Source organism: uncultured Ruminococcus sp. (assembly GCF_946415235.1).
Taxonomy (GTDB): domain Bacteria; phylum Bacillota; class Clostridia; order Oscillospirales; family Ruminococcaceae; genus Ruminococcus.
The window spans coordinates 1-54,350 of record NZ_CAMKRR010000011.1; the positions used below are offsets into that span (position 1 = coordinate 1).

Genomic DNA, 54,350 nt, shown 5'->3' on the forward strand with positions numbered 1-54,350 from the left:
TATCACAGGCAGCCAATCTCCTCAACGAGCATCTGAAGCTGTTCATCGACCTCTCAGAAGAGGCTGGACTTGCTGAGGTCCTTGTTGAAAAGGATGAGAAGGGTAAGGAAAAAATCCTTGAGATGACCATTGAGGATCTTGACTTATCTGTACGTTCCTTCAATTGCTTGAAGCGTGCAGGTATCAATACCGTAGATGACTTGATCAATAAGTCTGAGGAAGAAATGATGAAGGTTAGAAACCTTGGAAAGAAATCCTTCGACGAGGTAAAGGAAAAGCTCCAGTCACTGGGCTTCGACCTTTCTTCCGAAGAGGAATAAACCATAAAACGTGCGTTAGCGCACCACTATAAAAAGGAGTGAATACAATGCCGGGTACAAGAAAACTGGGCAGAACATCTGATCATAGAAAGGCTATGCTCAGAGGCATGGTAACTTTCCTGCTTGAGAACGGTCAGATCGAAACTACCGTAACAAGAGCAAAGGAAGTTCGTGCAGTTGCAGAAAAAATGATCACTATCGGTAAAAATGATGATCTGCACTCCAAGCGTCAGGTATTCTCTTACATCACTAAGGAGTCCGTTGCTAAGAAGCTTATCGACGAGATCGCTCCCAAGTATGCAGAGAAGAATGGTGGTTATACACAGATCGTAAAGATCGGACCACGCCGCGGAGACGCTGCTGAAATGGCTATCATCAAGCTCGTTTGATCGCAGATAATTATTTAAGAGCCGTTCCCATTGCGGGAACGGCTTTTCCATATTTCATACCGCAGCCTATTATATAAGAAAGCCTATAAAAAAAGCGGAAAATCGAAGAAAAGTACTTGCAAAACCTCGGGATATGTGTTATAATAACCATTGTATGAAAATAATCCATCAGAACAGGAGTAAAAATATGAATATCAAAAAGCTAATAAGCATTGTTTCGGCAGCTGCTTCTACAGCTGCTATGGCAGGATATACAGCCATGACAGCCTTTGCTGACGAAGCTGCCGCTGCTGACGCTGCAAGCAGCAGTCAGGATACTGCTCAGATGGGCGCGGGAGCAAGCCTCGGCGGAATGCTGATACCTCTTGCTATCATGTTCGCTCTTCTCTATTTCGTGGCTATCAGACCTCAGAAAAAGCGCGACAGAGAGCTCAAGGAAATGCAGGAGAACTTACAGGTAGGCGATGAAGTCGTAACAGGCGGCGGTATCGTCGGTATCGTTGTAAGCGTCGGCGAGGATACGGTAGTTATCGAGACAGGCGGCGCAAAGCACAAGCTCAGGATCAAGAACTGGGCTATCACAGAGAACGTAACAGCTGCCGAGCGTATCAAGGAAGCAAAGGCTTCGGGAAAGAGCTCTTCATCTGCAAAGCTTGAGTCAGCTGCAATAGTTGACGATGATAAGAAGTCCAAGAAAAAGAAGGACGACGAAGAAGAATAAAAAATATCACCTCCGCATAGAATTAGAAAAACTATGCGGAGGTTTTTTCATGCGTAAACACAGGCGCAGTATATGGACAAATGCACCACTCAGCGCGGCAGCCTCGGTTTTCTGCGGACTTGCTGTTACGGCAGCTTCATGGCTGCTGCTGAGTGCTGTGCTGTTTTTTGTTATGCGGGATATGAACCTTGTAAGGGCGTTTGCCGGAGCGTCATGTGTATCGGGAGGCTATTCGGGAGCTTATATATACGGCAGGTACCGCCGCCGCAGGGGCCTTATCGGCGGCATGGTATGCGGAGCTCTTATGTACGGAGCCGTAAGCATCATCGGCTTATCCATACTCGGAGCTCCCGCAGGTATAAAAAAGCTCCTCCTGCTCACCGTTTCGGGTGCAGCGGGAGGAGTTGCGGGCGTTAATTCCAAACGCCCGCAAAGACTTATGGATCAGTAGTTGCCGGATACATCTTCCATGAGCTTGAATTCTATCTCATAGTAACTTACCTTGCCGTTTTTGTCAATGCTTGCACAGGTAGCGGGTACAGTATCTCCCGCGCCATACTGACTGCTTATGGTATCATAGAGCTCGTCGTAGGTGCTGACGGACTTTCCGTTCACAGCGATGATGAAATCGCCTTTTTTCAGATCGGTATTGGCGATATCGCAGTCCTCGTCCACAGCGTCGATATAGATGCCCTTGAAATCGTCAGGGAGAGCCTGTCCGATGCGTTCCTCAATAGCGGCTATTTTTTCATCTGAGCTCATATCGAGAAGGTGTATGCCTATCCTGAATCGTCCTGCAATGAAGCCGTTCTTGATAAGCTCTTCTATAACGGGAGCAGCTTCGTTTATGGTTATGGCAAAGCCGAGTCCTTCAAGGTCGTTGCTTACGTACTTTGAAGAGGTAATACCTATGACCTGACCGTACATATTCACGAGAGCGCCGCCCGAGTTTCCGGGGCTTATCTCTGCATTTGTCTGGAGACACTTCATCTCGAAGCCCGAGGAGTCGCTTCTTATCTTACGATCCACAGCTGAGATGATGCCGTCGGTGACAGTACCCGCAAGGTTGGCGGGATTTCCTATAGCGATAACGGTCTCGCCCACGATAGCTTCATCGGAGTCGCCGAGAACAGCAGGTGTGAGATCGGCAGCATCAACCTTTATAACAGCGATATCAGTCTTAGTGTCTCTGCCGACTACCTTTGCGTCGTAGAATTTGCCGTCCATGGTCTCGATCTTGTGATAACCCTTGGCTTCGAGGACATGAGCATTTGTGGCGATATAGCCTTCCTCGTTGAGAACTATGCCCGAGCCTGTACCAATGGCTCTTCTTGAAGCATAGCCCGCATAGTCCTCATAGGTGTATATCTTGACGATAGAGGGCTTCACAAGAGCGGCAGCACCCTCGGGAGTATACTTTCCGTTCTCGTCCTTGAAGTTATCAAGGTCATTTGCGCCCTTAGGCTTTGATTCCTGATATATGACTATCTGATTTTGCTTGCCTATCTTGCTGACTATCTTATCGCTGTTGGCAATGTCGTAAATGATGCCGAAAAGAGCTATAAAAGCGGCTATGGCGGTAATTATCGCAAAGAGAAGGACTACACCCTTTTCGCTTTTTGAGCGCTGATCTGCGATATCGCTGCCGAGCGCGTCGGACTGCTGACTGCGGTCGAGCTCCTCAAAGCCTATGGGCTCATACATAAATCGGTCGTAGACAGGTCTGCGCGGCTGTTCATTGTAGCCGCCGTACTGTCCGTAGCCGCTGTTCTGAGGCTGACTGTAATTCTGCTGCCCGTAGCCGCTGTTCTGAGGCTGACTGTAATTCTGCTGCCCGTAGCCGCTGTTCTGCGGCTGACCGTAGTTCTGCTGACCGTAGCCGTTATTCTGAGTATGAACGTGAGTATGCTGTCCGCAGCTGCTGCCCTGAGGCTGCTGTACGGAGCTGTTCATACCGCTGTCTGCGGCAGGCTTTTCATGCTGAGGGATATACGGCTCCTTATAGCCGTTATCAGGACTGTCCTGATATAGATTTTCTCTGTCGTCCATTTGTTATCCTTTCTTTTTCGGCTGTTTCTCGGGAAGCTGAATGAGAAACTCCGTATATTCTCCGTACACGCTCTTTACAACGATATGACCGTGGTGGAGATGAACTATCTTTCTTGATATTGCAAGTCCGAGACCGAGTCCCGTGGTATCCTTGCCTCGTGACGAGTCCGTCTTGTAGAATCTGTCGAATACCTGCTGTATCTCGTCGTTTTTAAGACCCTCACCCGTATTCTTTATGCCTATGGTGCATGAACCGTTTACGGAACGCTCAAAGCGGAATGAGAGTATACCTCCGTCGTTTATGAATTTGACAGCATTTTCCACGAGGTTGTATATTACCTGCTGGATAAGGTCGGGGTCTACCTCTGCGGACATACGGTCACTGCCGAGTCCTTCAACTTCAAGGTGCTTGTCCTCGATCTTCTTTTCAAACATGAGAACTGTCTGTATAACTATATCCGTAAGGTTTACATCGCGGAAATTCGGCCTGAGGGTACCCGTCTCGAAACGTGACATATTCAGCATCGAGGAAATGAGTATACGCAGACGCTTGATTTCCTTGGATACGAGTATGAGGTACTCCTTCTGTCTGCCCTTTGGTATAGTACCGTCGAGTATGCCGTCAACGAAGCCGCCGATAGTAGTGATAGGAGTTCTCAGCTCATGTGAAACATTGGCAATAAAGGTCTTGCTGGTCTCCTCACTCTTTGCAACGTCCGCAGCGACGGTATTGACATATTCTGCTATCTCGGGAGTGGTATAGGGAACACCGGTAGGTATGTTTTCGGAGAAGTCCCGCTTTGCGAACTGTTCGCTGATGCGTCTGAAATCATTTTCGTACATTGACAGCCTTTTGAACCTGCGGCTGAGGATGAATACCTGCAAAAATGTAGTCAGCAGACAGAAAAGAGAATAGAACGCTATCAGCCTTGCCGAAAAAGAGTTCACGGCGTTTGAATTTGAATAGATCTTTGCGTACATTATCTCGTTCTGAAGGAAGAAGCACGTACCGTACAGCATATAGGGCTCGTTGGCTGATATGCTCTTGGTCTCGAAAACGAGGTAGCCGCCCTTAGTAATGAGTTCCCGTTCCTTTTCCGATATTTTTCCGCTGTTTTTGACCACCTTTTTAGGATTTTCCTCATAATCCGCGTCCGAGAGCACACAGTTGCCGTTTGCATCATAGATGTAGATCATCAGGTGGTATTTGCTTGAAAAACGCTTATGGAGGTTTTTTATAAGGGTCGAACGGACATTCATTCTCTCCGAATAGCTGTCCTCCATGCAGCCTGTGAAAAGGTCGCCTATTTTTTGCAGCTCATCAAGTCTGTTTGATTTGTATATAGCTGAGCTGACGGTTATAGCAACTATACCAAGTATGATATTTATCGAAAGGATAATGATGATTATAAAAATAAAAAGCTTGTCATAAGAGCTTTTTCTGCCTTTCAATGGTATCACCTCTATACAAAATAAGGGGACAGATGTCCCCTTGATGTTCTGGAGTTGTTACAAGCTTATTCCTCTTCGTCGGCTTCAAACTTATATCCGACGCCCCATACTGTCTTGAGTGTCCACTTGTCGGAAACGCCTTCGAGCTTTTCACGGAGACGCTTGATATGTACGTCAATGGTACGTGAATCGCCGTAGTATTCAAAGCCCCATACTTCGTCAAGAAGCTGGTCACGGGTATAAACTCTGTTGGGATTAGAAGCAAGGTAGTAGAGAAGCTCGAGCTCCTTGGGAGGAGTGTCGATATTCTTTCCGTTTACCTTCAGCTCATAGCTGTCCATATTGACAGTGAGCTTGTCGTAGTGGACTTCCTTCTGCTCCGGCTCTGCCATACCTGTGCCCACACGGCGGGTAACGGCGTTGATACGGGCAATGACTTCCTTGGCATCGAATGGCTTAACGATATAGTCGTCAGCACCCAGCTCGAGACCGATTACCTTGTCGATAGTTTCCCCCTTGGCAGTGATCATGATTATCGGAACATTTGATATCTTCCTGATCTCACGGCAAACCTGCCAGCCGTCCTTGCCGGGCAGCATTATATCGAGCAGTACCATATCGGGGCTGAGAGCCTTGAACTTGACAACAGCGTCGTCACCGTCGTGACAGAGGAGAACACTGTATCCGTCTTTTTCGAGATAGAGGCGGAGAAGGTCGCAGATGTTCTTATCGTCGTCTACTATAAGTACCTTTGGATTTTTTTCGTTAGCCATTTTTTAATACCTTCCTTCCGTATTAAACATATACTTCCCCTTATTTGCATATTTCGCAAAGAAAGCATTTGACACAATACAGGCGATTTCGCCTGCTTATGAGATATTAAAATAATTATAACTCAGTTTTACAAAAATGTCAATCAAAAATCACTATTTTTTGAATTAGTGTTATAATTTTAAGTTATTTTCTACAAAAAACGGGTGTTAAAAATGTGCTAACAGCGAGAAAACTTGTCGCAAACTGCACAAATGAGCTCTGTATTTGTGGGCTTTTCGGCAAGCCTTCCATCTGTCAGGCGGGATACCGAGCCGTTTTCGGCAGCCTGAGCGCTGAGATTACGTATAGCACGTTCCACGCGGGAGGCTTCTGTAGAGAGCTTTTCCGCGGTCTCGCCGTACAGCTCCGACATACCGCCCCACAGCCTTTCGGGAGCGGCAAGACAGACGGTGCTGATATTTGCAAGGTAAGCAAAGCCCCTGAGCCGTTTCGGAAAGCCTGTTTCCTCAAGGAATACCTCTACCCGTGAAAGGATAGTGTCTTTATTCCCGATACGCATTATTATCCGTTTGCACATTGTCCTGACCGAGCACGGCATGGTAAAGGCAGCCGCAGCACCTGCGTTTCGGAAGCTCCTGTGTACTGAGGCAGAGCTTGTATACAGTCCCGCGAATACATGGATGCCCTTTTCCGCAGCGGCGCTGACCAGTTCGAGCAGCTGTTTTTCGGGAGAAAAAGCGAAGATCAGCAGGCAGCTGTACTTTTTCGCCGCCATTGCCCTGCTGACGGAGGAGATATTTCCGCGGCAGAAGTCGGCGGATATGCCCATATTGGCGAATCTGCGGGCCATGAGCTTTCCGAGGCTCGGTGATGTATCGCAGACGAGAATTCTTTCCTTCATAATTATCCCCTGTATGAAAATTATATGGCTGTCTGAGGGTGATATCTATAAAGAAGGTTTTATAACTATTATTGAGGGAAAACCTTTTGAAAAAGGTTTTCCCCGAGTAATAACTATAAACTTCTGTATAAGTATTTCACCTGAGGCAGCCAGTGTTTATGCGGATCTATTGTCTTGTGCGCTGGGACAGAGCCTTGATATTGCTTACCGCCCAGTCGAAGGTATCCGTAGTGAGCACAGAACCGCAGTACTCGCATACAGCGGACTGATTGATATTGACATTAGCGCCGCAGTACGGACAGGTCTGACCCGTAGTACCTGTGGAGCGTGAGGTATTTACGCCTGTGGTGCGGACGAGAGTCCATTCGTAGGTCATGAACTTTTCTGCTGTTTTGCTTCCGCGGACGATATTTCCCGTAGCGTCGTCAACTACGTAATCCACGATACGTGTTTCGAGCTTTACGACCATTTCGTCCAGACCGCTTTCCTGTTTCCAGCCGAGGAGCTCTGTTTTCAGGACTGCTATCCTCTCCACCATATTGGTCTGACGGCTCTGACGGTATCTTTCGAGCTGATTATCCATCTGCGAATAATAGGTATCGGTGAGATAAGGTCTGAGGGGAGAAAGGTCTTTTTTCTGCCATGCATTCTGGAACTGCACGTAGAGGTTGGAGACCTTGTCCCTGAACTGCTCCGCATTGAAGCTCGGGTCTATTTGGCTGTATTCCTCTATACGGCGCAGAGACGGAGTATTCACAGTCGGCGGTGAGTAAGGTGTATTGCTTCTCTTTTTGTTGGAAGAAGCCGAATAAATGATGATAACAATGATAATGATAATAACTAAACCTGCGTCCAAGCCGCTGCTGCTGCCCGAACCCGAGCTGCTGTAGCTTCCTCCGCTGTCCCAGCTGTCATTACTGTCCCATCCGCTGTCCCAGCTGTCACCGCTGTCCCAGCCTCCGCTGTCGCCGAAATCCGAATCACCCGAGAAGTCGCCGAAGTCAGCACGTCGGGGCGAAGCCTCGGTATACAGCGGCTTCACAGGAAACAGCACGAATGTGAAGATAAGAACCAGAAGAGATAAAAGTCTCAAGCATTTTTTCATAGCAGATCCCCCTTAAAAATTATAAATATATTATATCATAGTTTTATATTTTTGTCACTAAGAGGGTTATGGTGACTTTTTACAAAAAACAAGGCAGGATTTTGTAGCTGATGCCTTATGGGACTATTTGATGAAAACCTCCTGCTGCCTGCATATATCCCCCTCAAGCCTGTATGATACACTGAGAGTCATCGTGTCATCGCTCTGTGAGGCTTCGATGCTTCGGTCTATTATCCTTGTATCGCTGAGGAAGTTCTTTTCGTACAGGTATATCTTATCCATGAGCTTCTCCTTGAGCTCCTCGGGAGTAAAAACGACCTCACTGCGTACTGTTTCCGAGAGCGTTCTCTGCCTGAGGCTTATAGGGAACTCCTTCCCGAACAGTACAAGGGGACTTTCGGAATACTCGGAGGTACTGCTCTCAAACCTGCCGCTGCCGATGAATAGGGGGATATCGAGATTGAAAAGCCGCAGGGTCCGCTGAGTATCCGTTCTGCCCGTGTAAGTATATTCCGAGCTGAGGAATGCTGCTGAGAAGCTTACCGTTTCATTATAGATACCGCGCACTTCTCCCATAGCATGGCTGACGGAGGTGCGTCCCGACTCCGACTGCCTTACCCCGCTTATGAGCAGAGCTCCTTTCGGGACAAAGTCGCCGACCCTGAACATGGCAAAGCCGCTTTGGGCGAGGATATAGGTTATTTCCGCATCATGAGCCGCTACCACATTGCATGGGACACGCCCCCTGACTTTCTGCGGTATGGGAGCATTTTCACGTATCTGCACGTAAATACGGCTGCCCGTGCGGTGCATACCTGCCCATGCAACGCCGTCTATGAGGAAGGGCAGCCTGCTGCCGCATTTCTCCAGATCGACGCTGTGAACGGGAGTACCGGGTTTAATATCAAGCTCTGCGAGGGCGGCAAGTATGACCTCATCGCTTACGGAGGTATTGCCGTATATTTCAATTGTAACGATGACGTCGGAAAAGTATATAGCTGCAAAAGCCGCAAGGACGAGCCCCACAAGCAGTCCCACACGCTTTCTGTAGCGGAAGAGCCGTTCACCGAGACTGTCATAGGCTGCGGTTTTCAGTTCGACACCGCATTTCTCGGCGATTGCTTGTATTTCGGGGAGCTCTCTGCGGAAAACGTCCCCGTGGAAGACTTCTCCGCGGCAGTACTGCTCCCTGCATTCTATTCTGTTTTCGTGGATGAGGTTGATGAATTTAGGGAGCTCCTTCCCCCGAGCGTTTATCCTTACAGTCCGTCTTAGCTTCATGTTTTTTGCCTCTCTCCTCGAATTCTATTTTTTCTATGCAGCCTCGGACAACAAGGCCGCCCGTTCTGAAATCGTAGGCTCTCAGTCCGTAGCCGTGGATATCCACATATATGCTTCCCGACAGCAGCCGCATGAAGACCTCGTTACATTCCTCTATTCTTCGGCAGCCGTCAATAATGAGCTCGCTGCTTCCCGAAATATGTATATTCGATTCAAGACAGAGCTTTTCACGTATCGGTTTTTCAAGCCATTCAAACATAAGAGCCACTCCCGTATATTTTTTCACTTCCAATAATATGATTTAAGGGGTGATGATTATGAGAAAATACGCGGAAAAAGCTGCAAAAGCCGCAAAGATCGCGGTGACGGTGATACTTTTTCTGTTCTGTGCGGCAGATACTGCGGCAGTTTCGCAGGCGGTGTGCAGCGGTATGCTCCGCTGTATAAATACGGTCATACCGTCGCTTTTTGCGATGATGGCGGTATCCTCGGTAATAGTACGCAGCGGTATCGCGGAGCTCATGCCGAAGTGGATCGGGCGTATCAGTTTTTTTCTTTTCGGTATGGACGAAACGGAGTTCCCCATATTTTCCTTTGGTATGCTTGCGGGCTATCCCGTGGGAGTCAAGATGCTCTGCGAGCTTTATACCGCAGGCAGGATAAGCAGGCGCCGTGCGGAGCTGCTCTCGGGACTGTGTTTCGGTGCAGGACCTGCTTTTATATTCGGCTGTGTCTCACGGCAGTATTTCGGCTGTGAGCGCATAGGACTTCTCATACTTATCTCGGCAGTATCCGCAAATATTCTCACAGCTTTAGGGGCGTCATTTTTCCTGAGAAAGTCTGCCGAAAAGCAGCCCCGCCCCCGCCGCTCCGTGACCATCTCCGCGGAAATGCTTACGGAAAGCGTACTTCGCAGCGGCAGGGCTATGGCGGATATATGTATAATGGTGGTGGGAGCTTCCGTGTTTACCGCCTTTCTTATCCGCACAGGCACTATGGCAGCAGCAGGGGAGCTTCTCGGGAAGCTCCTTCGCCTCGGCCGCGAGGGCGGCGAGGCTCTGACCGCCGCCATTATAGATGTTACAAATATTGGCAGCAGTACAGGCGGCGGTCACCTGCTGCTGCCTTACGTAAGCGGAGCAGTCTCCTTCGGCGGAGCGTGTGTATTTTTCCAGCTGAGAGCGCTGACGGCAGGGAAGCTCTCGCTGAAGCCCTTTATAATAATGCGAGCAGCCGCAGCGATGATAAGCTTTTGGGTATGCCGTGCGCTGCTGCCCTATTTCGTATTCGGAGAGGCAATGGAAGCGGCTTCCGTAAGGGTGAGGGGGCACGGCACGGATTCGGCGGTACCGTCGGTAATGCTGATAATAATGGTGGTGATGCTGATGCTGGAATATGGGAACAAACGCGGGGAAAACTCAGCTTACAGCACATAAAACTTCACTAAAAAAGCTGATATTTGTACATAGTGCCAAAAATTGTGAAAGCTTGCAGAAAAGGCTTGATTTATTGTAAAAAGGTGGTAAAATATAATTAGCACTCTGAGAGAAAGAGTGCTAAACTTAAACTTGTAATTAATTATCAGGAGGTATATATTATGACTATCAAACCCTTACAGGACAGAGTTGTCGTTAAAATGGTAGAAGCAGAGGAAACTACCAAGAGCGGTATCATTCTTTCAGGCTCAGCTAAGGAGAAGCCCGAGGTCGCAGAGGTAGTTGAAGTAGGGCCCGGAACCTCTGACGTAAAAATGGAAGTAAAGAAGGGCGACAAGGTGCTCATCTCCAAGTATTCGGGCACGAATGTAAAGCTTGAGGGAGAAGAGTACATCATCGTAAAGATGGAAGACATTCTCGCAACAGTTAAATAAAGCCGTTAGCAAGAACTATTGTAGGGAACGCCGCCCTCGGCGTTCCGAATATACATTGGACATTAGGCATGGAACGGCGAGGGCGCCGTTCCATACAGATAAAAATATGATATAAAGGAGTAGATAATTATGGCTAAGGATATAAAGTACGGCGAAGAAGCAAGAAAGGCTCTTCAGGCAGGTATTGACAAGCTTGCAGATACAGTAAGGATAACAATGGGACCCAAGGGCAGGAACGTAGTTCTTGACAAGAAGTTCGGCGCTCCCCTCATCACAAACGACGGTGTAACAATAGCAAAGGACATCGAGCTTGAGGACGCATTCGAGAATATGGGCGCACAGCTCGTCAAGGAAGTTGCTACAAAGACAAACGACGCAGCAGGCGACGGTACAACAACAGCAACACTTCTCGCACAGACCATTGTCCGCGAGGGTATGAAGAATATCGCAGCAGGCGCAAATCCAATGGTACTCAAGAAGGGTATCGCAAAGGCAGTTGACGCAGCAGTAAAGGCTATCGTTGACAATTCAAAGGCAGTAACAGGCTCAGAGGATATCGCAAGAGTAGGTACAGTATCATCTGCCGATGAGAACGTAGGTAAGCTCATTGCAGAGGCTATGGAAAAGGTAACATCAGACGGCGTTATCACCATAGAGGAGAGCAAGACAGCCGATACCTACAGCGAAGTAGTTGAGGGTATGCAGTTCGACAGAGGCTACATCTCACCTTACATGGTAACAGATGCAGACAAGATGGAAGCTGTTTACGATGACGCTTTCATTCTTATCACAGACAAGAAGATATCTTCTATACAGGAAATCCTCCCTCTCCTTGAGCAGATCGTAAAGATGGGCAAGAAGCTCGTTATCATAGCTGAGGACGTAGAGGGCGAAGCTCTTACAACTATCATCCTCAACAACCTCAGAGGCACATTCAAGGTTGCAGCAGTAAAGGCTCCGGGCTTTGGCGACAGAAGAAAGGAAATGCTCAAGGATATCGCAGTGCTCACAGGCGGCGAGGTAATTTCTTCTGAGCTCGGACTCGAACTCAACGAGACCAAAATAGATCAGCTCGGTCAGGCTAAGCAGGTAGTTATCCAGAAGGAGAACACTATCATCGTAGACGGCGCAGGCGACAAGAAGGCTATCAAGTCAAGAGTTGCACAGATCAGAAACGCTATTGAAAAGACCACATCCGACTTCGACCGTGAGAAGCTCCAGGAGAGACTTGCAAAGCTTGCAGGCGGCGTAGCAGTTATCAAGGTCGGCGCAGCAACAGAGATCGAGATGAAGGAGAAGAAGCTCCGTATCGAGGACGCTCTTGCAGCAACAAAGGCAGCTGTTGAAGAGGGTATCGTAGCAGGCGGCGGTACAGCATTCGTAAACGCAATGCCCGCTGTAAACAAGCTTGTTCCCACACTTGAGGGTGACGAAAAGACAGGCGCAAAGATCATACTCAAGGCGCTTGAAGCACCTGTACGTCAGATCGCAGAGAACGCAGGACTTGAGGGCAGCGTTATAGTAGACAAGATAATCCGTTCACGCAAGGTAGGCTACGGCTTCGACGCATACAACGAGGTATACACAGACATGATACCCGCAGGTATCGTAGATCCTACAAAGGTAACAAGAAGCGCACTCCAGAACGCAGCATCCGTAGCATCAATGGTTCTTACAACAGAGAGTCTTGTAGCTGACATCAAGGAAGAGACACCCGCAGCACCTGCAATGCCCGCAGGCGGTATGTACTAATGCATAATGCATAATTAAAGGCGAACCGAAAGGTTCGCCTTTCCTTGTAGGGAACGCCTCCCTCGGCGTTCCGAAAAAGTGAAATAAAAGATTAAGGTGGACTCGTATAAACGGGTTCGCCTTTTGTATTTGCGGATATTTAAGATCATTCATACAGAAAAAAGCTCTCCGAGCGGAGAGCCATTTCTTAAAAGAAAAGGTGAATAATATGCGGACCTATGGCTTCGGCTAATTTACTTCCAATCTCATATCCTATTTCATAAAGCAGAGTCAGCATAGATTTTCCTCCTTTCATAAGTATTTGATACACAAATTATACAATATAGAATTCATATTGTCAACTAAAACTTGCAAAATCACAAGTTTAACGCACAGACGCAAAAAATCCGCCCGCGCCTTAGGAATAAACTATAAATGTCACACTGTAGGGGATATGGATATTCTCACCTCTCGGTTCGGTCGGTGTTTCTGCTTAGCAGAGGTGTCCACCGGACACCCACACCGTCCCACAGTTTTGAAATAATTTATCACTTAATAAAAAAGCGGCTCCCATTGTAGGATATCTACAATTCGAGCCGCCTGTTTTTGTGCAATATACAGAACTTAAAAATTATTTTTTCCTTATTAAACGGTTTTCCGTTTAATTTCAGAGGATTTCAGCCCCCTTATGAAAGGACGTTATCAGTCGTCCACAAATTCGCTTTTGTATTCCGCAACTCTTGCCCTGTCGCCGTGGCAGTCGATTTCGATATCTCCGTGCTCGACAAAGCTCCTTACTGACTGGAACATTATAATAAAGGCAAGCGCGTTGACGATGATACTGAAATAAACTCTGATACCGAGGATATTTCCGAGCATACCCGCGAACATTATGGAAATACAGATAATGATCTTGGTCTCAAGCTTTTTGTTGTCTCTTTCAAATTCCATAAAGCTGAGGCATACAAATCCCGAAATAACGGAATGAGCAATAGCTACAGCAAGCGAATAAGGCTTATAAGCCTCTATCTTGTAGGAATTGAGCTCAAGTACCATCATTGCGGCTTCAAGGAATATATAGAATGTCCATGCGATCTTCAGGATAGTCCTGAATCTTATGGAAGAAGCCATTAGCCAGTCGCCCATCATGAGCAGTGCAAAGCCTGCTATCTCCACGGTATAAGCGGTAAAGCTGAGTATACTCGTATGTATCGAGCCGGGCTCGTAGGACTTATAGAATATGAAGCATATGAAGCCGAATGCGATAAACAGGATATTGCCGATAACGCTCAGCTTCAATCCGAAGTTCAGTCTTTCGTGCATATCCAAGCTCCTTAACCGAGGGCTTTGAGTGCTCTCTGACCGATATCTTTTCTGTAGTGTGCGCCCTCAAAGCTTATCTTGGAAACTCCCTCGTAAGCCTTGTCCAGAGCCGCCTGAAGGTCATCGCCCTTTGCGGTTACGCCGATGACCCTTCCGCCGTTTGTGAGGAATTTTCCGTCGTCAGAGAGCTTTGTACCCGCATGGTAAACGAAGCAGCCTTCCACCTGTCCCTTATCATCGAAGCCCTTCATTTCGATTCCCTTGGGGTAGCTTTCGGGATAGCCGCCGCTTGCCATGACTACGCAGGCGCAGCTGCCCTTATGCCACTTGATATCCACCTTATCGAGCTCATGTTTGTATACAGCTTCAAATATCTCATAGAGGTCAGCGTCCAGCATAGGGAGAACTACCTGAGTTTCGGGGTCGCCGAAGCGGCAGTTGTATTCTATTACCTTAGGCCCCTTCGGAGTTATCATAAGACCGAAGTAGAGACAGCCCTCAAAGGTGCGTCCCTCTGCGTTCATAGCGTTCATAGTGGGAATGAATATCTTCTTCATGCACTCCTTTGCGATATCGTCCGTATAGCAGGGATTAGGAGAAACAGTACCCATGCCGCCCGTATTGAGGCCCTTGTCGCCGTCGAGAGCGCGCTTGTGATCCATTGAGGATATCATAGGCACCATAGTTTTTCCGTCTGTGAAGCTGAGTACGGATACCTCGGGACCAGTAAGGAACTCCTCTATAACGATACGTGCGGAGCTCTTGCCGAACTTGAGCTCGTCAATCATTTCATGTACAGCAGCAACAGCTTCCTCCTCGTTCTGAGCGATGATAACGCCCTTACCGAGAGCAAGACCGTCAGCCTTTATTACTGCGGGGTAGCTGTTCTGCTCTTTAAGATAGGCAATAGCCTTATCGGACTCGGTGAATACCTCATAGAAAGCGGTAGGGATGTTGTACTTCTTCATGAGCTCCTTTGAAAAGACCTTTGAGCCCTCGATTATAGCCGCATTTGCCTTAGGACCGAAGGTCATGAAGCCCTCTGCCTGCAAAGTGTCCACCATACCGAGTACCAGCGGATCGTCGGGAGCAACAACAACCATATCGGGCTTGAGCTCCTTAGCGAGAGCAACGATGCCGTCAACGTCGGTCGCCGCCACATTGAAGCACTCTGCATACTTTGAGATACCGCCGTTTCCGGGGGCACAGTAAAGCTTTCCCACATTGGGGCTTTCAGCAAGCTTCATGATTATGGCGTGTTCACGGCCGCCTCCGCCGACTACTAATACGTTCTTCATTGGGGTATTCCTCCTGTATATTGTTTTATGTATCTTCCCTGTCAGTGTTCATGCCGTTATACGGCGGATAAGCAGGTTTTGAAAAGCCGTTGTACAGCTCTATGGCGCCGCAGCAGAAAAGTATAATAGTTGCAGCGGAAGAGAACCGTCCTGTAAATCTTCTTAAAGTACTCAGAGATGATAACATTCCCATCTCTTCAGCGCTCGTTAAATATCTGATAAAGAGACTGGAAAAGTAGGAAACAACAGTTGAAAGAACAGAAAAAACTGCTGTCAGGATTATGATCGTCAGACCGCGCTGTTTCTGAAAATCAGTCTTGTTGAGATTACAGAGAGCCAGTATGCACTTTGGCAGTACTGCAAAAGCCGTTGTTACCAGAGTCAGTACTTTTGTGACTGTCTGAAGGGCTCTGCCATCAAAGCCCCTGTAACCATGCAGCGAATAGCACAGTTCACGTAAAGGAGCAGAGAACATCAGGAGCACATCAAACAGGAATGTTATGCCGCAAAAAACGAGCACCAGTGATAAAGCAGTTTTTATACTTTTTCTTCTTTCTATTGTAATATCCTTTATTTGTATTTAAGATGCTTTACGTGTCTGTCCTCGTCAATACCGAGAGCTGCCGCGGTACATACCAGCACCAGCGCTCCGACGAGGAGTATGCCGAAAAAGAAGGTGATATACTCGGTCCGCTGAATCAGCCAGCGTTCAGAAGCATATTCAGCACCCGAAAGGTGGGATATCAGCAGAGCAAGAGCGTGTTCTGCAATAAATCCGAATATCCACAGCAATGGAGCTGCCTTAAGAGTGCGCCTGCATCGCTTTGCGGAAAAAGCCCAGCCCGTACAGCTTATGATATAGCCTATGAAAGGCGCCCATACCAGTACCGTAAGGCAGAGCATGACTTTTCTCTTTCCCGATATCATCATTTCGGGGTGTGACGCCTTGAAACCGTCGCCTGCAAGGGCGCTGAAAAGCGTCCCCGAAAGAATGTATGAAAGTATGGAAAAAACTACGTAGACTCCGCAGAAAGCAGCGGCGGTCTTATAAAGTTTTTCAAGCTTGATAGAATTATAGCTGCCCATATTGTGATCCCCCCGAATAACAAATAGTCAGATAAAAAGCTTCTGTAATTTATTCATTTTATGTTTTAGATAGAATTTGAGCTCCCGAAGCATAGTTCAGGGCAATGACCGCCTTACGGCGGTTATTGAGTGATTATTATTTATAATATAGCATAACCCCGTAAACATTGCAAGTTATTTGGTGGTTCCTTCCGTATCGGGGAACTTTATCATGCTGAATATATCAGCTATCTTGTTCTCGACATAGCCGAAATTGTTGCTTTCCGCGTAAGCGCAGATGTATTTGTCATCATAGTCTGCAAGGTACATTCTTGCGCTTATGGTCTCGTCAACAGCCCATTCATAGTAATAGAATGTTCTTTCGGCAGTTGCGAGAGTACCCGTAGAGCGGACCTCGTCCGAATTTACTACGGACAATACCTTGAACTCGGCAGTTTCGCCCTGAGGCTTCTCGTCCGACATGAAAAGGCTCAGGCCGCAGCTGTTGATATCCTTATCGGTTATCATGCGGAGCTCGCAGGGATCGTCGGGAGAATTTACATATGACCATAAATTAGGGTCTGCGTAGTACGTGAACTCATCACACTTTACATAGCCGTTGAAGTAATCGGTCTTTTCCTTGCCGAGGGGTAAAGTCGCAGTCTGAACGGGTTCGGCGTGGTTTGCGGGATCAGATGTCTGTGCTGTACAGCCGCACATAGCCGATAAAAGGACAGCTGCTGAAAAAACAGCTGTGATAGTATTTTTCTTCATTGGAATCTCCTTAATAAAGCTGCGGCCTTTCCCGACCGCAGCTGTATATTATCGTTATCAGTGGTGGAACAGACGTATGCCTGTGAATGCCATTGCAATATTGTATTTATTGCAGGTCTCGATAACGTTGTCGTCGCGGATCGAACCACCCGGTTCAGCAATATATTCAACGCCTGACTTCTTTGCGCGTTCGATATTGTCACCGAATGGGAAGAAGGCGTCGGAGCCGAGGCATACGCCTGTGTTCTTTGCGAGCCATGCTTTCTTTTCCTCGCGTGTGAAAACAGCAGGCTTTACCTTGAAGATGCGCTGCCATTCGCCCTCACGGAGAACGTCCTCGTACTCGTCGCCGATGTAAACGTCGATAGCGTTGTCGCGGTCTGCACGGCGGATATCGTCAACGAACTGAAGTCCCATTACCTGCGGGGACTGTCTCAGCCACCAGTTATCGGCTTTCTGACCTGCAAGGCGTGTGCAGTGTATTCTTGACTGCTGACCTGCGCCTATTCCGATAGCCTGTCCGTCCTTTACGTAGCAGACTGAATTTGACTGTGTATACTTAAGAGTAATGAGAGAGATAAGGAGATCGTCCTTCTTGTCATCGGGGATATCCTTATTTTCAGTAACTACGTTTGCGAGGAGCTCGCGGTTGATGTCAAGCTCGTTGCGTCCCTGCTCGAAGGATACGCCGTATACCTGCTTTGTCTCGATAGGAGCGGGCTTGTAGTTCTCGTTCATTTTGAGTATGCAGTAGGTGCCCTTTCTCTTGGACTTGAGAATTTCAAGGGCTTCGGGCTCATAGTCGGGAGCGATAACTCCGTCTGATACCTCACGCTGTATCATTTTAGCTGTGCATACGTCCACCTTGTCGGAAAGGGCAATGAAGTCGCCGTAGGAGGACATTCTGTCAGCTCCTCTTGCTCTTGCGTAAGCGCTTGCAAGGGGAGTGAGTTCGCCGAGGTCGTCCACCCAGTATATCTTCTTGAGATCGTCGGAGAGCGGTCTGCCGATAGCAGCACCTGCGGGTGATACGTGCTTAAATGAGGTAGCTGCACACATACCTGTAGCAGCCTTGAGCTCCTTTACCAGCTGCCAGCCGTTGAAGGCGTCAAGAAGGTTTATATATCCGGGCTTTCCGCAGAGCACCTCGATAGGGAGCTCGCTGCCGTCAGCCATATAAACTCTTGAAGGCTTCTGATTGGGGTTACAGCCGTATTTTAACTGCATTTCATTTGACATTTTTCATGTCCTCCTTATATTAATTCATAATTCGTAATGCGTAATGCATAATTATTCAGCCTGTTTAAGACTCAGTCAGCTTTGTTTCTTTTTATCCTTGCAAGCTCTTTGCGGATATTGTCTGAAATAGCTTGTGTATTCATAAATGCATGGTGCATTTTTACCTCAATTTGTATATAGGCACTAAAAATATTACAATGTAGGCACTAAAAATATTACAAAAATTATACACCAAACGATTAAAGAGAAGAAAATAGCAAGTTCTATTTTTTTATTGAGGAAAGGCGGTGAAGCTACATCATAGAGGTTATCTGGCCTTATTGCCGCTAAAAAGGTTGGCCAAAACATAGATGCTATACACAAAATATTAAACAATATATCTATGTCATAAATATAAAAAAGAACACAGGATAAAAATAATGTTAATGTAAATATGGAGAATGATGCTAATACTAAAAGTCTCCATCTTTTTATTTTTTGTGCTCTTTTTTGTGAGTTTATGGTTTCTTGTTCCTTTTTATATTCAAATTCATCACGTTTAAGGTCAATTTCTTTAAGTTTTGCTTCATCAATAATTCTGACAGTACGTGTTCCGTCATCTATTATCATTTTTGAGCCGCAGAAAGAACAGAAGCATTGTTTAAAATCCTCACTGATTTCTAATGTTGCTCCACACCTTGGACAAATAATAGATTTAATCTCCATATTTTCACCTCCAAGATACTTATCAATGCTGGAAATAACTTTTCGTATTCTATTAACTCATTATGGATAACGTCCGCAAAGTCACTATCATTTTATTACTTGTTCTTGTTTACGATACGTGTCTCCTCAGTGTTGTTTTCGAGGTTCACGTAGCGGACAAAGAGAGATACCTTATTATCTGTATTGAGATTGTTCCAGAGCATATCCGTGAACTGGTCGATATTGCCGCTTATGCCGACAAGCTTTGGCTCGCCCTCAAAGCTGGGGAGAGGAGAACCGTCGCCCATATAGGTGTGTATGAAGTGTCCCTCGCCTGCAATGGGATTATTATAGCTGAATGTGAATCTCTGACATGAGTCGGGGTTGCCGTTAGCGCTCTTGAGTATGGACATTGCGTAGTTGAAGCCCTCCTTGCCGAAGCGGAGTATTCCCGAGATACGGGGAGTATAGTTGGGAGCGTCGTCCTCGAATTCTCTTGTGCGGAGAGCCTGCTCGAAGGTGTACTGCTTGTCCATGAGTTCATAGATAGTATCGGTCTGATCGCCGTTTGTAACGATGAGCTTGTTGCCGAGAACTCTTACGGGAGCGTAGATTATAAGGTGGGGATCGGTAAGCTTTGAGGGATCGAATGCCTCTGTGCGGATACCCTTGCCGTCCTCGATGAATACGCGGTTGCGGCTGTTCTCGCTCCTGCCCATGATGAAGTATGCTGTTACTGCGTACTTTCCGCAGTCGGATTTACCGATGACGATACCTCTTCCGGGATAAGCGTTTGTGCTGAGTTCATTTGCCAAATCAAGCTTTTTCATAATAAATACTCCTTTCGGATAATGGTTTGTTTTTATATCAGTATCTTAAGATAAGAGTGAGCGTGAAGTCTGTAACAACTATCACCAGCACGATAAGTGTGATGATGTTGAGAGTTCTGCGTTTCGGCTTTGCAAGAAGCCAATTGTAGAAGGGCTGTACAAAGTACAGGAACAGCAGTCCTCCCATGCCGAACCTCAGCGAAGGTGAGAGCGCTATCCTTGCCTGAAAATTGATATCGTAGTCCGCATATGTATCCCACGGCCAGCTGCCCGTGAAGTATTCAAGGACATATGTGCCTGCAAGCTCTACGGCAGTTGCAACTGCCATGCTTCCGAAGAATATGATGAAAGGACGGGATATCTGCAAAAGGCGTCCGCCCTCTTTTTTCATCAGCTTGCCGAAAAACAGCAGGAACAGCATTGCTCCCACAGCGTATATCGGACAGTACGGACCGAACATTATACCAAGATTTGTGAAGCCCCATTTATAGACCACTACTTCAAGGAAAACCTCGTAGCACCAGCCGAATACCGCATACATCCAGAAGCAGAGAAAGAGCTTCTGAACAATTTGTTTTTCCAATAATTCCTTTATTTTTTTCATGATAGTATGTCCCTTAGCACTATATAGCCGTGATGTGATGAATGAACATAGCGGCTTCTGCCAGTTTCGGCGTATAGCCTGTGGCCTTTGTGAATATAAAGTCCGTGAGGACTATCACCAGCACAGCGAGCGCAATGATATTCAGTGTTCTTCGTTTCGGCTTTGCAAGGAGCCAGTCGAAGAACGGCTGTACAATATACATGAACAGCATACCGCCCAGTCCGAAGCGTACGGAAGTGCTGAGAGCGATACGAGCCTGAAAGTTGTACTTGTACCGTGCATAGGTCTGCCAAGGCCATGAGCCCGTAGTTGCTTCGAGTATATATGTGGCTATCAGTTCCACAAGGGTGGCGATCGCCATACACCCGAGAAAGATAAGCAGCGGCTTGACTATATTCAGCCATTTTACGTCCTTTTTCTTCATGAGCCAGCCGAAGCACAGCAGGAACAGAAGCGCTCCCACGCCGTATATGGGACAGTAGGGACCGAACATATTTCCTCTGTTGTGAAATCCCCAGCGATAGACCACTGTTTCAAGGAAAACCTCGTAGCACCAGCCAAGTACCGCATACATCCAGAAGCAGAGGAAGAGCTTCTGAATAGTCTGTTTTTCAAATAATCCCTTTATTTTTTCCATGATATTACTTTACGTATGCCTTTCCGCCGATTATCTCTATCCTGTCCTGACAGAACAGGGATACAGCCTCGGGGAGTATCTTCCACTCAGCCTGTTCCATTATACGCTTTTGGAGTGACTCGGGAGTATCACCGTTTTCTACGGGGACAGCTTTCTGTATTATTATCGGTCCGCCGTCGCACTCTTCGGTTACGAAATGTACCGTTGCGCCCGAGAGCTTTACTCCCGCCTCGAGAGCAGCCTCATGTACATGAAGACCGTAGAATCCCTTTCCGCAGAAGCTGGGTATTAGTGCAGGGTGAACGTTCATCATCTTGTAGGGGAACGCCTTTACTACCTGCTCGTCGAGTATGGTCATGAATCCTGCATATACCACAAGGTCAGCCTTCTCTGCGATGAGAGCGTCCGTCACCGCCCGTGTGTAGTCGGCAATGGCAGTGTAGTCCTTTCTCGGTATAACGATGCTCTTTATGCCGTTCTGAGAAGCACGTTCAAGAGCGTAAACGCCCTCCTTTGAGGATATTACGCAGGTTATCCTTCCGCCCTTGATGATACCGGACTTTTCCGCGTCGATAAGAGCCTGCAGGTTAGTGCCGCCGCCCGAAACGAGCACGACTATATTCTTCATGAGTTTTTCCTCCTGTTGTGTTATCGCAAGAGCGAATATTATTCGGGGAACTGAACGTGTCCCTGTATTATCTCCGTATCGTCGTAGGAAAGGGGGATATCCTTGTCTATGACTACCTGTCCGTAGATATCGGTTATGCGGAATGTAAAGGGTCCCTTGCCCATATCCCTTGACTCAAAGTAATTGTAGGGGCGGCGGGGTATCTCAACGAATTCGCCGTCCTCATTGAGGTATTCAAGCTTGGTTATAGGATAGCGGTGGTTCCTTACCTGAACTCCGCACCAGAACTCCGTGCTGCCTTCCTTGTATTTGAAGCATATGGGAGCATTCTCCGCGGTATCAAGGGGGATTATCTTCCAGCTTACGGGAACTCTGCCCTTTTCAACGGGAGCGATGAGGGGGAATGCGTCCGTATACAGGTCAAGGTCGCCCTTCTTTCCCTCGGGGAGCTCGTCCGTTACCAGCATTTTTATAGTGCCCAGCTCGCCTGTTACTTCGAGGTATGCGCCTGCAAGCTGAGCCTCGTTGTAGTCGTAATGGTTCATGGCTACTATCCAGTAGTCGTGGGAAACGGGATCGAGCATAGCATGGCCGCCCGTATATCCGCCGCCGTAGAAGGTGCCCTCGCCTGTATGTACAGTACCCTTGGGTTCGAGTATACATTCCTCGTCTATTGGGAGGTCGGGTATCTCGAACTCAGTGGGAGCTTTTCCGTTCACGCCGAGGAGGAACTTTTGCAGAGCATTGAGCTCAGCCCTTGATATCTCCTCATTCTTCCGCGCGGTTATAAGGTCGAAGCAGTCCACTGTGCCGTCGGAGTTGTAATCCATGTCGATATTCTCGGCTGCGCCGCTGCAAAGCGGAGCTGAGGTCAGGACCGCAAGAGCAAGTCCAAGTGCAATAAAACTGTTTTTTTTCATAAACATCACCGTCTTTTTAAAATCTTCCAAATCCCATATCCCATGGAGTCTGTACTTGTGTTGTGAATTCGGATAATTTATGCGGCTTCTGCTCTGATGTTTAATGAGTCAGCTGATGTATCAGCAGATGATAACGCCTTCCTCGGACTCAACGAGCTCGCCGAGCACGTAAGCGTCCTCACCTGCGGCCTTGATAGCTGCGATAGCCTTGTCAGCGTCGTTTTTGTCAACAGATACGACCATTCCCACGCCCATGTTGAAGGTATTGAACATATCGCGCTCGGGGATGTCGCCTGTTCTCTGTATGAGGTTGAATATAGGAAGTACCTGTACCGAGTTCCTATCGATCTTTGCTGCAAGGTTTTTCGGGAGAGAACGGGGGATATTCTCATAGAAGCCGCCGCCCGTGATATGAGAGATCGACTTTACGCTGACGCTCTCAAGCAGGCTCTTTACAGCCTTTACGTATATGCGTGTGGGAGTGAGCAGACACTCTCCGAGAGTAGTTCCAAGATCGTTGAAGTGCATTTTGAGATTCTGCTCGTTTACGTCGAATACTCTTCTTACAAGTGAGAAGCCGTTGGAGTGTACTCCGCTGGACTTTATTGCGATAAGGATGTCGCCTGACTTCTGAGTGTCGGGCTGGAGTATCTTGTCCTTGTCAACAACGCCTACTGAGAAGCCTGCAAGGTCGTACTCGTCCTCGGGCATAAGACCGGGGTGCTCGGCAGTCTCGCCGCCTATGAGAGCACATTCTGCCTGAACGCAGCCCTCTGCAACGCCTGAAACGATAGTGGCGATCTTTTCGGGGAAATTCTTGCCGCAGGCGATATAATCAAGGAAGAACTGAGGCTTTGCACCGCAGCAGATGATATCGTTTACGCACATAGCAACGCAGTCGATACCAACTGTGTCGTGCTTATCCATGATGAATGCGAGCTTTATCTTGGTACCTACGCCGTCTGTGCCCGAAACGAGAACAGGCTTGCTGATACCTGTCATATCAAGCTCAAAAAGACCGCCGAAGCCGCCGATACCCGAGAGAGTTCCCTTTATCATGGTACGTGCGATATGCTCCTTCATCAGCTCAACTGACTTGTAGCCTGCGGTAACGTCAACGCCTGCCTTTTTGTAGCTTTCGGAAAAACTGTTGTTCATTGGTTTACCTCCATAGTTGCCTGTCTCCCTGCCACAGGCAGGGAGACAGAGTATAAGTTTATTCTTTGCCGTTCCAGCAATATGTGCAGAGACCGCATGAGTTGAGACCTACTGCCTTTTCAGTGCCCTCAAGGGTCTGGAATTCCAGTGAGGTGAGGCGGAGCCTCTTGCATATTTCGTCTCTGAGCCTGCGTCCTCTTTCTGTTGCGGAGTTGCTGTACTCCTCGATATGTCTTACGCCTACAGGTCCTTCAAATTCGTCGATGATCTGACGGGCGATGAGCTCCATTTCCGATGTGCTGCGTGAGAAGTTGAGGTACTTGCAGCCGTACATGATAGGAGGACAGGCAGAGCGCATATGAACTTCCTTTGCGCCGTGCTCGTAGAGGAATTCAACTGTTTCTCTCATCTGTGTTCCTCTTACGATACTGTCGTCCACAAAGAGGAGCTTTTTGCCGCTGATAAGCTCATGTACGGGTATGAGCTTCATCTTTGCAACCTGATTCCTCATGCTCTGATTTGTGGGCATGAAGCTTCTCGGCCATGTGGGAGTATACTTGATGAACGGTCTTGCGAAGGGTATGCCGCTCTTGTTTGCGTAGCCTATAGCGTGGGGAGTTCCCGAATCGGGGACTCCGCAGATGTAGTCAACGTCGGGCAGTCTGCCGTTCTTGATGTCGTTTTCAGCCATTATCTCGCCGTTGCGGGTACGCATGACTTCAACATTGACGCCCTCGTAAACAGCGTTGGGGTAGCCGTAGTAGGTCCAGAGGAAGGTGCATATCTTCATCTTTGAAGCGTCGCCCTCTGCTATGGTCTTACATTCGTCGGCTGTGAGCTCGGCTATCTCACCGGGGAGGAGCTCCTTATAAGTAGTATAGCCCAGCTTCTGGAAGGCGAAGGACTCTGTTGAAAGGCAGAAGCCGTCGCTTCTCTTACCGATTATAATAGGAAGTCTGCCGAACTTGTCTCTTGCGGCGATGATGCTCTTCTCAGTGAGTATGATAAGGGACATTGTTCCCTCTATCTTTTCCTGAGCATAGCGTATACCGTCCACGAAGGAGTTCTTCTGTGCTATTAAAGCGCCTATGAGGTCGCCCGAGTTGATATTTCCGCTGCTCATGGACTCAAAGTTGGCACAGCCCTTTTCAAGGAGCTCGTTCACGAGCTCGTCCGCATTGCGGATTATACCCACAGAGCAGACAGCGTAAATGCCCAGCTTTGAGCGGACAAGTATAGGCTGGGGGTCTGTATCGCTGATACAGCCGATACAGAGCTTCCCGCGCATTGTCACAACATCGTTTTCAAATTTGGTGCGGAAGGGAGAGTTTTCGATACTGTGGATATTTCTCTGAAAGCCGTGCTCCTCCGACCATGAGGTCATACCTCCGCGTCTTGTGCCGAGGTGCGAATGATAGTCTGTTCCGAAAAATACGTCGGTAACGCAGTCATTTTTTGAAGCTGCTCCGAAAAAACCGCCCATAGCTTATTCTCCCATAAGTCTCTTCATGATTTCCTGATATGCTTCTTCAACGCCGCCCATATCTCTGCGGAAGCGGTCCTTGTCAAGCTTCTCGTGAGTTGTTGAATCCCAGAAGCGGCAGGTATCGGGAGAGATCTCGTCAGCGAGGATTATAGTTCCGTCAGCTGTCTTGCCGAACTCTATCTTGAAGTCGATGAGGTCGATGTTGAGTCCCTTGAAGAACTTTAACATGAACTCATTTACCTTGAAAGCGTACTTTGAGATAGTGTCGATATCTTCCTTTGTAGCGATGCCGAGAGCAAGTGCATAGTAGTCGTTGATGAACGGATCGCCGAGATCGTCGTTCTTGTAGCTGAATTCAAGGATAGGGCAGAGGAGCTGCTTGCCTTCTTCAACGCCCATTCTCTTTGAGAAGCTGCCTGCTGCGACGTTTCTTATGATGACCTCAAGGGGAACGATAGAAACCTTCTTTACGATAGTTTCGCGGTCGCTGATCTCCTCTACAAGATGAGTAGGAACGCCTTCCTTTTCGAGCATTTTGAACATGAAGTTCGTCATCTTGTTGTTGATAACGCCCTTGCCTGTGATAGTGCCCTTCTTCTCGCCGTTGAATGCAGTTGCGTCATCCTTGTAATCAACGATAACGAGGTTAGGATCGTTTGTAGCGAAGACCTTCTTGGCCTTGCCCTCATAGAGCTGTTCCTTCTTTTCAATGTTTGACATTTTAAAATTCCTCCTTGAGAATGTTTAAATGAATATATATGCAATTCCGCATCATTGCGGAGATTGTAAGCGATATCAATGCATAATTCGTAATTAAGGTATGCCTTACGCATTATGGATTATGAATTGAATAAAATAGCTTCCGCAGCTTTGTCGGGTGTTTCCGCGATGTAGTCGGCTCCCGCTTCGGTGAGCTCCTCTGTCGAGCCGTAGCCCCAGAGTATGCCCATGCATTTTATCCCTGTTTTATGTGCGCCGAGAACGTCCTGTCTGCGGTCACCTATCATGAGCACACTGCTCCTGTCGGTGATGCCCGTCTGTGCGAGGACGTATTCTATGACCTCGTCCTTGTAGTCCCGCGAGCCGTCAAGCTCCGCTCCGCCTACGAATTCAAAGTACTGCGACAGTCCGAACCTGTCAAATATGCGTATCGCGTAGACCTGCGGCTTGCTGGTGGCGACCATGAGCCTTTTGCCGCCGTTTTTCAGCCTTTCGAGCATTTCGGGGATACCGTCGTATACGCGGTTCTCGAAAAGTCCAACCTTGGAGTATCTTTCGCGGAATATTTTTACGGCCTGAGCTGTCTGTTCCTCATTCATGCCGCAGAACTCGGCAAAGGACTGCCGTATGGGCGGTCCGAGGAATTTATTGGTATCCTCGGGAACTTCAAAGCCCATCTGCTCTATGGCGTTCACGAGGCATTTCAGTATGCCCTCGGTGGAGTCAGTAAGAGTTCCGTCAAGGTCAAAGAGAAGTGTCGTATATCCTGTCATGTATCAAGTGATATCCTGTTCCAGTCGTCGGTATCGGAGATGAGCCATTCGAGACCGCGTCTGCGCTCGGAAACGGCGTCCGTATTGAGACCGCCTATGGGGCATTTCTTATCTGTCTTCTCGTGCTGGACCACTGCCCAGTGATAGCGGTAGTAGAGATCGAGCATATCAAGTATCTCGTCAGCGCTCCTGAGACTGCATCTGCTTTTGAAGTCATCATAGCTCTCGCTCTGTGACACAAAGCGTACAGCCTGCGGACAGTCGCAGATGTCCTCGGCGTCGGTGATATCGTCCACAAGTCCGAGAGCCCATACCAGTGTCCAGTAGGACTCGTACTCCCATACAACGTCGATAATGTCCTGCTGAACATAGGAGCCGTCAACAAGGCGTCTTTCCTTGGCGTTGAGGCAGTCCCTGACGCCGAAGTAGTCCATGAGACCGGCGAAATAGTTTACATCCTCGTCGTTCTGCTCGCTCCTTCCGAAGCCGACCTGTGTTGAGAGCAGGGCTGCTATGGCGCGTTTGCATATATCGTCAAGGCTTCTGAGCTTTACCTGTGATGCGGGTTCTGTGAGCGGAAGGTTCGGGTTTATGCCGATGCCCTTTGCTGCGATGATCTTTTCAGAGCGTTCTTTCCTTTCGGCGGGTGTCATGATAATACCTCCTTACAGCAGGAAATGCGGTTCGTTTCTTGTCAGAGAGCTGCTATCTGCTCCTGAAGTGCCTTATCCTTTGCGATAACGCCCTCAGCCATTGCCTTCTTCTCGGCAGCAAGCTTTGCGGCAAGCTCCTCGTCTGCTACAGCAAGTATCTGTACAGCGAGAACTGCTGCGTTCTTTGCGCCGTCTATGCCCACTGTGGCAACAGGTACTCCCGGAGGCATCATAACTGTGGCGAGAAGCGCATCGACTCCCTCAAGAGCCTTTGCCTTCATGGGTATGCCGATTACGGGAAGTGTGGTGTGTCCTGCGACTACTCCCGCAAGATGAGCAGCCATGCCTGCGGCGCATATGATAGCGCCGAAGCCGTTTGCTCTTGCATCGGAAGCGAATTTGCAGGCTTCTGCGGGAGTCCTGTGTGCGCTCATTACGCGGCATTCAAACTCCACGCCGTACTTTCTGAGCTCTGTGAGAGCTGATTTTACAACAGGGAAGTCGCTGTCGCTTCCCATGATAACTGCAACCTTTTTTGACATGATGTTTTCTCCTTTGTGTTTTATGTGCGGATCAGTCTGACTGATCGTTGTTTTTCTGCTGTTCATCGGACGCATTTACGGGATATTTCGGCTTTGACCTCTGGAACTTTGCATAGGCGAGGCCGAAATCGGGTTCAAAGCTGCCCGAAAATCTCAGCTCGGCTTTATAGTCGCCGTGGGCGGTCATGGGCAGACCGTCTTCCGTGTACTTCACGTCTGTGCCCGCTTTGAGCGAAACGCCTATCACAAGCGCCTCTTCCTTTGAGCTTATGCTGTATATGTGGAAATCCGACACATCTGTGAGCGTCAGCGAGATGTCCTTTTCATCGGGGAAGATCGCGCTGAACTCTTCATAGCGCTTATTGAGCTTGTCGTCGGGAACCGTCCTGCCCTTTGTGAATGCGTGGTCGAGATAGCCGCCGATATCCGATGCCATTATTTCTATCAGCGCAGGTGTGAGCTTCGCCAGCAGATGTATGTTGGAGAGCTCGATGCTGAAGGGGATATTGTCGCCTGCCGTACCGTTTACCGAGGCTTTTTTGAAAATAAGCTCGTTTTTTTCCGCGGTATAAGTGTAAACGCCTTTTTCGGAACGGAGCGTGAGCTCGTGTCTGTCAGCCGAGCAGGACTTCCATACTTCGGGGAAGCATGGGGTGAAATCCCTGTAGTATATGGTATATCGGCCGTTATCGGCAGATTTTGCAAGGAACAGGTGAGTTCCGTTTATATCCGCGGGGACTATCTCCGAATACACGAAGGGAACGGTGATATTGCCCTCGTAGTCTATGCAGCCGTACAGCCTTTTGCCGTCAAGACGCTTTGAAGCGACGCAGCAGCTGCTGCCGGTAAAGCTGAGATCCAGCCACTCGGGATAAACAATGACCCTGCTGCTGCTGTCGAGAATACCGAAAAGTCCGTTACTGTCCCTGAATATGCGGTTGCCGTCGCGGTCGGAGTCCTCAAGACTCTCCACAACAGGCTGAGAGCTGCTGTCATATGCGCTTTTTTCCGTTTTTGAATAAAAGCGCGTAATTGCAACTGCAAGTACGATAATGACTATGAACAATACGGAGACAACAAGTCTCATGTTCCTATTCAATGTCTCCGCACCTCCCGGGCAGCGTTATTTGTTTTCGGTCCCTGCGGACTGCTGAGAACTCTGAGCCGCAGCCTTTCGCTGACGATATGTGTCCTCGGTCTCTTTGGTTATATATATGGGACGGTTTTTCGTCTCAAGGTATGTCTTGGAAAGGTACTGTCCCAGTATTCCCACACAGAAGAGCTGAAGTCCGCTGAAAAGGAATATCAGGCAAAGCATGGTGGGATAACCGTCGGGAGCGTCCAGCCAGCCGAATATCGACCTGATTATCGTTACGATGATGAGTACGAATGCGAATGCACAGGTGATTATTCCCAGCAGGGAGGCTATTGCCAGCGGAGCTGTGGAAAATGCCATGATACCCTCAAGGGAGTATTTGAAGAGTCCCCAGAACGACCATGAGGAGGTACCTGCGGGGCGCTCTACGTTCTCGTACTCGATATACTTGGTGTTGAAGCCTACCCAGCTGAATATGCCCTTTGAGAACCTGTTGTACTCGGACATTTCGAGGATAGCGTCAACCATCTGCCTTGACATGAAGCGGAAGTCCTGTGCGCCGTCAACTATCTCGGTCTGGGATATCCTGTTCATTATCCTGTAGAACAGCCTTGCGAACCATGAACGGACCTTGGACTCGCCCTTTCTGCTGACGCGGCGTGTAGTGGCGCAGTCAAACTCTCCGTCCCTTACATAGCTGTACATTTTCGGCAGGAAAGCGGGGGGGTGCTGGAGGTCTGCGTCCATAACGACCACATAGTCGCCCTTTGCGTTCTTGAGACCTGCGTACATTCCCGATTCCTTTCCGAAATTCCTCGAAAAGGAAATGTATCTCACTCTCTTGTCCTTTTCCGCGAGAGAACGGAGCAGATCGAGAGTTGTGTCCTTTGATCCGTCGTTTATGAACAGGTACTCGAATTCGAGCTCGGGGAAGTCCTTTGACATCTGTGCCGATATCTTGGTTATCTCCTCATAGAACATGGGGAGCACTTCCTGCTCATTGTAACACGGAACTACTACTGAAACGAGTTTCACGAATAAATCCTCTCCTTCAAAAGAAGCTTGCGGCAGACCTGCGGAAACACTTTCCCGAGCCTACCAATACACTATTAATAATACAACAAAATCGGCGATAATGCAATAGTAAAATCACTGTTTTTATAATTTTTTACACCTATGTAAAATAATGGCTGTTCAATGCTGTGTTTTTGATACATCTGATAGAATAATGTGGAACAGCAAAGTAACATAAACGACAAAAAAGCCGCGTATCACTCAAAAAACCGTATTATTTTTTATCTAATTAAACGTGAACAATGACAGGGAAAATTGACAAAAAAATCAATAACGATTTGTTATTTTCACTGAAAATTTTAAAAAACGTATATTTTTTCAAGCCATTTCTTAAGAAAGTATTGATTTTTTTTGAAATGTCATGTATAATATACTTGTATAGATATTCGCATTGGAAGCTCTGCGGCACGATCACCCTTGTCAGATCGCGCTGAAGATAGGCGGAGTGCGATTGCGAGCTGGGAAATCGGCATGCCGCTGCCGTAAAGCGGTAACTGCAGTTTAGCAGTGGTGGGGAGAGAATTATGGACATCACACTGGTAACGTCTTCGTTCGATAAGATAGTTCACGGAACCGAGAACGAGAAGAAAACAGGCTGCGGTATCAACCTTATGAAGCCTGAGAACGTAACTCGATTCCACAGAACTTCGAGAATGACAGACCTGAAAGAGATAACCTGCGAAAAATGCAAGGCGAGTCTCGCAAAAAAGCTTATTAAAGCTGATAAGAAGGAAATGGCGCTCCTTCTCAAGGAAGAGAAAAAGCGCGAGAAAATGGGTATGAACGACGCGGGCATCGTTCCGCTCGGAAATACTACGGCAAGGATCACAAGAGACCCGAATGCCAAAGCCAAAGAGGAAGCGGCAAGAAGAAAAGCTCTTGAAGAAGCTAAGCAAGCAGCCGAAGAAGCGAGAAGAGCTGCCGAGCAGGAAGCACAGCAGGCTGCTGAAGCGAACAGCTACGGCTATGCTCCCGAGGCACATCAGAGCACTATCCCCGGTACAGGCGTACCTATGGACGACAGTCTTGCTCAGTTTGCCATAAACCCGCATGAAAATGCACAGCCTGCACCTGCCGAGGACGATTTCCTCGCACAGTTCGCTGTAAACAAGCCCGCCGGAGCAGAGACCGAGCCTTATGCAGCTCCGCCCGCTCATGTCAATGCAGCCGTTCCGCAGGATGACTTCCTCGCACAGTTTGCTATACCGAACCCTCAGGGTGCTCCCGAGCAGGCAGCGCCTTATTACGGTCAGCCTCAGAACTACGGTCAGCCGCAGAATACGGGAGGCTACGATAATGCAGGCGGATATGTTGATATGGGCGGCTATGACGACGCTTACCAGCAGTCGCAGACGCCTGAGGTATCCCATTCCGATGAGGATATCATGAACCTGTTCTCGATCAATCCCGAGCCTGTGCAGGAGAATGTCTTTGAGCAGCCTGCCTACAGCCAGCCTGTATATGAACAGCCAGTTTACGGTCAGCCTGTTTATGACGATGCGGCTTACGGTCAGCCCGAGTACGGCGAGATCGTTTATGACGGATCGGTCTACGGCGACATTAATATCTACGACGGCTCTCAGCCGCTGTATGATGCAAACGGCAACCTCATAGAAGGTCCTATAGTCACTCCCGCGGAGGGATATCAGCCCGTTCCCGAACAGGCTGTGCCTCAGGAGAACGGCTGGGATTATATCACGAGCCAGTTATTCGGCGTAAACGAGGATCCCAACTTCAATGCGTCAGCTCCCGATGATTATCAGGCGTACAGCGACGAAATGGCTGACTTTACTGAGGAAGAAGAGGGCCATTCCGATCCGATAACCGAAAACCTGTACCTTGGAAACGGCGTTCTTTCAGCTACATACGGCATCGAACAGCCTTTGGCCAATGTTCCTCATGCCGAGAATATCGCTGCTCCCGAGGCAGATGATCTTCCTTCGGCTGAAAGCGTTGCAGCAGCAGCCCTTGACGGTGCGCCAAAGGTAGACGACATCGTTGCTCCCGAAACTGTTTCGCTCCCGTCGGCTGAAAGCCTTGCGGCAGCAGCCCTTGAAGGAGTTCCCACGGTTGAGGACATTACAGCTCCCGAATTCGATACCCTTCCTCCTGTTGAGGACAATTCGGTTCCCGAGCTTGATGATATCACGGCAGTTCCCGACTTATCAGCACCTGCCTTCGACAGCTTCTCTAAGGCGAGAGATGAGGAAGCAGCCGTGCTTGATGATATTTATGAAGCAACATTAAATCAGCCTGTTAAGGCAGAAGAGGAGTATGATTACTATATGAGCGATTTCAATAATAACGGTGCACCAAACGGTGCAGAGATAAACGGTGCGGAGCAGAAGCAGGCACAGCAGCCTCAGATCGTAAAGGTTCCGCAGTTTGCAGGATATGACGCTAATAACCAGCCTGTATACAAGTACGTTCAGATGAGACTTGCAGGATACGATCAGAACGGCAAGCCCGTTTTCGTTCCGCTCAATGCTCAGCAGAGACCCGCAGCTCCCGCACAGCAGACAGCTGCACAGGCTCAGAGAGCAGCATCAGCTCCCGTACAGCAGGCTCAGGTGAAGTCTCCTGTTCCGAGAAAGCCCGTACAGACAAACGGCGCTCCTACTGCAAATATCTCCAAGATCGCAGTAAATCCGCACGCAAAGTCAACTTCACAGGCTTTCATCAACGCTATCGCAAGCTCGCGAGAGTACGCTGACAAGAACCTCATCGAGACACAGGGCCTCCAGGCTAACAGCCCCGTACTTACCTCCGTTGAGGACGTTCTCTCAACAATGGGCGATGATTCCGCAAAGAGAAGACAGGTTCAGCAGGCTCAGCAGAACGTTCCCGTATTCGACGAGTACAAGGCTCCCGTAAAGCAGGGCTTCAGAGGAAATTCAACTCCGAGAGCAATGCAGCCTCAGCCTATGGACGCTCGCTACATGACAAAGGCAGAGCTCAAGAACAAGAAGAAGCAGGACAAGATCGACGCCAAGTTCAGAAAGGAAATGTCCAAGAGAGGCTTCTGAGCATAAAAAGTACTTCCGATGAAATGAGGAAAAATCATAATGGCAGAAAACAAGATCCTCGCAGAGCTGAGAGCAAAGCTCACAGGCTCTGCCGAGGACGATAATAAATTCCTTCGTGCAGAAGCCGAGCGCTATGCACAGGAGAAAAATCTGGAGGGCGTTGACGCTGCTACACAGCTCCTTATCGAGATAATGCCCCCCGAACAGAAAGCAGAGATAGACAGACTCACTCACGTTGACGGAATGCGCCTTGACGAAATGCATGACAAGATCAGGCAGCTCATCAAGGAAAAGGATATGACCGAGGCAAAATCACTTGCCGAGCGCCTTTACAAGAAGATACTCGTTGATTACAAAAGCACCGATACCGCAAAGTTCGTGTCGCTCAGAAATCCCTTCGAGGATAACCTTTATCAGCTGAGATACAAGCCCGATAAGGTACTGAACCGCACACCCTTTGATTTCGGTACTTTTATAGCTACATACGGCTATCTGCTGGTCGAGACAGGCTCTCCCCTTGATGCTATACCTGTCCTCGAAAAGGCTATGGAGTACAATCCCCTTGACTGCGGTCCGAGATTCGAGCTCGCGGAGGTGTACAAGCTCCTGAAAAACAAGAGAATGATACTTGAGACATCAAGGGAAACTCTCAAGGTCGCTTCTTCGCCTGTGGCTATCGCAAGATGCTACGCAAATGCCGGCTATGCGCTGACTGAGATGGGCGAGTACGACGACGCTTTTGCATTCCTTACAGCAAGTGTGCTGTTTGCTCCGCATCCTGCCATTCCATACGAAATGAGAGATGTCGTTGACCGTAAGGGAGCTCCCATAAAGCAGCCTACACGCGAGGAAATGATCGAGGCTATGAAGAAGTACAACTTCGAGTTCGGTCCCAATGAGGAGGTCGTTTCCGTAGCTGCTCAGCTTTCGGCAAATTACCTCATGGACGAGGATATTCCCAATGCACTGAAGGCTCTTAAAATGACCTACAACCTCACACGGGATGAGAAGGTCAAGGAGATAATCCTGAAATACGAGCCCGACGCCAAGACTCTTGCGGAAGAGTATGAGAGCAGCGGCGGTGCAAAGATTACACAGACGGTCAACGAGTCACCCGAAAACTGACCGCAAGTGCGCTTTCGCTCAGAAAGCGCATTTTTTGTGCATAAAAACGCTTTTTTCGGGGAATATATCCTCGGGAGATGATCTTTATGAGCAGAAATAAAAAGAAAATACCCGTTCCCGATCCCGAAAAGGAAGAGTATGAGTGCCCTGCCGCCTCATGGGGCGATATGACGGGGCTTGTACCCTATACTGCCGGAAACAGCGGCGAGAATAGCTCCTGCGGCGGGAAAAAAGAATAAGTTAAGTGAGAAGCTGCATGGAGAAGTCCGTGCAGCTTCTGCAATATGCACAAATAACCCCCGACCAAATTGACGAAAGTGCTGAATTTCAGAAAAAATACTTTATTTACTACTTAAAGCATGGTATAATAGTCATTGTTAATTTAATTCGTTAAAAAACGAAAAAGAGGAAAATCGGCTTCGGAACAGGCGTCCGAAAGCTTAATAAAACAGGGGGAGCATATGAAAAACGGTGTAAAAATGCTCGATATTGCCAATAAGCTCGGTGTGAGTGTGGTAACAGTCTCAAATGCTCTTGCAGGACGTGACGGCGTAAGTGAACAGATGAGGAAAAAGATCTGCGAGACTGCCGAAAAAATGGGTTACAAGCCATCAAATACAAAGAGCGAGAAAAGAAGGATAACTCCGCCGAAAAACGGGAAAAATGTAGGCATACTCACCTCTGAGCGCTTCGTGGGCGCAAGAGGTACGTTCTACTGGGAGCTTACCGCAAGCATATCAAATCAGCTCTCACAGATAAACGTCTGCACAGTATATGAGTGCGTGAACTCAGTAAACGAAAAGAACGGTATACTGCCGAATATGGTGACCGAGGGCAAGGTGGACGGCGTTATTGTCATCGGTCAGGTGCACAGAAAGTACATAGAGTGCCTCAGCAGGCTGACTATACCGCTTATTTTCGTGGATTTCTACGACAACAGGTATAAGGTGGACGCTGTTCTCTCGGATAACTTCAACGGGGGCTATATGTTGACGGATCACCTTGTGGAAAAGGGTCACAGACGTATCGGCTTCTTCGGTACGCTGAATGCTACAAGCAGTATAAACGACCGCTATCTCGGCTATCTGAAATGCATAATGGAAAATGATTTTGAGTTCCGCAAAGAGTGGATAATCGGCGACAGGACAAAGCAGGGCGTACTTATCGACGATCTTCAATTCCCTGATGATATGCCCACAGCTTTTGTGTGCAACTGCGACGAAACGGCTTTCAGGGTAATATCGGCTCTCAAGACCAAGGGAATACGTGTTCCCGAGGATATAAGCGTTGTAGGATATGACAATTATACAGTGTCAAGTATATGCATTCCGACTATAACAACAGTTGAGGTCGATCTTACTAAAATGGCTGAGGTATCTGTTGGGATAATGGCAAAAAAGCTGGCTGATCCTACATATTCCGAGGGCAGACGCATCATCAGCGGAAGGCTCATCGAGAAGGAAAGCGTTCTGGATATCAGCGGAAGCTATACAGAGGAGCGTTCCAATGCTTTGTAATAATTTCATCGGACATCTTAAAACCGTTATTCAGCACAGACATCAGGTCTTTATACACTGTGTGAAGGCAGGAATACCCGTGAGGGGGATGCTCCATGATCTGTCGAAGTTCTCGCCTGCGGAGTTCATCCCCGGAGTGCGCTATTTTCAGGGAAACCGCAGTCCCAACGAGCGTGAGCGCGAGGTGGACGGCTATTCAAAGGCGTGGATGCACCATAAGGGCAGAAACCGTCACCACTTCGAGTACTGGACGGACTACAACATGGATACAAAGCAGCTCGAACCTGTGGAAATGCCCGATATATTCGTGTTCGAGATGTTCTGTGACCGCGTTGCGGCTTCAAAAATATACAACAAGGAAAAATATAACGATTCCATGCCGCTGGAGTACTACCTCCGCGGCAAGCACCGCCGTATAATCGAGAAAAAAACGGCACACAAGCTGGAATTTCTGCTGACTATGCTGCGTGATAAGGGCGAGGACTACACCTTCCGCTATATCCGCAGACAGGTGAGAAGATCAAAGTAATCGTTACCGTTCGAGAGGCGCACTTTGTGCGCCTTGTTGTTTGGAATGAAAATTGCGGAAAGGAGAACGCAAATGAACCCAAGACTGCCGTATCTGCGCGAAAAAACGTCAAAGCTGACTGCCTCGCCCGGAGTGTACATCATGCGTAAAAAGGACAGCTCTATCATTTATATCGGCAAAGCCAAGAACCTGCACAACCGTGTGAGCAGCTACTTCCGCGAAAATCCCGACCACACGCCGAAAGTCGCGGCAATGGTCGCAAATGTGCATGACTATGATTTTATCGTCACCGACAGCGAGTTTGAGGCTCTGCTGCTTGAATGCAGCCTTATCAAGCAGCATAAGCCCAAGTATAATATCCTCCTGAAAGACGATAAGGGATATCATTATATCCGTATTTCCGACGAGGAGTTCCCTCGTATCACCAACGAAAAAAACACGAAGCAGAGCGGTACCTACCTCGGTCCGTACACCAGCGGCTTTATAACAAAAGAAGCCGTAAACGAGGCGAACCGTGTGTTCATGCTGCCAACCTGCAAGAGGAGATTTCCTCAGGATTTCGGCAAGGGCAGACCTTGTCTGAATTACCATATAAAGCTGTGCATGGGCGTCTGCCGCGGAAAGATAAGCGCCGACGACTACAGGAGCGCTGTGGATCAGGCTGTGGAGTTTATTAAGAGCGGCAGTGCAGAGTCCGTGGAGCGTATGCGCTCGGAAATGGAACGGGCGGCTGAGGAGCTTGACTTTGAAAAGGCGGCCATGCTCAGGGACCGCATCACAGCGGTAAAAAAGGCTTCCGAAAAGCAGAAGATAATCAACAGCGGAGTGGAGTCTGCTGACGTTATCGGCATCGCCGAATTTTATGACGGACTGTATATTTCTCTGCTCATGTATCGTGAGGACAGACTGTACGACAAGGCAGTTTTTGAGTTCCCGATACCCGACAGGGACGAGGATATCCTCGGGCAGTTCATGCTGCAGTTTTATTATAAAAAGCCCGATATACCGAGAAATATCATAGTTGACCATATCCCCGCGGACAGCGAGCTGCTGGTCGCCATGCTTGAGGAACAGGCAGGTCGGAAGGTGAAGCTCCATGTGCCGCAGAAAGGACGTCAGCTTGAGCTGCTCAGGCTTGCAAAAAATAACAGTGCGGAATATGCGGCGCTGAAGAATTCACGCACGGGAAAAGAGGTCATAGCCCTCGAACAGCTGGGACAAAGCCTCGGTCTGTCAAAGCCTCCGCGGTATATCGAAGCCTACGATATATCCAACCTTTCGTCGGAGTCCATGGTGGCGGGAATGGTGGTCTTTGAGGACGGCAGGCCGCTGAAAAAAGCCTACAAGCGCTTTACCGTGAAAGAGCAGGAGCTCCAGAACGACTACGGAAGTATGCGTGAGGTGCTGAAAAGACGGCTCATGCACATAGTTACGGGGGAGGGGGACGAGTACTTCACGAGGACTCCCGACCTTATACTCCTCGACGGCGGAAAAGGTCACGTAAATGCCGTAGCACCGCTGCTTCGGGAGCTCGGACTCGATATACCCGTATTCGGAATGGTCAAGGACGACAAGCACCGCACCCGAGCCATTGCAACAGGGGGCAGGGAAATACAGATAAACAGCCTGAGAGCGGTATTCGACCTCGTTACGAGGATACAGGACGAGGTGCACAGATTTTCGGTGAGCTTCATGCACTCGCGGCACAAGAAAAAGACCTACAGCTCGGAGCTGCTGAAAGTACGCGGCATAGGCGAAAAAAAGGCGGCGAAGCTGTTCATGAAGTACAAGACCATAGCCAACCTGAGAAACGCATCTCCCGAGGAGCTTGCGGCTGCTGCGGGAGTAAGCATTGAGACTGCAAAAGAGCTGTGGGATGTCATTCGTGAAATGTGAGCAAATAACATAACACGGTTGAAAAGTCTATATTATAATAGTATACGGAGCGCCGTTTTTGAAAGCGGTGCAGGGCTATTGTTAAAAAAATGAACCTGTCCACAGAATTCGCTCCCTTTTTTGCCTTTAAGGATTACGTTTTTAGTGCAAGAACGTGCAAAATGCCTAAATATGAATAAAGCAAATTGCCGCAGTTCACAATTCTGTAAAAATAAGATAAAAAAAAGGTGTTTTATGTTGCATTTTGAAAGTGGGTGTGATATAATTATTGTGGAAGTTTAACAATGTTTGGTACGCGGGTGTTTGTACCTTATATTGTGCTGTCTTCGTGCTTTTTGTTTTGTACAATAATAGCCGTTTATTTAATGTGATATTACTGAGGGTATATAACTTAGTTAATATTGATAAAAAACGGCGGATTATTTATGTCAAAAAAGCGATTGAAAAGTAACACTTAAAATGTTATAATTGTTATTATTAAGGCAGTGAGAAACGTTCATCACAAGTAATAATTTTATGGAGGTGGTTTCATGAGGAGTTTTTCTTACGTTGCTCAGGATGCAAGAGGCGCGCAGAAACGAGGAATCATTACTGCGGAATCTGAGCAGGAATTCTTACAGAAAGCCAAGGAAAGAGGCCTTTATGTCAAGGATTATAGGGAAAGCGATTCAAGTGAAGCAAAATCGATCTACAAGTTTAAAACCAAGGAGCTGGCATTCAACTGCAGACAGCTTGCGGCGATGCTGACGTCAGGTCTTACTCTTGTAAAAGCTATCGATATTCTGACAAAAGAACAGGAGGGCGAAAAAGCACGAGCCATTTGGCAGGATGTGTACGAAAACGTTCAGAAGGGTGAATCCTTCTCCTCTACACTGGAAATGCACGCAGGTTCTTTCCCGCCGTTCCTGATCTCAATGGTCGGCGCAGGCGAGAGCAGCGGTTCGCTGGATATCGTTATGCAGCGAATGTCAGATCACTATGCGAAGGAAAACAAACTCAAGAATACCATCAAGAGCGCCATGATCTATCCTATCATACTTCTGGTACTCTGCGTTGCGGTAACTATCCTTCTCTTTACTTTCATCATGCCGACGTTCATTGATATGTTTGAGAGCAAGGATGATATGCCGTTCCTTACAAAGTGCCTCGCTGCGATAAGTGACTTCCTCAAGACAAAATGGTATATCCTTATCGGTGTTGTCGCTGCATTGGTGGCAGGCTTCATCTATGCTATGAAGGTGCCGAAATTCAGGCTGAAATTTGACCGAATGCTTATTAAAGGACCCGGTTTCGGTCCCCTTATCACAAAGATCTATACAGGTCGATTCTCACGTACACTTTCTTCACTGTACTCGAGCGGTCTTCCCATGGTCGAGTGCCTCGAAAGAGCATCTTCCATTCTCAACAACAGCTATGTTGATCAGAAGTTTGAAGAGGTAATCGACGAAGTTAAACAAGGTGAGCCGCTTTCGGCTGCTATCACACGTACAGAGATATTCGAGCCTATGTTCTGCTCGGTTATCTACGTTGGTGAGGAAGCCGGCGCTCTCGATTCTATCCTTGAAAAATCATCTGATTACTACGAAGAAGAATCAGACGCAGCAGTACAGCGTCTCGTTGATCTGATACAGCCGGTACTCATTATCTTTATGGGTGTTATCATCGGACTGGTAGTATGTGGTATCTATCCCGCACTTTACGGTTCGATCGGAACTATCGAAAACGAATAAGAAAGGTGGAAAAGTTTAATGCTTTCATTTGATATTACTGATAGAAATATACGAGTTGTTAAGGGCGTTGAGAGCAACGGAAAGATCAAGATCAGTTCCGCAGCTACCGTAAATGTTGAAGAGGGACTCATCGTCAACGGACACGTAAGAGATGTTCCAGCGGTCGCAACTCTCATCAACAATCTGCTCAAGATGCACAGAATGCCTGATAAGGACGCGATCGTTTCAATCTCATCCAACCTTACGATATTCAAGGAAATGACAGTTTCCAAGAGCAACAGAGGTCAGGACCTCCAGAAAGTCGTAAAGCTCCAGATGCAGGCTGAGCTCAATCTTGACGATTCATACAGCGTATCCTACATCATCGTAGGTGATGCTGACAGCAGCGAAGTAAGCGAGCCTTCATACAAGATCCTCGCTACAGCTTGTCCTTATGAGATCGTAAACAGCTACAGAGAGATGTTCAAGCTCCTCGGAATCATCCTCAGATCTGTAATGATCGGATGCAACTGTATCACAAAGGTACTTCTTGCTGATACAAAGATCAGATCTAAGATGCCTCTCCTCGCTGTTCAGATCGACAACAACTTCATCTCGCTCAACCTTTATGAGCAGGGACAGCTTTCATTCTCACGTTTTGCTTCTATTGATGCTGCCGACTACGGTTATTCAGACGACTATGTATTCGAAGCTGTTAACGAGAACATCTTCCGTATGCTTCAGTTCCACAGAAGCCGCAACACAGGCGAAGCTATCGAAAACGTTATATTCTACGGAGATACTCATGAGTACGTAAGACTTACGGACGAACTTGAAAAACTCGACCTTAAGACAAGTCTTATCAACGTTCCTCCGCAGATCCACGGTCACGAAAATCTTGAATTCTCACTTTACGCCAACGCTATCGGCGCTATGTTCAAGAGAAACAGAGAGATCGAAAAGATCAACCTTCTCGAAACAGACTTCGGTACAGCTGTAAAGAACAAGATGAGAAACGACAATGCAGGTAATGTAGCACTTCTCGCTTCTCTCCTCGGTTCACTTGTTGTAGTCGGTGCAGTCTGGGGTGTATTCACACTCATGAACAACAGCGTAAAGAGCGATATCGAGGAATGCAATGATTATATCGACAGTCCTCAGACAAAGGCAAAGCAGGCTCAGCGTACAAGACTTCTTTCACTTAAGGATACTGTAAACGAGTATTATAACAAGATGAATAATGCCCGTGATGCATATCTTTCACAGCCTGTTCTTGTCGGCGGTACATATGATGAGATCGAAAAGGTCCTCAAGGAGACCTGCGAAAAGCAGAATATCGAGGACAAGAACATAATCAATCCGCAGTATTCCAATGGCGAGATCAAATTCTCCGTTACCTGCGATGCGAATAAGGATCTTAAGGCACAGACACTTCCTTCCGAGTTCATAGACGCACTTCTTGACGATGATATGTTTATGGCAGCTTCCTACGGCGGCTTCCAGTTGGCAACGGTTAAGGAAGAAGGACAGCAAGACAAGGACGTTATCAACTTCCAGGCAAGTGTACAGCTTGTTCCTAATGAAAGTGCATATCATCCTGATTCAAGTTCAAAGGAGGACGAATAATAATGAAACTTACATACAGAGATAAGATAATCGCTGCTGTCATTCTGGCGATCGCTGTTCTTGCGCTGGGCTTCTTTGCACTTATAAGACCAGTTATAAATGACAAGAAAGCAAACGAGAAACAGCTTGCAAAGCTCGAAAAGCAGAAAGCTCAGATCGAAGCTGAAATAGCCGAGATCCCCGGACTTCAGAAAGACATACTCAGCACTCATGAAGCAACAGGCAAGCTCACGGAGATATTCGTTCCTGTTGATGAAATGAAGGACCCTGTAGTTCTTGACAAGTATATGAACAAGATCGCTGAAGAGAATAAGGTAAAACTTCAGTCAATTAAGGTCGCAAATGCAGCTGTAAGTGAAATAAAGTACTATTATTACAGCTATGATGACAAGTACAAGGAAGCAAGACAGGGCGCTGACGTTAACGGTAACCTTCAGGCAACTGATGATGCTATCCATGCAGAGTCCATCAACCTTAAGGACAGACCTACTGCAAAGATACTCAAGACCGATTATGCTATAACAGCATACGGTACAAAGAAGAATATCTGGGATTACCTTGAAGCTGTAAAGCAGATGGATAAGGCTGTAACAGTCAGCAAGGTATCTTTCGGAGATTACACATTCGGTAAGAATGATGCAAAGAAGGCAGGCGTTGAAATGCCTGATTTTGATGACGGTGAAGAGCATAAGATACCTGCCGGCAATAGGGAGATATCAAATGCTGCAACAGCTCAGATCGTTGTTACACTCTATTCAGTATATGAAATGGATAAGCCCAACGTTGATTGATAATGTTGGATTTCCGCAATGGCAAAAGCACCTAATTTCAAACGCTGAGTTATTAAAAATATAACTTGAAAGGCGGTTAGGAAAATGAAAACAGAGAAGAAGAAAACATTACGCGGTTCGGCGTTGTTTACTGTCGTTGCTGTTATGGCGATCCTTATACTTTTCCTGACGGGTACACTTATGCTCGCTACTGCTTCAAACAGAAGAGCGCATAAATCGTATTCCGTATCTCAGGCGAGTTATACGGCGAGATCTGCCATAAGATCGTTCAAAGCAGCATTGGAGGATCCGACCAACGGCCCCGGTATTCAAGCTGCGTTGTACAGCCTCGATCCGAATGATCCCACTGATATACTTGAACCCCAGATCTTAATGGGCGACAATTCAATGGGCAGGATCGGCTACTGGGATAATTCCGGCAACTGGAAAGATAACTGCATCAAGCTTGAGGCAGTTCCCGGCAGAGTTGACTGGGTCTACAACGAGACAAGTGATGAATGGATACCTTATAACGTGATACTCGTTACATCTACTTGCCGACTCGGCCGTGAAGAAGAAACTGTTCGTGCTTTCATAAGCAGGAATACTGAGCCTGAAACACATGATGAGCCCGTATCTGATTCAGAAGTTAAGGGCCTTCAGGAAGCAGGCGGTAATAACTTCCAAAACGGCGGTGATATCTACGGCGGTCTTGGTGTCGCGCTTGCAGACGATCCAAGCGATGGCATTGGTGAATATACGCTGCATAATGAATGGGGTACTCATACGACTCTGAACTTTATTAATGCGAGTATAAAATCAGGAACAAGTACGTTCAAAATTCATGTTGAAAAATCAAATGCAACTCCTGTATCGGGCAATGTTATAATGGGTAGTGTAACTCCTGCCAATGATTCATTTGTCATACTTGAAAATTCTTATGAGATGGCAAAGAATTACAGGCAAAAGGATATCCCGTATTTATATATTGATCAGCTCCTTTATGAAAGAGAACCAACAAGTAACCCTTTCATTAAACCTGCAGACGGAATGACTTCTACAAAGTTCCAGCCATTTAACATCTATTTGGGCACTTTGTATTATCCATGTCAGTTTGAGGCGAGGGCAGACCTTTACCTTATGGATGAGCCCGTTATAAATGGTGCAGGAAAAAGAGAAGTATATCCTGCAGATGGTGCTTATTTTAAGTCGAGAGATGAAGTTTGGTGGCCTGAACATATAATTACTGAAACACCATGGCCAAGTGAATATACATCAGAAGGAGTACAGGCAGTACCTAAAGGTGAAAATTTCTTTGGCTGTGATATTAACGGAGTAGCATCAGATAAAAGCAGAAATCAAGTACAGCTTTACAAATGGGCTTCAAGTACGTTTTCAAGAAAGGATTCGTATGATTCCTTCGGTGGAAATATTTACTGCAAAGGTAATTTTCACTTTGGTGCGGGCATTATCAACGGTAACGTCAGAGTAGAGGGCGACTTCTACCTTCAAGATGTTGTTGCAGATGGTAGCAGACCAAGGATAGAAGGAGATCTTGTTGTAGTAGGAACAATACATGATAATGCACACTATAGCATTGATGATGTAGTTCAGGGTGTTATCTATAATGACGGCCTTGCAAGCGGCGGCGCAGGTGTTACTGTCAGCCTTAAATCAGGTTATGAGAAAGTCGAAAATGCTCTTTTCCCCGGTTATACGGAAATAGAGACAGCTGAGCTTGAGAACCGTGAGCTTAAGGAGGAAAATGGCGAGATTATCATTACTGACGATGGTATTCAGTGTGTAATTGACGGTAATACATATTCGACAACTCCTTATATCCTGACCGTTCCGATTACCGATACCACATACGGCGATTCAAATCCTGCTGTTATTACCACAGATCCCAAAACAAGATATGAAGTTGACAAGGACGGAAAGTTCGTATTTACTGGTGAAGGTGATGAAAGGGCTCCTGTTCAGACAACAAAGGAAAAGCTCTATTTTGATGATGAGGGCATCCCGTGCTCAGAATCAGATGCAAAGGGTACTTATTACATACAGAGTGGTATTCCTGATGTAATGGTTCCGTTCTCAGAGGCAAATACCGTTTCAACAGGCTCAAGTAAGGCTGTTCCTTACAGTGAGTTCCAGAGAATTTACAGTTCAAATGCATATCCTGCAAATATGACCCGTGAAAAGATCTACGGCGAATATCAGGACGGAAAGTTTGTTACTCATTCGGATACTAAGCTTGTAACAACTCTTGACGAAGCACGTAAAGCACTTAGTTGGAATAAGACCGATGGTTCATTTGATAAAACGGTATATCCGTTTACAGAACCGACAGTTGATCCAGATCATATAATAAGCGGAAATCAAACTGGCACACTTGAAATTACAAGACCTGCAGACGGTTTTGAGTGGTATGTTCTTGATAATGTAAGTTTCAATAATGGCGGCGGTATTGATATTGTCGATGCTCCGGGTGCAGTGCAGACAGGCAATAAGAAATACGGCGGAGGAGTTGTTCGCTTCTTCATCAAGGGTGATCTTACATTTAAAACAACTTGTAGGATTAAACTTAAGACTATGCCGCCAACAATAAACTATACCGATGATTTTGGTATTGAGTATTATGGTATGGCGGAAGAACAGGCTGACGGTTCAATAGTAGGAAAATCACACATACAATCTGAAAACTATACTCTTATAGTTGGATCAATAAAGGCACCTTACATGACTATGAGCATGATACAAGGCGAAGGACCTGATACATTTACATATATACCTGAGTCAGGTGTTTCGGTTACTTATAAGCCTGCCATAATAGGAAATGCTCTTGTTGATAAACTGACCGAAGCACGTAACAGTTTTAAACTTGCTTATACAAAGTCAGGTACAGGTTCGAGCCATTCATCAAGTGAAACTGACAGCACAGAAACGACAGCTGACGGCGATTGGGTATTCACCTATATGGCAAGCTGATAAAGGAGGAATGTTCTTATGAAAAAAGGCAAAAAAACTGTAAAGGGCATGACTCTTATCGAAATGATCATTTCTATCGCTGTATTAGCCATGCTTTGTGTAATACTTGCTATGGTCGGTCAGAATATCGACGCAACGGCAAGAGCTACAAACACACTTAAGGATAAGGTCTCCAAGGAGTCTCCTTATGCTGCCAACGGCGTTGCAAAATTCAACGGCAACGCCGGTGAGGTGGAGTTTGCTACACAGACAGGTACTATGGTAGTTCGCGTTCCGGGAAATTACTCCTTTAATGATGTTCCGTATCCCGATCCAAGTGTTAACTTTAATATCGCAAGATATGATACAGAGCAGATCGTTCTTGACGGTAAAAGCGCAAAGGAAAGGAACGCTATCCAAAACGGACCTAACGGCGGTCTTAACCTCAGATTCTACCAGATAGTTACAACAGCGGCTGCTACAACTACAGCACCTACAACCACAACCGCGGCAGCAGAGTGATCGGAGGTGCAGTATGAAGAAAATGGTTAAAAAGGGCTTTACCCTTACGGAACTGATAGTTGTTGTTGCTATCTTTTCGATAATCATGGTAGCAGTAATGTCGCTTATAGATCCTGTATCCAACATCTATAAGAGTACGGCTCTGGCTGAAAGAACATATGCAAATGCTAACAGCATTCAGACCTATGTGCAGACTCAGCTCGAGTATGCGGAGTCTATGGTAGTTGCTACATCAAATAATATCGGCGACGGCGCAGGCGGCGTATCATCAGCAGAGCTTCAGGAGCTTGTCGAGGAATACGGCAGAAGTCACTTTAATTATATCGTTTCTGCCAAGGGAAGATCAGGAGCTGAGGAAGAGCTTGATAGTGTATGCTGGACAAACGGTAATATCCATGTGCTCAGACTGGTAAACAGCGGTGATGACAGAGGACAGGTAATGCACAGTGTATATCCGTTCAGATCAAATGATGATACAAACGGCGGATTTACACTTGTAAATCCGAGCTCGGTCACAGAAGAGCCCATGATAAATCCTGCATTTTTCCAGGCGAGAGATGCCAGATACAACTACACTTACGCTCTCGGTACCTGCAGATTTGTTAATGTGCCTGTTCCTACAGGCGGAGATCCGGATTCAGTCTACAGAGCGCTTGATCGTGATTTTAGGGGATTGGCTCCCGGTGTGGAACAAGCAAATTTCTCAATGTCTATCATTATAGATAAGGCAGGCAAGGATAACAGGGGCTCGATCGATGTGGCTGCTGATGACGGCAATGTTTACAGAGCATTCAGAAGTCCTGCAACGATCCAGGCTGCTCCTATCTCATTGACGAATATCAATACAATAGTAAAGTATTATAAAGATAGTGTGCTGCTTGGCAGACGCAGACCGATAAGACTTAACGGTACCGAGCCAATAGCATATCAGAGCACTATAACTCCCGAAGCAGCTGACGGCTGTGGCTGGAGCTATATCGCAAAAAGAGTTTCAGGTCCGGATTATGGTAAAGAGCTTATATCAAGCACCATAGACTGTACCGAGGATATATACTTCATCTATGCTTATACAGATGAAATGACACCAGGTGCAGCAGTATCGTAAAACTTAATAAAAAAGAACAGGCAGCAGTTAAATGCTGCTGCCTGTGCTTATTATTTTCTTTTTTAAGTATCACTGACCACTGAGTCTTTCGGGAATACTCAGATACCACTGAGCTATCTGATTGCCCCACAAAGAGCCGACGGCAATTCCTATTGCAAGGAAGGGGCCGAAAGCAAACTTTGAATCCTTGGTAACGCGCTTGACGATTATTCCGCCGACCGCAGCGACCATGATCCCGATAAATGTTGAAACGATAACAGCTTGTGTTCCGAGAAAAGCACCGGCGGCGAACATCAGATATGTATCACCCAGTTCAATAGCTCTGAAGTCTTCACCGAATTTCTTCTTTATGATCGGTCGGCTGACTTCTCCTATTATAAAGAAGGGGACGCTGATGATGAACGCTCCGATAATGCGGCTTTTAAGAGTTACGTCTTCATACTCCAGTGAGTGGAGAAGATGGAGAGGTATCGTAAGGACAAATATTACAGCTATCATGCTGATGAATATTTCCTTTGTGTCCCAGTCAATAAAGGCTATGCAGATAAGCAGGGACATCACAACGCAGGTTATTATGGATTTAACATTGATATCCAGAACATAAAACGTCAGGACGTAAAGAAGACCGTTAAGGCTTTCAACTATGGGATAGCGCGGCGATATCTTTGAGCCGCAGCTGTGGCATTTGCCTCTCAGCATTATCCAGCTGAAAACAGGTATCAGATCAATGGGTCTGATCTTTGCACCGCAGGTCATGCAGTGAGAAGCCTTTTCCTTATCTTCCTTTGTCTGCCCTATTCCGAGAATGGATGGGCTGTTTGGATCGGGAAGCCTGTAAATGACTACATTCAGAAAGCTTCCTATACATATCCCAAACAGAAAAACTATGACGTAAAACATGATCTTGAATGGCAGCTCGGTAAATTCATTATGGAGCATATCTTCAAATCCGAACATGATTTTACCCCTCCTTCATATTAAAATGTACATAATATTATTATAACATAAATTATGGAAAATTCAAGTAAAATTTTAGAATACTGCAGCGTATGACGGTACGCTCGGGTATTCAGAAAATAAGCGGAGGTTTTTTATGAGAAACGAGAGAATTGGTGACTACTTAGTCAATCAAGGGCTGATCACAAGCGAGCAGCTTCAGCAGGTTCTTGACGCGCAGAGAAATTCCAACGGTACCAAGAAATTCGGTGACGTTGTAGTTGAACTGGGCTTCATGTCCGAAGTCAATTTCGCAAAGGCTCTTGCAGGAAATCTGAGAGTACAGTACGTTGACCTTGACAACATTGAGATCAATTCCGACGCTGTACAGATGGTACCTGAGGCGCTTGCAAGAAAGCACACTGTAATTGCTATCAATGTACAGGGTAAACGTCTCACAGTCGCAACGAACGATCCTGTTAACTTTATTGTCCTCGAGGACATCAAGGTTTCCACAGGTATGGACACCGTTCCTGTTCTTGCAACAACATCTGCTATCAATAAGGCTATCGGTAAGTGCTACTCAATGCAGAACGTTGACAGCGTTCTTGAGAACGTAAGCGCTATGGGCGGCGACCTCGGCGAAATGAGCGAGGCTGACCTTGAGTCCAAGGACAGAGTTGAAAGCGCTCCTATCGTTAAGCTCGCAACTACTATCGTTGAGAACTCCTACAGAGCAGATGCGACCGATATCCATATCGAGCCCTTCGATAAGTATACAAGAATCCGTATCCGTGTAAACGGTGACCTCGTTGAACTCATGAACATTTCCAGTGCAGTTCACAGCGCACTTACAACACGTTTCAAGCTCATAAGCGGTATGAACATCGCTGAAAAGAGAATCCCGCAGGACGGCCGTTTCACACAGGTCGTTGACGGCACGACCCTTGACGTCCGTGTATCCTCACTTCCTATGGTACACGGTGAAAAGATCGTTATCCGTATCCTTTCAACAGGACAGATAGCACTCCGTAAGATCACCGACCTCGGTATGTCGGATTACAACTATACACTGTTCGAGTCAATGCTGAGAGTTCCTCACGGCGTTATCCTCGTTACAGGACCTACCGGTTCAGGTAAAACAACCACACTTTATGCGGCTCTCGGTGAGATCGCTAAGCCAAACGTAAACGTCGTTACCGTTGAGGACCCTGTCGAAAAGGCTATCGATGGCATTAACCAGTGTCAGGTTAACGTAAAGGCAGGTATGACATTCGCAGCTGCTCTTCGTTCTATCCTCCGTCAGGACCCTGACGTAGTAATGATCGGTGAGATGCGTGATACCGAGACTGCCGATATCGGTATCCGTGCCGCTATCACAGGACACCTTGTTCTGTCGACCCTCCATACCAACGACGCTGCTTCAACAGTTGTACGTCTGGTTGATATGGGTGTAGCTCCTTACATGGTTGCTACTTCTATCATCGGCGTTATCGCTCAGCGACTCCTTAAGGTCCTTTGTCCTGAGTGCAAGAAACCGAGAATGTCAACTCCCGAAGAGAACGAGCTTATGGGTATCGACCATTCTATCCAGATATTTGAGCCGGGCGGATGCCCTGTATGCAATAACACAGGCTACAGAGGAAGAACCGCTATCCATGAGATCATTCACTGTACCGCTAAGGTCTCATCCATCATTGCAGCTAACGGCAGCAAGGAAGAGATCGAAAAGGCAGCTAAGGAACAGGGAACCAAGCTTCTCCGTGACAACGCTTCCGAGCTTGTACAGGCAGGCGAAACATCAATAGACGAGCTTGTAAGAACAACATTTACAGTTTAATAGCTTGCAGGGAGGATAATTAATATGGCAATCGAAATACATAGAATACTTGACGAGGTCAGACTCCTCGGCTGTTCTGACCTTCATTTTACAGACAGGATCGCTCCTGTAGTACGTCTTAACGGTACACTCAGAACAATGCGTTCGCAGTACCCTGAAATGGATGAAGAGGAAATACTCAACATCGTTCATCAGATGACTAACGACGCTCAGCAGACAAGCATCAACAACCACCACGATACCGACTTCTCATTCACAACAAGAAGCGGCTACCGTCACCGTGTAAACGTATATTTCCAGAAGGGTAAGCCTGCTATCGCTATCCGTCTTCTGAGAAACGATATTCCTACTCTCGAGGATCTCGGACTTCCTCCGATACTCGCAGATTTCGCAATGCGTCCCCGTGGACTCGTTCTCGTAACAGGTCCTACCGGTTCGGGTAAATCTACTACCCTCGCAGCTATGATCGACTTCGTTAACCTTAACAGAAGCGCTCACGTAATCACTGTAGAGGATCCTATCGAGTACGTTCACGATCATAAGAGATGTATGGTAAACCAGAGAGAGATCGGCGACGACGTTGGAAACTTCGCCCTCGCCCTCAGAGCTGCCCTCCGTGAGGACCCTGATGTAATCCTCGTAGGAGAAATGCGTGACTTCGAGACTATCCAGGCTGCCGTAACCGCTGCCGAAACAGGACACCTCGTTATGTCAACACTTCATACCACATCAGCAGCTGATACAATCAACCGTATCATCGACGTTTACCCCGAGCATCAGCAGCAGCAGATCAGAACACAGCTCGCTAACAACCTCGTAGCTGTTATCTCACAGACACTTATTCCTAAGAAGGACGGTTCGGGACGTATCGCTTGTATGGAAATACTTAACGTTACAGACGCTATCTCCGCTATGATCCGTGATAACAAGATCCACCTTGTACAGTCTGCTATCCAGACAGGTAAGCAGCAGGGCATGATGTCTCTGGATATGGAGCTCGCAAGACTCGTTTCCAGAAATGTTATCAGCGAGGTAGACGCTCTCGAGAAGTGTCTCGACAAGACAGAGTTCTATCGTTTCCTTGCACAGTTCGGCGGCGGCGGAAGAAGTATGCCGTCACCTCAGCCAAATCAGATGTAAGATTAGTGATTTTTATAATACCGTCGGAATTACACCGACGGTATTATTTTTAGGGAATATTACAGATGAATAAAATTTTCAATGAAAAATTTCTCTCCGAAATGAAGTCTAAAACCTCAAATTTCACTCCAAAACACAGTTTACATTTTGTATAAACAGTTGTGAATATAACAAATACTAAATTAAAGATTTAATTTATTCATAAAAACTTGTGCAACTCGACGAAAACGACAAAAAAAATATGCCGATTTACCGTTCCGATGTAAAAAGTGCCTTTAAATATGGATTTTTTTCTTGGAATCTGTTGACATATTGTGAATAAGGTGATATACTATAATCACAGGGAAGGGAAAGGGAGAAAAAAATCCCCGGACCTAAAAATCGAGTGGAAGCAAAGCTTTCACAAATCTATATTTTAAAGGAGGGTTTTCTTATGAAAACTACAAAGAAAGGTTTTACACTTATTGAGCTCATCGTTGTTATCGCTATCATCGGTGTTCTCGCAGCAATCCTCGTTCCTTCAATGCTCGGCTATGTAAAGAAGTCTAAGGTTTCTTCAGCTAACTCAGCTGCAAGCTCAATCCAGAAGGCTATCAATACAGCTCTCATCGAAATGGACGAAGAGTATGAGGACGGCGCAGACGTAACATCTATCACTCGTGCAAGAGATGCAGATGAAATCACGGCTGATGGTACAGATAATGATGATGCTCTTTGGACAAAGATCAAGCACTACATGGATAAGGCTAAGAAGTGTGCATTCGTTGCAAACTGCGACGGCGGTGCAGTTCAGGCTGTAGCTGTAGCTCTCGATAAGAAGTACACAGGTACATATCCTTCAGGCGTTGTTACAGTTGACAACTATGGCGACTACAGCGCTGACGATGCTGACGGTCTTGACACAGCACTTGATGCTGCTATGACTAAGCTTACATCTTGATCGGTTGAGTAAAACCTATTAAAGTTTAACTTGAAAACAAAGGCTCCTCCCAGTAGGGAGGAGCTTTTTTTGTAACAATAATTGTATTAAAAATAGCAATAATGGTATAAAAAATTCATATTTTATAGCAAGAAAGTTATTGACACGTCAATAATTCTCTGATATAATATGTATCAAGCTTAGCAATAAGCGCCTATTCATGATTGAATGGATAAGAATGCGGGAATGCTTCTCGCGCACAATGAAAAGGAGGATATTTATGAAAAAGCAAAAAGGCTTTACCCTTATCGAACTCATTGTCGTTATTGCTATCATCGGTGTACTCGCTGCAATTCTTGTTCCGTCAATGCTTGGATATGTCAGAAAATCAAAGATATCATCAGCAAACTCAACAGCAACAACAATCCAGAAAGCGATCAATACAGTACTCCAGGAGATCGACGATAACTATGAGGTAGGTACGGAGATCGAGTACTTTGAAAGATCAGGCAACTCAAGCACAGATACAGTTACGACCGAGCCATCTATTGATGACGTAGTGAGCAATGAGGTGCTTTGGAAAATGATAACAAAGTATCTTGATTCGGGCAAGGCAAGAAAGCTTCGCTTCAAAGCGATCTGCGAAAGCGGTTCTTGCAATTATGTAGGTGTAAGCATAAGCAAGGCTTATACAGGAACTTATCCTACAGGTGTAGTGACCGTTGAAAACTTCAAGGAATACGCAGACGATTATGAAGCTGCCTGCGAAGATGCAAAGGACAAGTACTCTGCCTGATCTGTTTATAAGAACATTGAAGAGACCCTTTATAACGCAAGGGTCTCTATTTTTCTTAATGGTGAAATTCCACAATAAACAATCAGCAAATTTGTGGTACAAAAATCCACATTTCTATTGACAAAATATGAATTGTGTTATATTATATAAGTAGATAAATTTTATTTATATTTAGCCGCAGTGCGGCATAATGCAGGAAAGCGGAAATGAGGAAAAGCCGAACGGCTTATTAAGGGGGAAATGAAAATGAAAAAGAGGAGAAACGGCTTTACGCTTATCGAGCTGGTCGTGGTCATTGCAATTATCGGTGTTCTCGCGGCGATACTTGTTCCGTCCATGGTCGGCTATGTAAAAAAGTCAAAGGTGTCGTCGGCAAATTCCGAGGCGAATTCGCTCCAGAAGGCGATCAATTCCGTGCTCATCGAGCTTGATGAGGAATATGACAGCGGCTCGGATATCACGGCAATCGAAAAATCAGACAGAGACTCGAACGAAGTGAGCATTACTCCGTCCTCTGCCGAGACCGAGATCGGCAAGGACGTAATGTGGAGTAAGATCTCACATTTCCTGAACAAGTCAAAAAGATTGACTTTCAAAGCCGAATGTGAAGGCGGCGCTGTAAAGGCTGTTGCTGTATGTTCCGACAATACGTACACAGGAACATATCCTTCGGGAGTTGTTACTGTTGACAACTTTACGGATTATAAGGGCGATTATGAAAAAGCCCTTGCAGACGCACTTACAAAGCTCACTACATAAGTAGTGAAAAATGCCGATAATTAACAGCTGAAAAAAGGCTTTTTTGTGTGTAACAGACTAAATGCACAATAAAGCGGCGAAAAAATTGTTACCGATTACTTATTTTATTATTGACAAAGTGTGAACTTTTTGATATAATATATATGGAAATTTGTATTGGGAGGTGCATGACGATGAAGACAAATAGGTCTAAAAAAGGCTTCACCCTTATGGAGCTTATAATCGTTATTGCAATAATTGGAATTTTACTCTCCGTTATGATCCCGACGTGGGGATATTTTATAACAAAATCCCGTGAAAGGAATGCCAACTCAAAGGCAAAGATAATCTTCACGGCAGCTCAGACGGAGATCACAAGGATAGCTGCAAGAGAGCGTACAATGGATGCCGATGATCAGTACATAACGAACGGTGATTTTTACTTCTATTCGCATAACGGAAACGGCGCAAAGTGCAATGCTGACGGTTCGGCTTTATCAGATACCGACAATGCCAAGTATGCACCGAGCAACGCAAGCTTCGGAAGAGCTGTTGCGCGTATAGCGGACGAAGAGGGCTTCTATAAGATATTCGTTCACAACTATATTGTTCAGTCGGTAATTTATTGCAACGTTGAGTCGGGCAGATATAAAGGCACTTATCCTATGACTACAGATCAGCTGAGTGAAGATGATCTGGATACTGTCAGAAGCGGCGATGTTAATGAGATGAATATGTCTCTTATGGTTTTCAGAACCGAAGAAGGCGCATAATAAAATGGACTTGGTTGCAGTCGCATATGCGGCTGCAATTTTTTTTATATATTGAGCTGTTGATGTATAGTTTTCAACAGTAATGTGGTTAGAAAGTTGAAAAGTTTGTGCTTGACAATATTCGAGAAAAAGTGTATAATTTAATTACTGTCCGACAGATACGGAAAAGTCAAGTGAGAAAAAATTGAAAGAAATTTTTAAAAAGTACTTGACAAGACCGACAGACAGTGATATAATATTAAAGCTGTCCCGCGAGGGATAGGAAACAGCATCTTGAAAATTGAACAATGCGAAGAAAAGAAAAACGACCCTTGAGATT

At 46.8% G+C, this 54,350-nt stretch carries 53 protein-coding genes; 25 read left to right on the forward strand and 28 right to left on the reverse strand.

What is annotated here, in order from left to right:
• The 4 genes from Q0R37_RS04345 to Q0R37_RS04360 all read left to right on the forward strand — a co-directional run.
• Window positions 1–320: DNA-directed RNA polymerase subunit alpha C-terminal domain-containing protein (locus tag Q0R37_RS04345; protein WP_294751762.1), on the forward strand; the 320-nt coding region annotated here is incomplete at its 5' end.
• A 47-nt stretch (window positions 321–367) separates the two neighbouring features.
• Complete coding sequence (gene rplQ / locus Q0R37_RS04350; protein ID WP_173449417.1) at window positions 368–709, forward strand: 50S ribosomal protein L17; 342 nt, start codon at window positions 368–370, stop codon at window positions 707–709.
• Window positions 710–896: 187 nt separating this feature from the next.
• Window positions 897–1,430, forward strand: a complete 534-nt coding sequence (gene yajC, locus Q0R37_RS04355; RefSeq protein WP_294751771.1) for a preprotein translocase subunit YajC — start codon at window positions 897–899, stop codon at window positions 1,428–1,430.
• A gap of 49 nt (window positions 1,431–1,479) precedes the next feature.
• Window positions 1,480–1,881 (forward strand): TIGR04086 family membrane protein, encoded by a 402-nt coding sequence (locus Q0R37_RS04360; RefSeq protein WP_294751774.1) that lies wholly within the window; start codon window positions 1,480–1,482, stop codon window positions 1,879–1,881.
• Here Q0R37_RS04360 and Q0R37_RS04365 read toward each other — a convergent pair.
• The 7 genes from Q0R37_RS04365 to Q0R37_RS04395 form a co-directional block, all read right to left on the reverse strand.
• Entirely contained in the window at window positions 1,875–3,479 is a 1,605-nt protein-coding gene (locus Q0R37_RS04365) for a trypsin-like peptidase domain-containing protein (RefSeq protein ID WP_294751776.1), read from the reverse strand. The genes Q0R37_RS04360 and Q0R37_RS04365 overlap by 7 nt on opposite strands.
• Before the next feature lie 3 nt (window positions 3,480–3,482).
• Window positions 3,483–4,931: a HAMP domain-containing sensor histidine kinase gene (locus Q0R37_RS04370; protein ID WP_294751778.1), complete on the reverse strand. Its 1,449-nt coding sequence runs from the start codon at window positions 4,929–4,931 to the stop codon at window positions 3,483–3,485.
• A gap of 65 nt (window positions 4,932–4,996) precedes the next feature.
• Window positions 4,997–5,704 carry a response regulator transcription factor gene (locus Q0R37_RS04375; RefSeq protein ID WP_294751780.1) on the reverse strand — a complete coding sequence of 236 codons (708 nt, stop codon included), beginning with the start codon at window positions 5,702–5,704 and terminating at the stop codon, window positions 4,997–4,999.
• A gap of 218 nt (window positions 5,705–5,922) precedes the next feature.
• On the reverse strand, window positions 5,923–6,606 hold the full coding sequence (locus Q0R37_RS04380) for a sporulation initiation factor Spo0A C-terminal domain-containing protein (protein ID WP_294751782.1): 684 nt from the start codon (window positions 6,604–6,606) through the stop codon (window positions 5,923–5,925).
• A 166-nt stretch (window positions 6,607–6,772) separates the two neighbouring features.
• A complete protein-coding gene (locus Q0R37_RS04385; protein ID WP_294751784.1) occupies window positions 6,773–7,711 on the reverse strand; it encodes a Tim44-like domain-containing protein in 939 nt (312 codons plus the stop codon).
• Window positions 7,712–7,834: 123 nt separating this feature from the next.
• Complete coding sequence (locus Q0R37_RS04390) at window positions 7,835–8,992, reverse strand: sporulation protein YqfD (protein WP_294751787.1); 1,158 nt, start codon at window positions 8,990–8,992, stop codon at window positions 7,835–7,837.
• A complete protein-coding gene (locus Q0R37_RS04395; RefSeq protein ID WP_294751789.1) occupies window positions 8,940–9,251 on the reverse strand; it encodes a YabP/YqfC family sporulation protein in 312 nt (103 codons plus the stop codon). The genes Q0R37_RS04390 and Q0R37_RS04395 overlap by 53 nt, the downstream gene beginning before the upstream one ends.
• A gap of 58 nt (window positions 9,252–9,309) precedes the next feature.
• On the opposite strand from Q0R37_RS04395, the gene Q0R37_RS04400 reads away from it, so the two are divergent.
• The 3 genes from Q0R37_RS04400 to groL all read left to right on the forward strand — a co-directional run bounded on the left by Q0R37_RS04400 (window position 9,310) and on the right by groL (window position 12,614).
• The gene (locus Q0R37_RS04400) at window positions 9,310–10,428 is read left to right on the forward strand and encodes a hypothetical protein (protein ID WP_294751791.1); all 1,119 of its coding nucleotides are present in this window, start codon (window positions 9,310–9,312) and stop codon (window positions 10,426–10,428) included.
• Window positions 10,429–10,589: 161 nt separating this feature from the next.
• Window positions 10,590–10,862 carry a co-chaperone GroES gene (locus tag Q0R37_RS04405; RefSeq protein ID WP_028517955.1) on the forward strand — a complete coding sequence of 91 codons (273 nt, stop codon included), beginning with the start codon at window positions 10,590–10,592 and terminating at the stop codon, window positions 10,860–10,862.
• A gap of 129 nt (window positions 10,863–10,991) precedes the next feature.
• Window positions 10,992–12,614, forward strand: a complete 1,623-nt coding sequence (gene groL, locus Q0R37_RS04410) for a chaperonin GroEL (protein ID WP_294751794.1) — start codon at window positions 10,992–10,994, stop codon at window positions 12,612–12,614.
• Between the two features lie 681 nt (window positions 12,615–13,295).
• Here groL and Q0R37_RS04415 read toward each other — a convergent pair.
• From Q0R37_RS04415 to Q0R37_RS04510, 20 genes are all read right to left on the reverse strand, one after another.
• A complete protein-coding gene (locus Q0R37_RS04415) occupies window positions 13,296–13,916 on the reverse strand; it encodes a hypothetical protein (protein ID WP_294751797.1) in 621 nt (206 codons plus the stop codon).
• 11 nt (window positions 13,917–13,927) lie between these two features.
• Complete coding sequence (purD, locus tag Q0R37_RS04420) at window positions 13,928–15,214, reverse strand: phosphoribosylamine--glycine ligase (protein WP_294751800.1); 1,287 nt, start codon at window positions 15,212–15,214, stop codon at window positions 13,928–13,930.
• Window positions 15,215–15,239: 25 nt separating this feature from the next.
• On the reverse strand, window positions 15,240–15,689 hold the full coding sequence (locus Q0R37_RS04425) for a hypothetical protein (protein WP_294751802.1): 450 nt from the start codon (window positions 15,687–15,689) through the stop codon (window positions 15,240–15,242).
• Window positions 15,690–15,784: 95 nt separating this feature from the next.
• Complete coding sequence (locus tag Q0R37_RS04430) at window positions 15,785–16,300, reverse strand: hypothetical protein (RefSeq protein WP_294751805.1); 516 nt, start codon at window positions 16,298–16,300, stop codon at window positions 15,785–15,787.
• A gap of 174 nt (window positions 16,301–16,474) precedes the next feature.
• Window positions 16,475–17,053, reverse strand: coding sequence for a hypothetical protein (locus Q0R37_RS04435; protein ID WP_294751807.1), 579 nt, complete (start codon window positions 17,051–17,053; stop codon window positions 16,475–16,477).
• Between the two features lie 57 nt (window positions 17,054–17,110).
• Complete coding sequence (locus Q0R37_RS04440; protein ID WP_294751808.1) at window positions 17,111–18,292, reverse strand: phosphoribosylaminoimidazolecarboxamide formyltransferase; 1,182 nt, start codon at window positions 18,290–18,292, stop codon at window positions 17,111–17,113.
• 192 nt (window positions 18,293–18,484) lie between these two features.
• On the reverse strand, window positions 18,485–18,997 hold the full coding sequence (locus Q0R37_RS04445; protein ID WP_294751809.1) for a hypothetical protein: 513 nt from the start codon (window positions 18,995–18,997) through the stop codon (window positions 18,485–18,487).
• A 95-nt stretch (window positions 18,998–19,092) separates the two neighbouring features.
• Window positions 19,093–19,806, reverse strand: a complete 714-nt coding sequence (locus Q0R37_RS04450) for an IMP cyclohydrolase (RefSeq protein WP_294751811.1) — start codon at window positions 19,804–19,806, stop codon at window positions 19,093–19,095.
• A gap of 37 nt (window positions 19,807–19,843) precedes the next feature.
• The gene (locus Q0R37_RS04455) at window positions 19,844–20,410 is read right to left on the reverse strand and encodes a putative ABC transporter permease (RefSeq protein ID WP_294751813.1); all 567 of its coding nucleotides are present in this window, start codon (window positions 20,408–20,410) and stop codon (window positions 19,844–19,846) included.
• Window positions 20,411–20,429: 19 nt separating this feature from the next.
• The gene (locus tag Q0R37_RS04460) at window positions 20,430–21,047 is read right to left on the reverse strand and encodes a putative ABC transporter permease (protein WP_294751815.1); all 618 of its coding nucleotides are present in this window, start codon (window positions 21,045–21,047) and stop codon (window positions 20,430–20,432) included.
• Between the two features lie 4 nt (window positions 21,048–21,051).
• The gene (gene purN / locus Q0R37_RS04465) at window positions 21,052–21,675 is read right to left on the reverse strand and encodes a phosphoribosylglycinamide formyltransferase (RefSeq protein WP_294751817.1); all 624 of its coding nucleotides are present in this window, start codon (window positions 21,673–21,675) and stop codon (window positions 21,052–21,054) included.
• 38 nt (window positions 21,676–21,713) lie between these two features.
• Window positions 21,714–22,595 (reverse strand): expansin EXLX1 family cellulose-binding protein, encoded by an 882-nt coding sequence (locus tag Q0R37_RS04470; RefSeq protein ID WP_294751819.1) that lies wholly within the window; start codon window positions 22,593–22,595, stop codon window positions 21,714–21,716.
• Window positions 22,596–22,715: 120 nt separating this feature from the next.
• Entirely contained in the window at window positions 22,716–23,753 is a 1,038-nt protein-coding gene (gene purM, locus Q0R37_RS04475) for a phosphoribosylformylglycinamidine cyclo-ligase (protein WP_294751821.1), read from the reverse strand.
• 58 nt (window positions 23,754–23,811) lie between these two features.
• Window positions 23,812–25,236, reverse strand: a complete 1,425-nt coding sequence (locus Q0R37_RS04480) for an amidophosphoribosyltransferase (RefSeq protein ID WP_294751822.1) — start codon at window positions 25,234–25,236, stop codon at window positions 23,812–23,814.
• 3 nt (window positions 25,237–25,239) lie between these two features.
• Window positions 25,240–25,959, reverse strand: coding sequence for a phosphoribosylaminoimidazolesuccinocarboxamide synthase (gene purC, locus Q0R37_RS04485; protein WP_294751824.1), 720 nt, complete (start codon window positions 25,957–25,959; stop codon window positions 25,240–25,242).
• A 119-nt stretch (window positions 25,960–26,078) separates the two neighbouring features.
• Complete coding sequence (locus tag Q0R37_RS04490) at window positions 26,079–26,732, reverse strand: HAD hydrolase-like protein (RefSeq protein ID WP_294751826.1); 654 nt, start codon at window positions 26,730–26,732, stop codon at window positions 26,079–26,081.
• On the reverse strand, window positions 26,729–27,385 hold the full coding sequence (locus Q0R37_RS04495) for a DUF4272 domain-containing protein (protein WP_294751828.1): 657 nt from the start codon (window positions 27,383–27,385) through the stop codon (window positions 26,729–26,731). The genes Q0R37_RS04490 and Q0R37_RS04495 overlap by 4 nt, the downstream gene beginning before the upstream one ends.
• 41 nt (window positions 27,386–27,426) lie before the next feature.
• Window positions 27,427–27,927 carry a 5-(carboxyamino)imidazole ribonucleotide mutase gene (purE, locus tag Q0R37_RS04500; RefSeq protein WP_294751830.1) on the reverse strand — a complete coding sequence of 167 codons (501 nt, stop codon included), beginning with the start codon at window positions 27,925–27,927 and terminating at the stop codon, window positions 27,427–27,429.
• Window positions 27,928–27,958: 31 nt separating this feature from the next.
• Window positions 27,959–29,026 carry a hypothetical protein gene (locus tag Q0R37_RS04505; protein ID WP_294751832.1) on the reverse strand — a complete coding sequence of 356 codons (1,068 nt, stop codon included), beginning with the start codon at window positions 29,024–29,026 and terminating at the stop codon, window positions 27,959–27,961.
• 24 nt (window positions 29,027–29,050) lie between these two features.
• Complete coding sequence (locus tag Q0R37_RS04510) at window positions 29,051–30,058, reverse strand: glycosyltransferase family 2 protein (RefSeq protein WP_294751834.1); 1,008 nt, start codon at window positions 30,056–30,058, stop codon at window positions 29,051–29,053.
• Window positions 30,059–30,621: 563 nt separating this feature from the next.
• Between Q0R37_RS04510 and Q0R37_RS04515 the strand changes: the two genes are divergently transcribed.
• From Q0R37_RS04515 to Q0R37_RS04570, 12 genes are all read left to right on the forward strand, one after another.
• The gene (locus Q0R37_RS04515; RefSeq protein ID WP_294751835.1) at window positions 30,622–33,123 is read left to right on the forward strand and encodes a hypothetical protein; all 2,502 of its coding nucleotides are present in this window, start codon (window positions 30,622–30,624) and stop codon (window positions 33,121–33,123) included.
• Between the two features lie 39 nt (window positions 33,124–33,162).
• Complete coding sequence (locus Q0R37_RS04520; protein ID WP_294751837.1) at window positions 33,163–34,248, forward strand: tetratricopeptide repeat protein; 1,086 nt, start codon at window positions 33,163–33,165, stop codon at window positions 34,246–34,248.
• 86 nt (window positions 34,249–34,334) lie between these two features.
• Window positions 34,335–34,487 (forward strand): hypothetical protein, encoded by a 153-nt coding sequence (locus Q0R37_RS04525; protein ID WP_294751839.1) that lies wholly within the window; start codon window positions 34,335–34,337, stop codon window positions 34,485–34,487.
• Between the two features lie 222 nt (window positions 34,488–34,709).
• On the forward strand, window positions 34,710–35,765 hold the full coding sequence (locus tag Q0R37_RS04530) for a LacI family DNA-binding transcriptional regulator (protein ID WP_294751841.1): 1,056 nt from the start codon (window positions 34,710–34,712) through the stop codon (window positions 35,763–35,765).
• Window positions 35,755–36,294, forward strand: a complete 540-nt coding sequence (locus Q0R37_RS04535) for a DUF5662 family protein (protein ID WP_294751844.1) — start codon at window positions 35,755–35,757, stop codon at window positions 36,292–36,294. Before Q0R37_RS04530 ends, Q0R37_RS04535 begins: the two co-directional genes overlap by 11 nt.
• A gap of 72 nt (window positions 36,295–36,366) precedes the next feature.
• Complete coding sequence (gene uvrC / locus Q0R37_RS04540) at window positions 36,367–38,190, forward strand: excinuclease ABC subunit UvrC (protein ID WP_294751846.1); 1,824 nt, start codon at window positions 36,367–36,369, stop codon at window positions 38,188–38,190.
• Between the two features lie 530 nt (window positions 38,191–38,720).
• Window positions 38,721–39,920, forward strand: a complete 1,200-nt coding sequence (locus Q0R37_RS04545; RefSeq protein ID WP_294751848.1) for a type II secretion system F family protein — start codon at window positions 38,721–38,723, stop codon at window positions 39,918–39,920.
• A gap of 18 nt (window positions 39,921–39,938) precedes the next feature.
• Window positions 39,939–41,525, forward strand: coding sequence for a pilus assembly protein PilM (gene pilM, locus Q0R37_RS04550; protein ID WP_294751850.1), 1,587 nt, complete (start codon window positions 39,939–39,941; stop codon window positions 41,523–41,525).
• A gap of 2 nt (window positions 41,526–41,527) precedes the next feature.
• Entirely contained in the window at window positions 41,528–42,316 is a 789-nt protein-coding gene (locus Q0R37_RS04555; RefSeq protein ID WP_294751851.1) for a hypothetical protein, read from the forward strand.
• An 84-nt stretch (window positions 42,317–42,400) separates the two neighbouring features.
• Window positions 42,401–45,283, forward strand: a complete 2,883-nt coding sequence (locus Q0R37_RS04560) for a hypothetical protein (RefSeq protein ID WP_294751853.1) — start codon at window positions 42,401–42,403, stop codon at window positions 45,281–45,283.
• Window positions 45,284–45,301: 18 nt separating this feature from the next.
• The gene (locus Q0R37_RS04565; RefSeq protein WP_294751855.1) at window positions 45,302–45,784 is read left to right on the forward strand and encodes a prepilin-type N-terminal cleavage/methylation domain-containing protein; all 483 of its coding nucleotides are present in this window, start codon (window positions 45,302–45,304) and stop codon (window positions 45,782–45,784) included.
• 13 nt (window positions 45,785–45,797) lie between these two features.
• Window positions 45,798–46,889: a type II secretion system protein gene (locus tag Q0R37_RS04570; protein ID WP_294751857.1), complete on the forward strand. Its 1,092-nt coding sequence runs from the start codon at window positions 45,798–45,800 to the stop codon at window positions 46,887–46,889.
• 69 nt (window positions 46,890–46,958) lie between these two features.
• Here Q0R37_RS04570 and Q0R37_RS04575 read toward each other — a convergent pair whose 3' ends face one another.
• The gene (locus tag Q0R37_RS04575) at window positions 46,959–47,846 is read right to left on the reverse strand and encodes an A24 family peptidase (RefSeq protein WP_294751859.1); all 888 of its coding nucleotides are present in this window, start codon (window positions 47,844–47,846) and stop codon (window positions 46,959–46,961) included.
• A 136-nt stretch (window positions 47,847–47,982) separates the two neighbouring features.
• Here Q0R37_RS04575 and Q0R37_RS04580 point away from each other — a divergent pair, with 136 nt between their 5' ends.
• From Q0R37_RS04580 to Q0R37_RS04605, 6 genes are all read left to right on the forward strand, one after another.
• Window positions 47,983–49,665, forward strand: a complete 1,683-nt coding sequence (locus tag Q0R37_RS04580; protein WP_294751861.1) for a type II/IV secretion system protein — start codon at window positions 47,983–47,985, stop codon at window positions 49,663–49,665.
• 24 nt (window positions 49,666–49,689) lie between these two features.
• Entirely contained in the window at window positions 49,690–50,805 is a 1,116-nt protein-coding gene (locus Q0R37_RS04585; RefSeq protein ID WP_294751863.1) for a type IV pilus twitching motility protein PilT, read from the forward strand.
• A gap of 433 nt (window positions 50,806–51,238) precedes the next feature.
• Window positions 51,239–51,745 (forward strand): type II secretion system protein, encoded by a 507-nt coding sequence (locus tag Q0R37_RS04590; RefSeq protein ID WP_294751864.1) that lies wholly within the window; start codon window positions 51,239–51,241, stop codon window positions 51,743–51,745.
• A gap of 259 nt (window positions 51,746–52,004) precedes the next feature.
• Window positions 52,005–52,520 carry a type II secretion system protein gene (locus Q0R37_RS04595; protein ID WP_294751866.1) on the forward strand — a complete coding sequence of 172 codons (516 nt, stop codon included), beginning with the start codon at window positions 52,005–52,007 and terminating at the stop codon, window positions 52,518–52,520.
• A 246-nt stretch (window positions 52,521–52,766) separates the two neighbouring features.
• Window positions 52,767–53,279 carry a type II secretion system protein gene (locus Q0R37_RS04600; protein ID WP_294751868.1) on the forward strand — a complete coding sequence of 171 codons (513 nt, stop codon included), beginning with the start codon at window positions 52,767–52,769 and terminating at the stop codon, window positions 53,277–53,279.
• A 173-nt stretch (window positions 53,280–53,452) separates the two neighbouring features.
• Window positions 53,453–54,031: a prepilin-type N-terminal cleavage/methylation domain-containing protein gene (locus tag Q0R37_RS04605; RefSeq protein ID WP_294751871.1), complete on the forward strand. Its 579-nt coding sequence runs from the start codon at window positions 53,453–53,455 to the stop codon at window positions 54,029–54,031.
• Window positions 54,032–54,350: the final 319 nt, after the last annotated feature.

Excerpts from the sequence above, each read along its gene's own strand:
- Q0R37_RS04425 (WP_294751802.1), bottom strand. The coding sequence starts at position 15,689 with ATGTTCTCTGCTCCTTTACGTGAACTGTGCTATTCGCTGCATGGTTAC.
- Q0R37_RS04580 (WP_294751861.1), top strand. The coding sequence starts at position 47,983 with ATGAGAAACGAGAGAATTGGTGACTACTTAGTCAATCAAGGGCTGATC.
- pilM (WP_294751850.1), top strand. The coding sequence starts at position 39,939 with ATGCTTTCATTTGATATTACTGATAGAAATATACGAGTTGTTAAGGGC.
- Q0R37_RS04365 (WP_294751776.1), bottom strand. The coding sequence starts at position 3,479 with ATGGACGACAGAGAAAATCTATATCAGGACAGTCCTGATAACGGCTAT.
- Q0R37_RS04525 (WP_294751839.1), top strand. The coding sequence starts at position 34,335 with ATGAGCAGAAATAAAAAGAAAATACCCGTTCCCGATCCCGAAAAGGAA.
- Q0R37_RS04490 (WP_294751826.1), bottom strand. The coding sequence starts at position 26,732 with ATGACAGGATATACGACACTTCTCTTTGACCTTGACGGAACTCTTACT.
- Q0R37_RS04455 (WP_294751813.1), bottom strand. The coding sequence starts at position 20,410 with ATGAAAAAAATAAAGGAATTATTGGAAAAACAAATTGTTCAGAAGCTC.
- Q0R37_RS04590 (WP_294751864.1), top strand. The coding sequence starts at position 51,239 with ATGAAAACTACAAAGAAAGGTTTTACACTTATTGAGCTCATCGTTGTT.
- purE (WP_294751830.1), bottom strand. The coding sequence starts at position 27,927 with ATGTCAAAAAAGGTTGCAGTTATCATGGGAAGCGACAGCGACTTCCCT.
- Q0R37_RS04415 (WP_294751797.1), bottom strand. The coding sequence starts at position 13,916 with ATGCACGAAAGACTGAACTTCGGATTGAAGCTGAGCGTTATCGGCAAT.
- purN (WP_294751817.1), bottom strand. The coding sequence starts at position 21,675 with ATGAAGAATATAGTCGTGCTCGTTTCGGGCGGCGGCACTAACCTGCAG.
- Q0R37_RS04495 (WP_294751828.1), bottom strand. The coding sequence starts at position 27,385 with ATGACACCCGCCGAAAGGAAAGAACGCTCTGAAAAGATCATCGCAGCA.
- Q0R37_RS04520 (WP_294751837.1), top strand. The coding sequence starts at position 33,163 with ATGGCAGAAAACAAGATCCTCGCAGAGCTGAGAGCAAAGCTCACAGGC.
- Q0R37_RS04405 (WP_028517955.1), top strand. The coding sequence starts at position 10,590 with ATGACTATCAAACCCTTACAGGACAGAGTTGTCGTTAAAATGGTAGAA.
- Q0R37_RS04545 (WP_294751848.1), top strand. The coding sequence starts at position 38,721 with ATGAGGAGTTTTTCTTACGTTGCTCAGGATGCAAGAGGCGCGCAGAAA.
- Q0R37_RS04380 (WP_294751782.1), bottom strand. The coding sequence starts at position 6,606 with ATGAAGGAAAGAATTCTCGTCTGCGATACATCACCGAGCCTCGGAAAG.
- uvrC (WP_294751846.1), top strand. The coding sequence starts at position 36,367 with ATGAACCCAAGACTGCCGTATCTGCGCGAAAAAACGTCAAAGCTGACT.
- Q0R37_RS04450 (WP_294751811.1), bottom strand. The coding sequence starts at position 19,806 with ATGAAAAAGCTTGATTTGGCAAATGAACTCAGCACAAACGCTTATCCC.
- Q0R37_RS04390 (WP_294751787.1), bottom strand. The coding sequence starts at position 8,992 with ATGAAGCTAAGACGGACTGTAAGGATAAACGCTCGGGGGAAGGAGCTC.
- Q0R37_RS04575 (WP_294751859.1), bottom strand. The coding sequence starts at position 47,846 with ATGTTCGGATTTGAAGATATGCTCCATAATGAATTTACCGAGCTGCCA.
- Q0R37_RS04515 (WP_294751835.1), top strand. The coding sequence starts at position 30,622 with ATGGACATCACACTGGTAACGTCTTCGTTCGATAAGATAGTTCACGGA.
- Q0R37_RS04470 (WP_294751819.1), bottom strand. The coding sequence starts at position 22,595 with ATGAAAAAAAACAGTTTTATTGCACTTGGACTTGCTCTTGCGGTCCTG.
- Q0R37_RS04460 (WP_294751815.1), bottom strand. The coding sequence starts at position 21,047 with ATGGAAAAAATAAAGGGATTATTTGAAAAACAGACTATTCAGAAGCTC.
- purD (WP_294751800.1), bottom strand. The coding sequence starts at position 15,214 with ATGAAGAACGTATTAGTAGTCGGCGGAGGCGGCCGTGAACACGCCATA.
- Q0R37_RS04565 (WP_294751855.1), top strand. The coding sequence starts at position 45,302 with ATGAAAAAAGGCAAAAAAACTGTAAAGGGCATGACTCTTATCGAAATG.
- Q0R37_RS04530 (WP_294751841.1), top strand. The coding sequence starts at position 34,710 with ATGAAAAACGGTGTAAAAATGCTCGATATTGCCAATAAGCTCGGTGTG.
- Q0R37_RS04480 (WP_294751822.1), bottom strand. The coding sequence starts at position 25,236 with ATGGGCGGTTTTTTCGGAGCAGCTTCAAAAAATGACTGCGTTACCGAC.
- groL (WP_294751794.1), top strand. The coding sequence starts at position 10,992 with ATGGCTAAGGATATAAAGTACGGCGAAGAAGCAAGAAAGGCTCTTCAG.
- Q0R37_RS04360 (WP_294751774.1), top strand. The coding sequence starts at position 1,480 with ATGCGTAAACACAGGCGCAGTATATGGACAAATGCACCACTCAGCGCG.
- rplQ (WP_173449417.1), top strand. The coding sequence starts at position 368 with ATGCCGGGTACAAGAAAACTGGGCAGAACATCTGATCATAGAAAGGCT.
- Q0R37_RS04400 (WP_294751791.1), top strand. The coding sequence starts at position 9,310 with ATGAGAAAATACGCGGAAAAAGCTGCAAAAGCCGCAAAGATCGCGGTG.
- Q0R37_RS04375 (WP_294751780.1), bottom strand. The coding sequence starts at position 5,704 with ATGGCTAACGAAAAAAATCCAAAGGTACTTATAGTAGACGACGATAAG.
- Q0R37_RS04560 (WP_294751853.1), top strand. The coding sequence starts at position 42,401 with ATGAAAACAGAGAAGAAGAAAACATTACGCGGTTCGGCGTTGTTTACT.
- Q0R37_RS04445 (WP_294751809.1), bottom strand. The coding sequence starts at position 18,997 with ATGGAGATTAAATCTATTATTTGTCCAAGGTGTGGAGCAACATTAGAA.
- Q0R37_RS04585 (WP_294751863.1), top strand. The coding sequence starts at position 49,690 with ATGGCAATCGAAATACATAGAATACTTGACGAGGTCAGACTCCTCGGC.
- Q0R37_RS04440 (WP_294751808.1), bottom strand. The coding sequence starts at position 18,292 with ATGTCAAATGAAATGCAGTTAAAATACGGCTGTAACCCCAATCAGAAG.
- Q0R37_RS04555 (WP_294751851.1), top strand. The coding sequence starts at position 41,528 with ATGAAACTTACATACAGAGATAAGATAATCGCTGCTGTCATTCTGGCG.
- Q0R37_RS04435 (WP_294751807.1), bottom strand. The coding sequence starts at position 17,053 with ATGAAGAAAAATACTATCACAGCTGTTTTTTCAGCAGCTGTCCTTTTA.
- yajC (WP_294751771.1), top strand. The coding sequence starts at position 897 with ATGAATATCAAAAAGCTAATAAGCATTGTTTCGGCAGCTGCTTCTACA.
- Q0R37_RS04570 (WP_294751857.1), top strand. The coding sequence starts at position 45,798 with ATGAAGAAAATGGTTAAAAAGGGCTTTACCCTTACGGAACTGATAGTT.
- purM (WP_294751821.1), bottom strand. The coding sequence starts at position 23,753 with ATGAACAACAGTTTTTCCGAAAGCTACAAAAAGGCAGGCGTTGACGTT.
- Q0R37_RS04595 (WP_294751866.1), top strand. The coding sequence starts at position 52,005 with ATGAAAAAGCAAAAAGGCTTTACCCTTATCGAACTCATTGTCGTTATT.
- Q0R37_RS04385 (WP_294751784.1), bottom strand. The coding sequence starts at position 7,711 with ATGAAAAAATGCTTGAGACTTTTATCTCTTCTGGTTCTTATCTTCACA.
- Q0R37_RS04535 (WP_294751844.1), top strand. The coding sequence starts at position 35,755 with ATGCTTTGTAATAATTTCATCGGACATCTTAAAACCGTTATTCAGCAC.
- Q0R37_RS04395 (WP_294751789.1), bottom strand. The coding sequence starts at position 9,251 with ATGTTTGAATGGCTTGAAAAACCGATACGTGAAAAGCTCTGTCTTGAA.
- Q0R37_RS04600 (WP_294751868.1), top strand. The coding sequence starts at position 52,767 with ATGAAAAAGAGGAGAAACGGCTTTACGCTTATCGAGCTGGTCGTGGTC.
- Q0R37_RS04430 (WP_294751805.1), bottom strand. The coding sequence starts at position 16,300 with ATGGGCAGCTATAATTCTATCAAGCTTGAAAAACTTTATAAGACCGCC.
- Q0R37_RS04605 (WP_294751871.1), top strand. The coding sequence starts at position 53,453 with ATGAAGACAAATAGGTCTAAAAAAGGCTTCACCCTTATGGAGCTTATA.
- purC (WP_294751824.1), bottom strand. The coding sequence starts at position 25,959 with ATGTCAAACATTGAAAAGAAGGAACAGCTCTATGAGGGCAAGGCCAAG.